This window comes from Peribacillus sp. NPDC097284, from assembly GCF_044761765.1.
In the GTDB taxonomy this organism is placed as follows: domain Bacteria; phylum Bacillota; class Bacilli; order Bacillales; family DSM-1321; genus Peribacillus.
The window spans coordinates 1-57,671 of record NZ_JBIWCZ010000013.1; the positions used below are offsets into that span (position 1 = coordinate 1).

Consider the following 57,671-nt stretch of genomic DNA (forward strand, 5'->3'; position numbering starts at 1 on the left):
GTCACACCCGTTCCCATTCCGAACACGGCAGTTAAGCTCTTCAGCGCCGATGGTAGTTGGGGGTTTCCCCCTGTGAGAGTAGGACGCCGCCAAGCAGATGATTTATATCTTCTAAGAGTTTTAGGAAACATTATATTATTCCGCAGTAGCTCAGTGGTAGAGCATTCGGCTGTTAACCGAACGGTCGTAGGTTCGAGTCCTACCTGCGGAGCCATATGCTTCCATAGCTCAGTAGGTAGAGCACTTCCATGGTAAGGAAGAGGTCAGCGGTTCGAATCCGCTTGGGAGCTTCCCAAACTACCTTTTAAAATTTTTTTACGGCCCGTTGGTCAAGCGGTTAAGACACCGCCCTTTCACGGCGGTAACACGGGTTCGATTCCCGTACGGGTCACCATTTTCAATTCACTTTTTGGAGGATTAGCTCAGCTGGGAGAGCATCTGCCTTACAAGCAGAGGGTCGGCGGTTCGATCCCGTCATCCTCCACCATTTTTAATATTGATTTGCCGGTGTAGCTCAACTGGTAGAGCAACTGACTTGTAATCAGTAGGTTGGGGGTTCAAGTCCTCTTGCCGGCACCATGTTTCACTTATATGTGGAGGGGTAGCGAAGTGGCTAAACGCGGCGGACTGTAAATCCGCTCCTTCGGGTTCGGCAGTTCGAATCTGCCCCCCTCCACCATCTTTTTTCAAAAAAATGTGGTTCAGTTATATACTTTCTTCTTTAGGGGAATATATAATTACCGCTTTTTATTTTGCTAACTATTAATTTACATATATTGGGCTATAGCCAAGCGGTAAGGCAACGGATTTTGATTCCGTCATGCGAAGGTTCGATCCCTTCTAGCCCAGCCATATGCGAAAGTAGTTCAGTGGTAGAATACAACCTTGCCAAGGTTGGGGTCGCGGGTTCGAATCCCGTCTTTCGCTTTATTTTAATTAGATTTTATACTTAGGGGCCTTAGCTCAGCTGGGAGAGCGCCTGCCTTGCACGCAGGAGGTCAGCGGTTCGATCCCGCTAGGCTCCACCATCTAACTACATACACCAACACTTACGCCTTAAACCTCTTCGGTTTAAGGCTTTTTTTTTTGAAAAACAACTTTCTATGGCTGTATCTTTATACATAAAAATGTCCGGTTGAACCATTCTCCTTAACAGTTATAAAATAACAGGAAGGGGGAATAGTATGTCTATTCAAAAAATTTCAGTTATCGGTCTTCCCATGGATCTTGGTCAAACAAGACGTGGGGTTGATATGGGGCCAAGTGCACTCCGTTGTGCAGGTGTTATCGAACGAATCCAACAATTGCAGTTAGAAGTGGAAGATTTAGGAGACATCATAGTGGGGAGGCCCGGGACGTCTGAAGAGGCTGGCTCAAACTTGAAGAATCTATCACTTGTTTCTAAGGGGAATGCACAATTAGCAGCAAGGGTAGATGAAATTATTTGTAGTGGATCATTCCCTCTAGTTCTTGGGGGAGATCATTCGATAGCAATAGGAACACTTGCTGGGATTTCGAAGCATTATGAGAGTTTAGGGGTAATTTGGTATGATGCCCATGGAGATTTGAACACGGAGGAGACTTCTCCGTCAGGAAACATACATGGCATGCCACTCGCTGTCAGCATTGGACTCGGTCACCCTGATTTAGTTAATCTGCATGGGTATGCACAAAAGGTGAAACCAGAGAATATCGTCATTATTGGAGCCCGTTCCTTGGACGAAGGAGAAAAGGTACTAATACGTGATAAAGGCATCAAGGTCTATACGATGCATGAAATTGATAGGCTTGGTATGACGAAAGTGATGGAAGAATGCATCGAATACTTACGTGATAAAACGGATGGGGTTCATCTATCCCTAGATCTTGATGGGGTAGACCCTGCAGAGGCACCTGGAGTAGGAACACCAGTGCTTGGGGGGATAAGCTATCGGGAAAGTCATTTGGCCATGGAAATGCTTGCGGAGTCAGAGTTGATTACTTCAGCTGAGTTTGTAGAAGTAAACCCCGTACTAGACGAGCGTAATAAAACGGCGATCGTGGCGGTAGCCCTGATGGGTTCTCTATTTGGAGAAAAGCTATTATAACTTAACGCAATATATAAAAGAAACAGTAACCGGTTTTTTTATGGGTTACTGTTTTTCTATATGCTAGAATACAAAAGTATATGATTTAGATAATGTTGAACGAAGGTAACGTTATATGATTCCAAGGCAATCTCCCTCTTCACTTTACTGTTTGCTTTTTCGTTCCGCTTTGGGTCAATTGAAAATATTGATTCATCAGGGTATCAAGTTTGCTACTCACTTCGACCACTTCGTTATCTATCATAGAGGAACGGGAAGCTAAGATAATCATTTTCTGTCTATATCGCTCAATGTTATCTAGTATTTGTTCTGCAGTCATTATCAAGGTTCACTTCCTTTATTTTTACAATTTCTTACTATATATATCCTTGTATTTTTCGTTTTAAACATAAAATGTAAAAGTTTGCTAAAATAAAAGTAATAAATTATGAAACCTTTTAGCTTGCGATTCGTAATAATCGTATAGCCGCATGAAGCGGGGGTAAAAAACAAAAATGGATGGACTTGTTAAAGAGAGAATAAACCAAGTGTTAAAGGGAGACCACAATGCATTTGGGGAAATAGTCGAAATTTATAAGGATAAAGTTTTTCAAATCTGTTTTAGAATGCTTGGAAACCGGCAGGAGGCTGAAGACCTGTCCCAAGAAGCTTTTGTAAGGGCCTTTGTGAACATTCGCAGTTTCAATATCAATATGAAGTTTTCAACATGGTTATATCGCATAGCGACGAACCTCTGTATCGACCGACTTCGTAAGAAAAAGCCGGATTACTATTTAGATGCGGAAGTCACTGGTACAGAGGGATTGAATATGTATTCTCAAATTGCATCGGACATGGCGATGCCAGAGGAAGAAGTAGAGTCGTTAGAGCTTCAGGAAACCATCCAGGTCGAAATTATGAAGTTGCCGGAAAAGTATCGTTCGGTCATCGTATTAAAATACATTGAGGAATTATCGTTAAAGGAAATCAGTGAGATTCTTGATTTGCCGGTAGGCACTGTCAAAACGAGAATACATCGTGGGCGAGAAGCTTTGCGTAAACAACTGCGCCATTTATAAAAAGAAGGTGAGAAAAATGAACTGCCACGAGGAAATCATTAATTATATGCATGATTATTTAGATGAGGACATTAAGCCCGAGCATAAAGAAATTTTAAGGGACCATCTGCTTACATGTCCTGCATGCCGAGATTTTTTCAATGAAATGAAAAAAGCAGTTGCCCTTGTACAAAGCACTTCCCATATCAAGGCCCCGGATGATTTTACGGCAAGGGTAATGGCCCAATTGCCTAAGGAAAAGAAGGCTACGGGGGCAAAGAGATGGTTTAAGGCTCATCCGTTTATGACAGCCGCGGCGATGTTCGTTGTATTAATGACAGGATCGATCTTTTCCACTTATAATCAGGACGAACATTTTTCCGTCTCCAAGCAACCTAACTTATTGGTAGAAGGGGAAACCGTCATTGTCCCTCGTGGGGAAACCATTGAAGGGAACGTTGTGGTTCAAAATGGGGACATACGCATAGAGGGCGAAGTAAAGGGGAATGTGACAGTCATTAATGGTCAGGAGTATATGGCCAAGGCAGGAAATGTTACCGGTGATATAGAAGTCATAGACCAAGCCTTTGAGTGGATGTGGTACAAAATAAAGGATATTGGAACATCTCTACTTCCTTCTTCAAAAGAGGAAAGAGATGGGGAATAATGAAGCTGAGCATAAGCATGGTTCTAATCAGAACGGTGCTTTTGTTCAGCTTTATATTGTATGCAGACAAAAATAGTGGTTACTAGCACTACTTCCCATATAAATTTCTGTACTAGTTTTAGAAGTATGATTTAAAAAATGGTATACTATTAAGGTTATTACATAACGATGGTTATTGTGTTTTTGGAGTATTACGGACTGGAGGAAACAACATGTCTATATCCAATTTGAATGTTTGGGACTATGTAGTAAATTTCATTGATATTTTCCTTGTTTGGTTTGTGATATATAAATTGTTAACTATAATTCGAGGCACGAAAGCCATACAACTGCTAAAGGGAATTTTTGTGATTGTCATTGTGAAAAGCTTGAGCAATCTGTTTGGTTTCAATACACTCGGATGGTTAATGGAACAAGTCATGAACTGGGGTGTTCTGGCAATTCTCGTCATTTTCCAGCCTGAATTGAGAAGAGCACTTGAACAATTAGGACGAGGAAAGATCTTTTCAAGGGGCAGTGCTCCGGAAGAGAATCAACAAGAGCGTTTAGTAGAAGAAATTCTAAAGGCCTCTACGTATATGGCGAAAAGGCGTATTGGAGCCTTGATTACCATTGAAAAAGGAACGGCACTGGGTGATTACGTTGAAACGGGAATTCCTTTAAGGTCCTATATTTCTTCTGAACTGCTCATTAATATTTTCATTCCGAATACACCCCTCCATGATGGGGCTGTTATTTTACAGGATAATCAAGTCGCAGCTGCAGCTTGCTATCTGCCCTTATCGGAAAGTCCGTTCATTTCAAAAGAGCTGGGCACAAGGCATAGGGCTGCCATTGGAATGAGTGAAGTAACAGATAGTGTAACAATTGTTGTTTCTGAAGAAACGGGAGGTATCTCTGTCACCAAAAATGGGGAGCTATACCGCGATTTAAATCAGGAATCATTTAGAGCCATGCTAACAAGTGAACTGGTATTGCAGAATGTCAAAACAACTTCCTCGGGTATCTGGAATTGGAGGGGGAAGAAAAATGGATAAATTCACGAATAGCGCTTGGTTTATGAGAATTGTCGCTTTCGCCTTGGCTGCTCTATTATTTATATCCGTTAATTTCGAGATGGAGTCCGATAAAAAGTCCCTTGGATTGTCCACTGCGCCTGAGAATGGTACGGAAACCATTGAAAATGTTCCGGTTGAAGTGTACTATGATCGTGAAAATTTAGTGGTCAGCGGCGTACCTGAAACGGTGGATGTCACATTGAAGGGGGCAAAAAGCCTTCTGATCAACGCAAAAAGCCAACGGGATTTTAAAGTATATGTAGATCTTTCCGATCCCGAAATCTCGATGGGGGACCGAACTGTCACATTTAAAATAAGCGATTTAAATGAAAAGCTCGTGGCAACGATAGATCCGGAATATGCGGAAGTAAATGTTCAGGAACGGATGACGAAAGAGTTTAAGGTCGATGCAGAATATAACAGTTCATTACTGGAAGAAGGGTATACCGCTGGGCAGCCAACAGTAAATCCTGAAACCGTAAAAATTACGGGTGCCAAAGATGTAATTGAAAAAATATCCTATGTAAAGGCCAACCTTGAAATAAGGAAAGGGCTAAACGAATCGGTGAACGGGCAGGCAACGGTAAAAGCGCTAGACCGGGATTTGAATAAATTAGATGTCGCGATTGAGCCAGCTTCCGTGGCAGTTTCGTTAAAGGTCAGTATTCCTTCCAAAAAGGTATCAATCGTGCCAGAGCAAACGGGGAAGGCCAAGGCCGGAGTTCGTATCAAGAGTATTAGTGTCGACCCTACAGAGGTAACTCTATATGGACAAGAAGCATCATTGGATAAAATAAATGCATTAAATCTTCCAGTCAATATCTCGAAAGTAGATGGAGATACCGAAATGGAACTTAATCTTTCAAAACCTGAAAGTGTGCAGAAAATGTCCTTAAGTAAAGCTACGGTGAAGATTCGTACCGAAAAAGTGGATGTGGAAGATAAGGATACTGAAGAAGAGGCAGAAGAAGTAGTTGTCGAAGAAGAAAAAACGGTAGATAAGGTTGAACCGGAAACCACGGAATCCAAAACTTTCACCAACTTGAAAATAATCCCGGTAGGTAAACAGGATGATCAAGAAGTGGAATTGGATACGGATGTGATGAGCATTACATTGAATGGGAAAGCGGAAGATCTAAAAAAAATATCTAAAGACGACATTTCGCTCACGGTCGATGTAAGTAATTTAGATGAAGGTAAGCATGATGTTGAACTGGCAGTTAAAGTCCCCGCGGGAGTATCTTGGGAATTAGATTCTAAAAGAGTTGCAGTGTCAGTTTCCATGGCCCAAGAAGAGGAAGAAACGTAACCTGGCCTTAACATCATTTAATTTAGTAATGATTTGAAGAAGGAGCGATACAGATGGGTAAATATTTTGGAACAGATGGAGTTAGGGGAATAGCAAATACGGAGTTAACGCCGGAGTTGGCATTTAAACTAGGCCGTTTTGGCGGCTATGTCCTTACTAAGAATTCAGAAAAACCAAAGGTATTAATAGGGCGCGATACTCGTATTTCAGGGGAAATGTTAGAAGGTGCTCTTGTTGCCGGATTATTATCCATCGGCGCTGAAGTCATGCGACTGGGCATTATTTCGACACCGGGAGTGGCCTATCTGACAAAAGCCTTAAGTGCTGAAGCGGGTGTTATGATTTCAGCTTCTCATAATCCTGTAGCGGACAATGGAATTAAATTCTTTGGACCGGATGGCTTCAAGCTCTCAGATGAACAGGAAGCGGAAGTGGAAGCATTGCTTGATCTGGAGAATGATGAGTTACCGCGTCCTACAGGCGGAGACTTAGGCCATTTAAATGACTACTTTGAAGGCGGCCAAAAATATCTGCAATACTTAAAACAGTCGGTGGACGAAGACTTTACAGGCATACATGTTGCGCTTGATTGTGCTCATGGTGCGACATCTTCCTTGGCTATGCATCTATTTGCTGATTTAGATGCAGATATTTCGACAATGGGGGCATCACCGAATGGCTTGAACATCAATGATGGGGTCGGTTCTACCCACCCTGAGGCTCTGGCTGAATTCTTGAAGGAAAAAGGGGCAGATGTTGGACTTGCTTTCGATGGCGACGGCGACCGCATAATAGCTATTGATGAAAAAGGAAATATCGTAGATGGCGATCAAATCATGTATATCTGTGCGAAATACTTAAAAGAGAATAATCGATTGAAAAAAGGAACCGTGGTTTCTACGATCATGAGTAACCTTGGCTTTTACAAAGGGCTTGAGGAACATGGTATACATAGTGCTCAAACAGCAGTTGGCGATCGCTATGTAGTGGAAGAAATGCGTAAAGGTGGCTATAATCTTGGTGGAGAGCAATCCGGGCATATCATCTTCTTGGATTACAATACAACTGGGGACGGCTTATTAACGGGTTTACAGCTTGTGAACATCATGAGTGAGACGCAAAAACCTCTATCTGAGCTTGCGAGTGAGATGCAAAAATATCCGCAGACACTCATTAATGTTAAAGTAACTGACAAGCATGGGGTAACGGGGAATGAAAAAGTACAGGAAGTCATAAAAGAAGTGGAAGCGGAGATGGGTGGTAACGGCCGGATTCTGGTACGGCCATCTGGAACTGAACCGCTTGTCCGTGTTATGGCTGAAGCGCCTACTATTGAAGAATGTACGCGTTATGTAGACCGCATCGTAGCAACGGTAAGAGCAGAAATGGGACTAAACGAATAAACAACCTATGCATAAAGGGGAACGAAAATTTCCTTTTATGCATATTTTTATTAAGAATCATATTTTGTTTTAATGGTAGTAAAGAATTGACCTATGTCCCATGTATAGGGTATGATTATCCTGATTTACAACTACTTTTACCATAAAATGGTTATAAGGGAAAAGGAGGCCAGGCAAGATAATAGGAAAACTAAAGCGCCTGAACTAAACTGGGTCGAGACGGGTTTAGTTGACGAGGAGGAGGAGTATCGAATGTTCGGCGGATACCTCCCGGCTGAAGTACACAGCCGTAATAATTCCAATTTTAAAACAGTGGGGCAACCGACTGCACAAAGAGTTGGAAATGTACAATGGGAAAAAGCCTTCGGGTATTTCCTTTATAAAAATATCAGAGATGAGGGGGCAGGGATGCCCTCGTGCATTCCTGTTCCCTCTAATCAGTTGGAGGAACAGAAATTATGTGTGGAATTGTTGGATATATTGGTCTAAATGACGCGAAAGAAATCCTGTTAAAAGGTCTTGAAAAGTTAGAGTACCGTGGGTATGATTCTGCTGGTATAGCTGTGCAAAATAAGGAAGGCATCAAGGTCTTCAAGGAAAAGGGACGGATTGCAGACTTACGCGGTGTTGTGGATGAAGGGACTTCGGCGAATACAGGGATTGGACACACTCGCTGGGCCACTCATGGTGTACCTAGTCGTGATAATGCTCATCCTCACCAAAGTAACTCAGGTCGCCTGACATTAGTTCATAATGGGGTCATCGAAAACTATGCGATTTTAAAACGGGAATATTTGAAGGATGTTGCTTTTAAAAGCGACACTGATACGGAAGTCATCGTTCAGCTTATTGAGAAGTTCGTGAATGACGGCATGGAAGTGGAAGAGGCATTCCGTCACACGCTTACCCTTTTAGAAGGTTCGTATGCCCTTGCCCTATTGGATGCTGAAAACGAAGAAACGATTTTTGTTGCTAAAAATAAAAGCCCACTCCTAATCGGTGTTGGAAAAGACTTTAACGTTATCGCTTCTGATGCAATGGCTATGCTGCAAGTTACCGATCAATTCCTTGAATTAATGGATAAAGAAATGGTTATTGTCACAAAAGAAAAAGTGACAATTAAAAACCTTTCCAACGAAGAAGTATTTCGTGCTCCATTCACGGCGGAACTCGATGCCAGTGATATTGAAAAAGGTACGTATCCACATTATATGCTTAAAGAAATTGATGAGCAGCCTACTGTTATCCGTAAAATCATTCAATCTTACCAAAACGAAGAAGGTAAACTGGCGATTGATTACAATATTACAGAAGCAGTGAGCGAGGCAGACCGTATTTATATCGTGGCTTGTGGAACAAGCTACCATGCAGGCCTAATCGGTAAACAATTCATTGAAAAAATGGCTAAAATTCCGGTTGAAGTGCATGTAGCATCAGAGTTCACATACAATATGCCGATATTATCCGAAAAACCACTGTTCATCTTCATTTCGCAAAGTGGGGAAACGGCAGATAGCCGTGCAGTTTTAGTGGCCATCAAAGAGCTTGGCCATAAAGCATTGACCATCACAAATGTACCGGGCTCTACGCTGTCACGAGAAGCAGATTATACGCTCTTATTACATGCAGGTCCTGAAATTGCCGTGGCTTCTACTAAGGCCTATACGGCTCAAGTAGCGGTATTGGCGATATTAGCGAACGTAACTGGCCAGTTCCGTAACCTTGCATTTGATTTCGATCTTGTCAAAGAGCTTGGAATAGCTGCGACAGGCATGGAAGCTCTTTGCGATTCGAAAGAAGAGATGGAAGAGATTGCTCGTGAATACCTGTCTGTTACGCGTAATTGTTTCTTCATCGGTCGTTCCCTTGATTATTACGTGGGTCTTGAAGGTTCGCTTAAGCTGAAAGAAATCTCATACATCCAGGCAGAAGGGTTTGCCGGCGGTGAGCTTAAGCATGGAACGATTGCCCTAATCGAAGAAGGCACACCTGTTATCGCTCTTGCTACGCAAGCAGGAGTCAATCTAAGCATCCGTGGGAATGTCAAAGAAGTCGTCGCCCGTGGCGCTAATCCTTGCATCATTTCAATGAAAGGGTTGGAAGAAGAAGATGATCGTTTTGTCATCCCGGAAGTGAACGAACTATTAACACCTCTTATCTCTGTCATCCCGCTTCAACTCATTGCGTACTATGCTGCCCTACACCGGGAGTGTGACGTGGATAAACCACGTAATCTTGCGAAAAGTGTAACGGTTGAATAAGTAGAAATGATTTGTGCGTCATATCTATAAATGTTTATAAAAATTTATTTACCCATTTAGATACCATTATCTAAATGGGTTTTTTTATGTCCGAAAGAAAGAGAATATCTAAATGGAAAAATAAAAACAGGGACATATATCAATTTTCCTTCCCACCACAATAGTGTGTGATACATAATATATGTCAAGTACCCTATAACATATAATGGTAAATCAATCGTTAGATAAGCAATATGAAAAACTTTTTGGCCTATTGAAGGGGGAGGAAGATGTTGGATTTAATTGAGGTTTATATACAAGAGGTCACACGCAGGTTGCCTGAAAAAAAACGCAGGGATATTGCACTCGAGTTGCGGTCAACCATTGAAGAGATGCTTCCTGATGATTATAGTGAACTGGATGTGGAGGAGGTTCTGGGCGAATTGGGGAACCCAGCGACAGTGGCTAGTGGGTATCGGGCTCAGCCGATGCACCTGATCGGACCGCGTTATTATGATTTATATATTTCACTATTGAAAGTGGTTTTTCCCATAGCAGCGGGCATTGCACTCATTTCGCTGATTATCGATTCTTTTATGGGGTTTAGCCAAGATGAAGCAGTTATTCCTAAAGTGATTACCCTTATAGTCGAAGGCATATTGCGGGTCCTTGAAGTCAGCTTTCAAGTCTTCTTCTGGGTGACGATTGTCTTCGCGGTTCTGGAGCGAACGGATAAAGGAAAGGACCAAAGTCCACTATCGGCAAGCCTACAGAAATGGACCCCAAATGATTTGAGAAGTATCCCTTACATTCACAAGAAGAAAGAGATTACGAGGTTCAATGTATTCAGTGGACTGATGTGGACAGCGATTTGGACGACGGTATACTTTTATGCAAATCAATTTGTCGGGGTGTATGAAGGTGGAGATAGGATCGAACTCGTGATTCCGGTCTTCCAACAGGATATCCTACTTAACTATTGGCCGTTCATTCTTCTGGTGATCGCCATGGAAATCTGGTTAGCTTTTTATAAGAGTATCAAAAGGCAATGGACAAAAAAACTGGCAAATTTCAATTTGGTTCTTGAAATGATCACAACCATCGGATTCATTGTCATTGTAAGTAATCCGGATGTAATGAACCCTGAATTCCTTACATATATGGGGAGTTTATCCGATACAACGGCCATGCAGTTTCGAAATGCGATTGTAGGAGGCTCAATTACCATCTTCATTTTAGCCGCAGCATTAAATGTATTTGATGGATACCGCAAGTCTAGAATCCATTGATGACATGTATTCGATAATGGTTCCTACCAGCTGTTATCCAACCAGTTGCTCCAAACGGTTTAAACGGATAGCTACTTTTTAATCAGAATGGAATAGGAAGAACAAAAGCCACCCGACATAAGCAAAGTATCAATGTTGGATGGCCCTTGTCTTGTAAGATTATTGTTGGAGTTTTATTTTTGCGTCTTCATGCGATGAATATTCGCGATTGTACCACCATCCACACGTAAATCTATGCCAGTGATATAGGAAGCTGCATCGCTAAGCAAGAATTCCACAGCTGTTGCGATCTCGGATGCTTCTCCTTCACGGCGGAGTGGCGTGTGTTCGAGCATTGTTTTCATTTGCTCTTGTTGGGATGCTTCCTGACGCCCCATCGGAGTGTTAATGGTACCCGGAGAGATAGATGAGATACGTGCACCTTTTTCACCCCAAGCCCACGCTTGGTCTTCCACATATAAGACAACCCCCAATTTAGATAGGCTGTAAGCCGCACCTGAGTCGCCTTGTGTAAATTGCTCCATGGTCTCAATATAGTTTTCGGTTAAAGGCTGTTTTAAAATTTCCGTATAAGGACCTTGACGGGGCGCCATATAGGCACTCATCGAAGAGATACATACCGCAGCAGTACCTACTGTAGCAAGTGGAAGAAACGCATCTAGGACAATTCCGGTGCCAACAGAATTTACTTCTGTAATGCGTTTCGAATTGGCCATCGTCGGTGACAGCCCGGCTGTGTGAACCAATCCTTTTAATATCCCAAGTTCGGCAGATTTTTTAGCTAAAGCAGCAACATTTTCCCTTGATGTAATATCGACAGTTTGATAATGGACATCAGTTATACCTTTAGTCGCTAATTCCTCTTTTGTTTGGATTAAACGTTCTTCAGAAACATCTGCCAACAATATGGTTCCTTTTTTGCCAACCAGTTCTGCAGTGGCTTTACCCATACCACCAGAACCGCCTGTAATTACATAAACATGCTTATCCATTTCAATTCCCCCTAAACTTGATATAAACTTAGTGTAAACGGTTTTATAATAAAATAAGCAAGACATTTCCACTAAAAATGTCCAGAGGAGTGTCAAAAATGGAAACGGCAAAAGAATCGATAGTTGCCGCTTATTTACAGCTTTTATTTGAGAAAAGCTTTGAAGAGTTAGCTGTGAAAGAAATTGTTCAAAAGGCGGGCATTTCCCGATCCACATTTTATTTGCATTTTGCAGACAAATACGAACTGATGGATGAGGTGAGACGGAAGTTAAACGACCGGTTCTTGTCATTTTATGAGATGGATTACCAATGGGGTAAGCCAATCACCCTCCATTTATGTGAACATATTTTCAAATATCGCTCATTTTATGAACTCGAATTTGCAGAGGCGGACGCTATTCAAAAATTATCAGATAAGCTTGCAGCACATTTACAAGAAGTGTTCCAGGATCCAGACTATGCCCTATTTGCGAGCTATGGCACCATCGGTTATTTGGGTTTTTGGGTAAGGAACGGGTACGCCATGAGTCCGGCTGTGGCAGCGGAAAAACTATTGAAAATCGGCCTGACAAACTGGACAAAAGTATTGGATGCAAAATTAGATGGAATAGAGCGGTAGCGGGAAGCTGTAGACCTGAAAAAGAGGGTAGGAACTGATGAAATCGATGGAAGGAACTAAACGCCCGAGGAGCAAAGATAAGAGACGAATCTTGTTTTAAAAGTGTGCAAGTACTTTTGTTTTGAAAAAGATCGCTTAAAGTATTTGCAATCCCTACCATTTGATGGTATGCTTAGGTTAATTATTCATGTTCGGTACTAAGGATACTAAAAGTACTACTTTTCGTTTCGATGATGACTTAGAGCAAGGATAGTAATACAATGTGCTTTGGCACTAGGAGGCAACAACAATGGAACAAGGTAAAGTAAAATGGTTTAACGCAGAAAAAGGATTTGGCTTCATCGAACGCGAAAACGGAGACGATGTATTCGTACATTTCTCAGCTATCCAAAGCGAAGGATTCAAATCTTTAGACGAAGGTCAAGAAGTTACTTTTGAAGTAGAACAAGGTCAACGCGGACCTCAAGCTTCTAACGTTCAAAAAGCATAATTTCTAAAAACAAAAAAGGCAGACCCTATTACTAGGGTCTGCCTTTTTTGTTTTATTCAATAATAAAAAACCCTGCTCAATGTTGAGTAGGGTAAATGGAATGAGTAAAGTAAATCGCTTAAAAAGGTCTACCTAGTATAACATAGTTTTTTCAGAAAAAAGAATTTGTAAATGAAGAGGTTGGACTGCGGGAACTTCTTTTTTTGAGTCAGGGACCATTATTCATACACATTCAAACACAGGTTTGAGTATAATGTGAAATGTGGTATATTATAATCAAACGTAGGTTTGAATGAATGGATGTGAGAAGATGGATGAGATGAAGGATATGTGTGAAGTTCATCTGCATGATCAAGAAAAGGTGAACCGTATCCAAAAGGAAATCGGTCAGGTAGATATCTCCAGTATGTCAAAGTTGTTTAAAGTGATCGGTGATGAAAACAGGGTGAAAATCTCGTATGCACTTTGTGAGGATGAAGAGTTATGTGTATGTGATTTGGCAAATATCATTGGGGCGTCAATGGCAACAACTTCTCATCATCTCCGTACTCTATATAAACATGCAATTGTGAAATACAGAAAAGAGGGAAAGTTAGCCTTTTACTCTTTAGACGATGATCATATAAAACAATTAATCCTTATAGCGATAGCACATCAGCGGGAGGTGAGGGTCAATGGCTGATTCCCAATTAAAGACTTATCGGATTCAAGGGCTGTCCTGTACGAACTGTGCAGCCAAATTTGAAAACAATGTCCTGGAACTTGAAGGTGTGAAGGAGGCAAAAATCAACTTCGGGGCTTCGAAGATTTCTATTTCAGGAAGTGCTTCGATTGAAGAAATTGAGAAGGCTGGAGCCTTTGATAACCTGAAAATTCGTACTGAACAAGAGCAGGTGACAATAAAAGAACCAATTTGGAAGCAAAAAGAAAACATTAAGGTTTTTCTTTCGGCTATCCTCCTTTTTATCAGTTGGATTTTGGAACATCAATATGGCGAGGGTAGTCTTTTGCCGGTTCTGGGTTATGCCACTTCCATTTTAGTTGGTGGATACTCCTTATTCATCAATGGGTTGAAAAATCTCGTAAGACTTCGTTTTGATATGCATACGCTGATGACGGTCGCTATTATTGGAGCGGCTATACTTGGCGAATGGGGCGAGGCAGCCACTGTCGTCATTCTATTTGCTATAAGTGAAGCGCTTGAAAAGTATTCGATGGATAAAGCTCGAAATTCCATTGAGTCCCTTATGAATATTGCCCCTAAAGAGGCACTGATCAGGAGGGGCCATCATGAAATGATGTTGGCTGTCGATGCAATCGAGGTGGGAGACACCATGATTGTCAAACCGGGCCAGAAGCTTGCGATGGACGGAAGGATCATAAAAGGTGCATCCACACTGAATCAGGCGGCCATTACTGGTGAATCGGTGCCACTATTTAAAACGGTCGAAGGAGAAGTGTTTGCTGGTACGTTGAACGGCGAAGGTCTTTTGGAAGTGGAAGTCACGAAAAGGGTTGAAGATACGACGATTGCAAAGATTATTCATCTTGTAGAAGAGGCACAAGCGGAAAAAGCCCCTTCCCAAGCGTTCGTTGATAAATTTGCAAAATTCTATACACCGGCAATCATGCTGATTGCTTTGGCACTTGCAACCATTCCACCAATGATGCTGGGCGGAGAATGGAGTGAATGGATTTATCGCGGATTGACTGTATTAGTTGTCGGCTGTCCATGTGCCTTGGTCATATCCACACCCATTGCCATTGTTACAGCTATCGGAAATGCAGCGAAAAACGGTGTTCTGATTAAAGGTGGAATCCATCTGGAGGAAGCTGGAGCTTTGAAGGCGATTGCATTTGATAAAACGGGAACATTGACAAAGGGAATACCTGAAGTGACTAACTTTTCCGTAATGGTGGATGAAATGAGCGAACGGGATGCTTTGAAAATAGCGGCTGCTTTAGAAAGCCGCTCGCAACATCCATTGTCCACGGCCATTCTTCAGAAAGCGGATCTGCAGGATATAGACTATCGTTCTCTGATGGTAGATGATTTTTCTGCATTGACAGGCAAAGGGTTAAAAGGAACAATCAATCAGGCAGTCTATTATATTGGAAAACCACAACTCTTTGATGAAGTGGGGTTAACCATTTCTGAAAAGGCTCAACATCTGATCAATAACTATCAGAATGAAGGAAAGACAGTTATAGTTCTCGGTAATCAAACTAATATTCTAGCCCTGGTTGCCGTTGCGGATGAAATAAGAGAAAGCAGTAAGGAAGCTATCAGTAAATTACATGCTTTAGGGATTGAAAAAACAATCATGCTGACCGGTGATAATATCGGGACAGCGAATGTGATTGGAACAGCGGCGGGCGTTCATGAAATTCAAGCAGAATTATTACCGCAGGATAAGCTCTTCTTCATCAAACAATGGAAACAGAAGTATAACCGAGTGGCCATGGTTGGCGATGGTGTTAATGATGCCCCTGCTTTAGCCGCTTCCACTGTAGGAATTGCAATGGGGGGAGCGGGTACGGATACGGCCCTTGAAACAGCCGATATCGCTCTAATGGGTGATGATTTATCGAAATTGCCCTACACCATCTCATTAAGCAGGAAGACATTACAAATCATTAAGCAGAACATTACGTTTTCATTAGCGATTAAATTATTGGCCTTATTGTTGATTGCACCGGGCTGGCTGACACTTTGGATGGCGATTTTTGCGGATATGGGTGCGACGTTACTCGTGACCTTGAATAGTCTGAGGTTGCTCAGAATAAAAGAATAATAGATAAAGGGCTTCTGGATTTCTTGAAGGGAATCCAGAAGCCCTTTGCTATATCTAAACGTTTCATGTGAAACTCTGGAAAAGTGCCTCCATTATTCTTTGGAATTGTTAGGCCACAATCCATCATTAAGAATTAGAACCACCAACGGATGTTAGTTCCCGGACTTTGTTATTTTAATGGACATTAGGATATATTGAATGCATAGCCAGGTTAAAACTATGAACAGGATAGGTAGTATGCTACAATTTGGCTGACTTTTAAAGGAATGCATGCCATCGTTAGGTACGGTTGTTGAATAGATCAAAGGTATTAAAGGAAGGGATTTGAAAGATGGAATTACATCAAAAGGCAATATTAGTTGGAGTCAATCTGAACGGTCAAAAGGATTTTGAATATTCGATGGAGGAGCTCGCCAATTTAACCGAAGCCTGTGAGGTAGAAGTGGTTGGAACGATCACACAGAATCTACATCGTGTCACTTCCTCACATTTCATCGGTACAGGTAAAATTGAGGAAGTAAAGGCGCTAGTTGAATATAAAGAGGCAAATGTCGTTATCTTCAATGATCAATTATCCCCCTCACAACTTCGTAATTTGGAGCGGGATATGGATTGCAAGGTGATCGACCGTTCCATCTTGATCCTAGACATCTTCGCACAACGGGCGAAAACGAAGGAAGCACAGCTCCAGGTAGAAGTGGCAAAACTTCAATATATGCTTCCACGCCTTATCGGCTTAAGAGAATCGTTAGGTCGACAAAGTGGAGGAGTGGGAACGAACAAGGGTGCTGGGGAAAAGCAGCTTGAACTTGACCGTAGGCGGATTGAGGAAAACATCAGTGTTTTGAATAAGGAATTGGAGGAACTTGTAGCACACCGTCAAACACAGAGGAAACAACGGAAAAAGAATGCCATCCCTGTTGTGTCATTAGTCGGGTATACGAATGCGGGGAAATCATCCATCATGAACGCATTGATGGAGATGTTCCAACCGACATCCGAGAAGCAGGTACTCGAGAAGGATATGCTCTTCGCTACACTTGAGACGTCCGTTAGAAACATTCCCTTGCCAGATAACAAGGAGTTTTTACTCACAGATACAGTCGGGTTCGTGTCTAAACTACCACACCATCTGGTAAAGGCATTCCGGTCTACCCTTGAAGAAGTAGTGGAAGCAGATTTATTAATCCATGTTGTGGACTATTCCAATCCTAATTATGAACAACAGATAGAGATTACCGAAAAGACTTTACAAGATATTGGCATCAAAGAGATACCGACCATATTTGCTTATAATAAAGCGGATTTGACCGATATGGACATTCCAAAGGTTAACCGTGATTCCGTCTATATGGCGGCCAGAGAGAAGGTAGGCCTTAAGGAATTGATTGATCAGATCCGTAGCCATGTATTCATGGACTATATTCATTGTGAAATGCTGATTCCATATGACCAGGGAAAACTAGTATCTTACTTCAATGATAATGGCCATATAACGGAAACGGAATATGAGGAAAATGGGACCAAGCTAAAGCTTGAATGCAAGAAGACCGATTATGAAAAATATCATAACTACGTGATTGGAAAATCCTGATGTTTTTTCCAGGGACTGAACTGAATTTAAATAGAATGTTTTGAAAGATTTCCGTAACCATGATTCCCAAGTTATACATATATCGTTTAGTTGTGTATAACTTGTGGATAACTTTCAAAAAGCCTTGAAAAAGTTTTCAAGGCTTTTTTTTTGTGGACAACCTGTTGATAAGTAGATTGTTTGATATTCCCTTACTAAGACCTTAGGAATGATGTCGAGAATGTAGCGAGAAGTGTAGGACGTTGACTTTTTTTATCAGTTTTTGTAAAGAAACATGACATAGTGCACATTAAGTTGTCCGCATTATTTTACACTTTGTATAATGTAACTCCCTATCTATCATTATAAAATAAAGAATATTCATTTAATTTTGAGATTCATGAATAAGTAGGGGGCTAATGGTGATTTTTTAAATGTAACCTGTAAGATAAAAATGACAGTGCTACAGCCATAAATCATCAAAAGTAGGGATAGGATATTGCTAGTTCATTGACTATAGGCAATTCCTCCTTTTTTATTTTCCACAATAATTTTTTGGAAGGAGAATAGTAGATGGATATGACAAGCTCGTTAAAAGACGATTTGAAGAGAAACTTTCAGGAGGCAGAGAGGGGCTTAACCCCAAGAGAGGCACTGGAAGAATCTAATCGATGTTTATACTGTTATGATGCTCCTTGTATCCAGGCCTGCCCCACAGGGATTGACATCCCGACCTTTATAAAAAAAATCGCATCAGGAAATCTAAAAGGGTCGGCCAAAACGATCATGACGGCTAATCCAGTCGGTGCCAGTTGTGCGCGGGTATGTCCGACAGAAGAGTTATGTGAAGGGGCATGTGTTCTAAATCATTCTACAAAGCCAATCCCTATTGGCGATCTCCAGCGTTATTCCACAGATTGGGCCATTCAAAATAAACAAGCTCTATTCAAGGCTGGCAAGAAGAATGGCAAAACGGTTGCCATTGTCGGCAGTGGTCCTGCGGGCTTGTCTGCAGCAAGGGAATTGGCCTTGCTTGGCTACAGCGTAACCATCTTCGAAGCAGAAAAGAACCCTGGCGGATTAAACACTTACGGAATAGTGTCTTTCCGATTACCTCAGCACATCTCCTATTGGGAAGTCGATCAAGTAAAGAACCTTGATGTCGAGATCCGAACGAATTCAAGGGTTGGGGTGGATATCTCCGCTAACCAACTGATTAAGGACTATGATGCCGTTGTTTTGGCAATTGGTATGTCGGATGTACCAAAGCTTGGGATTGAAGGGGAGGACTTGGCTGAAGTCTACGATGCAATCGATTTCGTAAAAGCAACGAAAACGGAGGATATCACCGATAAGTTCGTTGGGAAGAAGCTGATGGTCATTGGAGCTGGAAATACAGCAATCGATGCTGCAACCTGCTCGGTCCGTCTTGGTGCTGAAGAGGCTGGTATCATTTATCGTCGGACCCAGGCGGAAATGACGGCGTATGATTTTGAATATGAGTTTGCCAAACAGGAAGGTGTCCGATTCCATTGGCTGACGAATCCTTCAAGAATCGTTGCCGATGAAAAGGGCCAGGTAACAGGCATTGAATGTGTGAAGATGGAACTGAGTGAGGCAGGGGAAGATGGTCGCAGACGACCGGTTCCAATTGCAGGCTCTGAGTTCATCCTTCCGGCCGATGGTGTGATTCGTGCGATTGGTCAATCACGTTATGTTGGTCTACTTGAACAATTTAACATCGATCACGATGGAGGTGTCGTTACCTTAACTGGAGACTCCTATAAGACGTCGAATGAAAAAGTGTTCGCCTGTGGCGATGTCATATTTGGGAAGGGCCAAGGAGAGGCTATGGTCGTTTCCGCTGCCCAGCAAGGGAAAATGACAGCCTATGAAATTGACGGAGTGTTAATGAGCAAGACAGAAGATATAGCTTAATAAAACAATAACTAGGAGGCGTATCAATGGCTGATTTATCAATTAATCTTGCAGGTATCAAATCTCCTAACCCCTTTTGGCTTGCTTCGGCACCACCAACTAATTCGGGTTATCAAGTGCAGAGGGCTTTTGAAGCCGGATGGGGAGGAGCTGTTTGGAAGACGCTTGGGGATCCAATCCTAAATGTTTCTTCCCGCTTTGCAGCCGTTGGGTTTAACGGCCAAAGAGTTGCTGGATTCAATAATATTGAACTAATTACGGATCGACCTCTTGAAGTGAATCTTAAAGAGATATATGAAACGAAAAAGAAGTTTCCCAATCACGCAATCATAGCATCCGTAATGGTCGAGCCACAACAGGAAAAGTGGCATGAAATTATCAAACGGATAGAGGATGTAGGCGTTGATGGTTACGAGCTGAATTTTGGATGTCCGCATGGCATGGCCGAAAGAGGGATGGGGGCTGCTTCAGGGCAGGTACCTGAACTGGTGGAAAAGCAAACATATTGGGCGAAGGAAGCGGCCTCGAAACCTGTCATCGTCAAGCTGACCCCAAATATTACGGACATCACGGTTACGGCAGAAGCAGCCGTAAGAGGCGGTGCGGATGCAATTAGTATGATCAATACGATCAATAGCCTTGCAGGGGTGGATATTCACTCCTGGAATACAATTCCCCATGTTGGCGGAAAAGGGGCCCATGGCGGGTACTGTGGTCCTGCAGTGAAGCCCATAGCCTTGAATATGGTGGCTGAATGCGCAAGGAACCCAGGGATTAATGTCCCGATATCCGGTATTGGGGGGATTTCTAACTGGCAGGATACGGTCGAGTTTTTATTGATGGGGTCGACTGGCGTACAGATTTGTACAGCCGCTATGCATCATGGTTTCCGGATCGTCGAAGACATGATTGATGGATTATCCAATTACCTTGATGAAAAAGGGATTGCTTCTGTAATGGACATTGTCGGTAAGTCCGTATCGCGCTACTCCGACTGGGGAAATCTGGATTTGAATTATAAAGTCGTGGCCCGCATCAATAATGATGTGTGCATCAACTGCAATAAATGCCATATAGCCTGTGAAGATACTTCCCACCAATGTATTGATATGTTAAAGGACACTTCAGGCAACTCATTTTTACGGGTGCGTGAAGAAGATTGCGTCGGCTGTAACCTTTGTTCAATCGTGTGTCCGGTCGATGGAGCGATTGACATGATTGAAATGGCCAGCAATCTAGCCCCTATGACTTGGAATGAGCGTCAAGGTTTGCTAGGCAACATCGGTAATGAACGTGTGGATTTCGTAAAATAATGGAGGGGTAAATTATGAAAAAAATTATTAAGAACGGCACTATAGCAACGGCTGCAGATACGTACCAAGCAGATATTTTGATTGAAAATGAAGTCATTACAATGATTGGTAAAGACCTATCAGCCGAGGGAGCTGAAATCATTGATGCCAAGGGCGCACTAATATTCCCAGGGGGTATAGACCCACATACCCATCTAGATATGCCGTTTGGTGGGACGACCACGAAGGACGATTATGAAACGGGAACGATTGCAGCTGCATATGGGGGCACGACGACGGTCATCGATTTCTGCTTAACGGAAAAGGGGGAGCCTTTAAAGAATGCCATTGAAACATGGCACAAGAAAGCGGACGGCAAAGCCGCCATCGATTATAGCTTTCATCTCATGATCAGTGAAATCAATGATGAAGTTCTGGCTGAACTGCCAAGCATCATTGATGAAGAAGGGATTTCTTCCTTTAAAGTGTTCATGGCATACAAAAATGTTTTTCAAGCAGATGATGCAACGCTTTATCGGACTTTGCTGCAGGCGAAAGAACTTGGTGCCCTTGTCATGGTCCACGCAGAAAATGGAGATGTCATCGATTATTTAACAAAGCAGGCACTCGCAAAGGGACAGACCGATCCAATTTATCATGCCTTAACTAGACCTCCTGAGCTTGAAGGAGAAGCGACCGGAAGAGCAGCGAAGTTGACGGAAATGGCGAATGGACAGCTTTACGTCGTTCATGTCACTTGCGAAGATGCGGTTGAGAAGATTACTGAAGCAAGAAATAAGGGCGTCGATATCTGGGGAGAAACATGTCCTCAATATCTGGTGCTGGATCAAAGCTATCTTGAAAAGCCCAATTTTGAAGGGGCCAAATACGTATGGTCGCCACCATTGAGGAAGAAGAAGGATCAGGATGTGCTATGGAATGCTTTAAAGACAGGCCAGCTGCAAACCATAGGCTCTGATCAGTGTTCCTTTGACTTTAAAGGACAAAAGGACTTGGGTCGGGACGACTTTACCAAGATTCCGAACGGTGGACCGACTATTGAAGACCGAATGAGTATCCTTTATTCAGAGGGAGTCAAAAAAGACCGCATCACCCTGAATCAGTTTGTCGATATTACTTCTACAAGAGTAGCCAAGTTGTTTGGTTTATTTCCACAAAAAGGAACGATTGCAGTTGGATCGGATGCCGACCTTGTTATCTTCGACCCGAAAGTGGAGCGGACCATTTCCGCTGAAACCCATCATATGGCTGTAGATTACAATGCTTTTGAAGGACTGGAAATTACAGGTGAACCCGTTTCTGTCTTATCTCGTGGCCAGTTCGTCATTCGTGATAAACAGTTTGTAGGGGAAGCTGGTAAAGGGCAGTTCTTAAAGCGGGCTAAGTATAATACATCGCTTGAGTCGGTTTCAGAGAATAAGCTTCCGGTCTAAAGTTATCATGGATATTTAAAGCAAATTAAAGGGGGATTTTATGGATGAGCGAAAATAAGGATTATTTAAAGTCTCCCGATTTGCTGCCTATACCGCATAGAGAGAAGAACATTAGCGCAGTAGGATTTGGCTTCATCTGGGTGGGGATGGCTGTCGTATTGGCCGCCTTTGCCATTGGAGGGAATGGGGTCCAAAGCCTATCGCTTGGTTGGGTCGTACTTGCGACAGTAATCGCCTGCGTAGTTCTTGGCTTCTTGATGACAATGACAGGGGATATAGGCGTTGAACATGGAATTTCATTTCCTGTATACATGAGGGCGCCTTTCGGAACGATTGGCACTCATATCCCTTCACTTGTCAGGGCGTTTGTTGCCTCTTGCTGGTTTGGATTGAACACTTATTTCGGTGCAACTGCGATGAACGCTATCTTTGCCACTCTTTTTAACTTTAATAATTGGTTTATCTGCTTTTTGGTTTTTGCCATTTTGCAATTAGTCAATACAGCCATGGGAATCAAGTCAATCGAACGGTTTGCCGATTTGGCAGCCCCGGTTATCATCTTGATTTCTGGCTGGATGTATTTTACGCTTTCCGACCAAGCAGTCGCACAAGGTAGGGAAGTCTGGTCATGGATTGAGAGTCCGGCAACCGGAGGGGCGGCTGTAACAGCTTTCATGGTCGTCATCATGTCGAATATGGGGTTTTGGGGAACGTTGACCGCGGATATGCCGACACTTTCCCGTTTTATAGAGGCACCAAAAAATGAGAAGAACTGGTTCAAACGCAATAAAGGGCAGATTATAGGGAACGTTATTACCTATCCTATTACCCAAACCTTCATGGTTATTATCGGAGCCGTTTCCTACATGGCCGTTTCCAATTATGATCCTGTTGTTGCTATACAGGGGTCAGCCAGTGGCATTACCCTTGGTGTTCTATTACTAATGATTGTTTTTGCTCAGTGGTCAACGAATACTTCTGCTAATGTTATTCCGGCAGCAACCATCTTCTCGAATGTAATGGGACCAAGAATGCCGTTTTGGTCGGGAGTTGTGGTTGCGGGAATCATCGGAATCGTTGTTCAGCCATGGAGCCTTTTCGGTATCATCATTGAGGTTTTGTTAATTGTCGGTGGGATTTTAGCCTCCATTGTGGGTATTTTGGTGGCTGATTATTACTTTCTTCGTAAGCGCCGTGTCAATGTACCAGAACTATATGAAAGTGAAGGGCAATATAAGTATAAAAACGGTGTAAATTGGGCGGGAATCATTGCCTGGATCATTGGTGGAAGCGGGGCAACGATTTTTTCCAATTACTCATTTATAGTCGGTTTTATACTCGGAAGTGCAACCTATTATGTACTGGCTAAATATTGGTGGTTCAAGAAGTACGAACAGGCAGAGATTATAGATCCGAGCGATGAGAAATATTTAGGAATCTCCGTCGGCAAGGATTGGGATATCGGAAAGAGAATGGTTGACGAAGAAGAGGTACTGAATATGCCTTTAGGCGGGGAAAACGTTAAATAAGGAGGAGTGGGACATGTCTGAATACCAAGAGTATCGCTTAGAAAGGGAACAAATTGATTTTTTACTTGAACGAGGGTACAGAATCACCCGGGTTTCTGAAAACTTAAGTGGCGCTTTCCTTGATTTCGAATTGATTGAAGGAACGAAGCAGGAATGGAAGCAGTTGAATATCAAGACTCCAGAAGGCAGAAAATATTTCTCAACATTGCTTTTTAAAAAACTAAATTAAAAACATGTATCCCCTAAGGATGTAAAGCTGTTAAGCTGGCCTATTTTCAGTTGAATAGGTCATTTTTTATGTTCATTTATAAATAGATAGTAAGAATATGAAGGGGGAAACTACTAGGAATGAAATGCATAGCATGATTTCTACAAAAATAACTGAAAATTTTGTAGAATTTTGACGTTAGTTATTATGTCCAGTATCTGGAGATTTACAGACAGTCCGTTTATAATAGGTTCTATAGCTATAAAAGGATGGTGGATGGATGAATACGTCGATTACAATTGAGGAAATTCTAACGCGCAGGCATTTTAACCGGACGGATGTGGTCGGAGGCGAAGGTGGGTTAAAACGCCAAGTCAAATGGGTCCACTGTTTGGAAGTCACCCAAATCAGTCACTTGTTAAATGGAAACGAACTAATTCTTACCACCGGTCTTGGGTGGAAGGATTCAGATAGTACATTCCTTTCTTTTTTAAATCAGCTCATTACATGTAATGCGGCAGGACTCTGTATAGAGATGGCTACCCATGCCATGGCCATTCCACAGAGTGCGATAGACCTTGCAGACGAGCATGGCTTTCCCCTCATTTTATTTAATCAGGAAGTTCCTTTTGTTGAAATTACTCAGGACATTCATTCCTTAATCATTAATAAACAGTATCAGATGATCTCCAACCTAGAAACCTACTCACAGCAGTTGAATAAAAAACTCCTCGAAATTGACCATTATGAACCAATTCTAAAATTTCTTCATTCGTATTTAAATGTTCAGGTGATGTTTATTCCCAATGAGAATGATATAGCCTGTATTCCAAAAATAAAGAAAAAACTCATCCAGCAATTGTTAGCCGAAGTATATGAAAAGCAAAATTTAAGTAAATTCGTTCTGAAACAAAGGATTCGTGTCCTTGGTGAAAATTATGCGGAACTGGTCATTTATAGTAGTAATCGAGAAATGACCGACTTTGATTCCCTTATCTTGGATCGAACGGCTACGGCTTTAGCTCAATATCTATTACGTGAAATCTATTTAGAGGAAAAGAAGATATCTGAAGAGAGCAAATGGCTAACGAACTGGCTCGAAGGGGAATATAGTGATGAAGTCATCCGGGAGCAACTGTCTTATATTGATCCGAAGATGCAATTGGAAGGCGGAATCGTATGCATTTGCAAACAACACTCAAGGTATAATAAAGGTTCTGCTAAGCTAGAGGGAACTTATTTTAAAATCCTGTTTAGATCCGTTTTTGAACAATATGGATTTCAGATTTTCTCTATGGAAGTACACCAACATCTGGTCTTTATTTTAGGGGATAACCGTTCACCTGGAGATTGGAAAGAGAGAGTGACGGGAGCCCTGGATCGAATCAGAATGATGGATGCTACTGGTCGCAACCGAATGAATGTGCTTTCAATAGGGTTTGGGAAATATGTTCAAAAGTTAAGTGAAATTTACAAGAGTTATGAAACGGCACGTGAGACCTTGTTGCTTCAGGAAACATTAACTGAGGAAAGCAGAAGCTATTTTTATCAAGATTTACATATGTATCGAATGATTGCGCTCATTAACAAACATGGAAACTTGGAAGAAACCGTGTATGAATATTTAGGTCCGGTCATCGAGTATGACAGACGAAATAACGGGGAGTTAATGCCAACCTTGAAAACGTATCTTGCCTGTAATGGATCTAAACAGGAGACATCCAAACAATTATTTATCGTAAGACAAACACTTTACCACCGCCTTGAAAAGTTAGAAAGGCTATTAGGTGCCAATTTCATGAAATCTGAACAACGACTCGGCATTGAGTTCATGATTTTTGCTTTAGATTATTTGAAACTTCGCAAGACGAAGGTAAACGGAAAAACAGCGGATGGGTTTGTGGAAAACTAAAATGTAAAAAGCAGATGATAATAGGGTGTCTTATGAGGCATCCTTTTTATTATGAATAAAAATTTCGTCGCAGGTAGGGGATAAGGTTCTATAAAAAATATGCTGACATCAAAGAGTTGGCCTTTACAGCTTTTGATGTCAGCGACTTTCTTTAATATTCATCTTTTTTTGAAAGGCAGTGGTCACATTCCACGAGGTAGGATTCAGCCTGTTCCATAATTTGATCTCCGCATTCGGTGCATTGCTTGGGTGGAAGGGTCCTGAAGAATTCCATTGGATTTTTAGTTTGCATATTTGTTCCTCCTTTTAGTTGTTTAGTAGTCTTCGGTTTTAGAAAGGCAACGGTCACATTCCATCAAGTAAGATTCAGCTTGTTCCACGATTTGCTCCCCGCATTCGGTGCATTGCTTGGGTGGAAGGGTTCTGAAGAACTCCATTGGATTTTTAGTTTGCATGATAGGTGGTACCTCCTTCTTGTTTTTTAATAGTTTTCGCTTTTAGAAAGGCAACGGTCACATTCCAACAAGTAGGATTCGGCTTGTTCCACGATTTGCTCCCCGCATTCGGTGCATTGCTTGGGTGGAAGGGTTCTGAAGAATTCCATTGGATTTTTAGTTTGCATATTTGTTCCTCCTTTTAGTTGTTTAGTAGTCTTCGCTTTTAGAAAGGCAACGGTCACATTCCATCAAGTAAGATTCGGCGTGTTCGACGATATGGTCGCCACACTCTGGGCAATCTTTGGCAGGGATACTGTTGAAAAATTCAATGGATTTTTTAGTTTGCATGGTGGTTTCCTCCTTTATAAGGTCTTTTCTATTTTTAAGACTTATTCATTCTTCACGTTTAGAAAGGCAGCGATCGCATTCCATCAAGTAAGATTCTGTTCCATCAAAAAGGGTTTCACCACATTCGGTACATTGTGCTAATGATTGGTCTTTCATGTTTTCTAATTGACTCGTTTGCATGTCACACTCTCCTTTCTGTAGTACAGTTTTTAATATCTGTCTGTTGTTATAATACAGTATATACCCGATGGTTAAAAAAGTATAGGCATTTCACAGAAAATTTAAAAATATTTCCAAAATAGTATGGAGAATCCTATTGTAACAAGGGTTTTCTGTGATATATTTTATTATTTTTTTCTTTTTAACTAAACCTGATTACTACGTTTACCTAAAAAGTGGGATTGATGGGATGGAGCGTCCAAGACTAAATAGATTAATTTATACAACAGAATAGTACAGAGGATTTTTGCTAGTACGGGGGTGAGATTCGAAGGGTTTTCTAAGATTTTGGCTCATCGATGGGGTTATTTTCGCAAAAGAATGGGAAATTGGTTTTAGCATTTTAGTAAAGAGGTAACTTGTTAATAGCAATAAATAACAGGAGGTCACTTATGTCTAAAAAAGTTATGGTCATTATTAACCCATCCTCTGGAAAAGAAAAAGCAGGAGAAATTTTGCCCAATGTGGAAAAGGTGCTTGGAGATATTTATGAACAAGTAGTGGTTCGGAAAACGAAGGGCGAGGGTGATGCTTCGCGGTTTGCAAAAGAAGCATGTGAAGGGAAATATGATGCCGTAATTTCAATGGGGGGAGATGGTACGGTAAATGAGACGGTCAATGGTCTCGCGGAACAGGAGCATAGGCCCATATTAGGGATTATCCCACTCGGAACAGTGAATGACTTTGCTAGGGCACTTAATATACCGTTAGACCCTATCAAAGCAATGGAGATGTACACAAAATCTGCGGTTAAAGAAGCGGATATCGGTAAGATCAATAATCGGTATTTCATGAATGTATTGGCGGTCGGGGCTATTGCAGAGGCTACCTATAATGTGAGTGTGGAGCAGAAAACGCGTCTTGGCTCACTATCTTATTTTTTGGAAGGAGCAAAGACGTTAGTCAAGAAGACACCATTCCCTATAACTGTGGAACATGATCATGGAAGGTGGACCGGTGAGACTTATTTACTGTTTGCTACGATGACAAATTCTGTCGGTGGTTTTGAACAACTTGCACCAGAGGCGGAAGTGAATGACGGGAAACTCCATACATTCATCATCAAAAGTCTTTCCATTCCACTCATCCTCAAAATCATTCCAAGTTTAATTAAGGGAGAAATCAAGAACCATGAAGAAATAGAGTACATTCCAACCTCTAAGCTTCACGTTTCTACATCAGAGGACCTCATTGTTAATATGGATGGTGAAAGAGGTAGCGAAATGCCTTTTCAAGCGGAAGTATTGCATAATCACCTGCGTTTGTTTGTTCCAGGAGCGTCATAATTGAGTGAAATTGATCGTGTATAATAGAAAAGCTGTTCGACCACAGGCCGTACAGCTTTTTTTAATACTATGAAGTGTGATTATCACAGTATATGATAATGGCGCTTCGAAAGAATATGGACAAACCGGGTTTGTATTTATCGATAGTAGCTGTAAAACGTTCATCCTGGACATATAAATCACCAAGTCCACGGAGTATTTCCAGGGTACATTCATAAAAGTTTTCTGTGATATATTTTTGCCATGCTGCGACTGCTTGTTGAACCTGTGGATCACCAGGACCATGACTCATTCCTTCTATTAATGTTTGATAAATGTCTTCTTGAGTTTTGGTTATGGACTTCCAGTCACCTTTTGAGTAGCTATTGGTTTTTTTCAAAGTTTCGTCGACTATCTTTTTCCCATATAGTTCTTGCGCTTCTTTAGCATACTTCTTTTGGTAGTGCTCTATCTCAGACATATCAAAGCCTTCAAACATCTCTTCTTTGTTCATGGTGCCGCCTCCTTCGATTATTAACAGGGTCTGATCAATCGTTTGAATCATCTCTTCTAGTCGTTCTTTCTTTTTTTTGAGGAGATCTTTATGTTGAAGCAAAGCACGTTTGCGATCAAAATCAGGACTTTCAAGAATGGATTTAATCTGTTGAAGTGAACACCCGATTTCTTTATAAAAAAGGATTTGCTGTAATGTCTCTAGATTTTGATCGGAATAAAGCCTATATCCGGAAGAAGAAATCGCTTCTGGTTTAAGTAAATCGATTTTGTCATAATGGTGTAACGTCCGTATGCTGATATTTGCTATATCGGCAATTTCTTTGATTTTATATAACACTCCAATCACCTCATCCTCATCTTAATCCCTTACGCAACGTTGGGGTCAATAGGTTTTAGTTAAAATGTATAGATAATTCCTAATAATTCAAGGGAAGGATAAGCTAATGAATGAACGGAGGGGGTATACTATGGTACGCTTATAGTTATGAAAATAGTTAAGAAAGGAAGTTGAATGTTCGTATGGAGTTTTTTCTTGTTATATTAGCGCTTCTTATCTTAATTGGAGCGTCTAATGTAATCAATCATTTTGTCCCTTTTGTACCGGTGCCGTTAATTCAAATAGCACTGGGTGTCGTAATAGCACTCTTACCTTTAGGTATACATATACAAATGGAAACAGAACTCTTTTTGCTTCTGTTTATAGCACCGCTTTTATTTAACGATGGTAAAAATGTGCCTCGTACAGCCTTATGGAAGTTGAGGACGCCGATTCTCATGCTTGCTTTAGGCCTCGTGTTCGTCACCGTTTGGGCTGGAGGATATCTTATTAACTGGATGATTCCTTCTATCCCATTGCCTGCTGCATTTGCATTAGCGGCCATCCTTTCTCCTACGGATGTTGTCGCGGTCAGTGCTTTGGCTAGTAGGCTTAAGTTACCGAAAAGTATCATGCACCTTCTTGAAGGGGAAGGGTTAATGAATGATGCTTCAGGTCTGGTAGCTTTTAAATTCGCTGTTGCGGCTACTGTCACGGGGGTCTTCTCCCTGGTCGATGCAACATTTAGTTTTATTTTGATAGCTATTGGGGGATTTGTAGGTGGGGCTGTTTTGTCCTTCATTATTATCAGGCTACGTGTCATCATTCGCCGATTGGGTATGGAAGATGTAACGATGCATACGTTGATCCAAATCCTAACACCTTTTATCATTTTCCTCGTTGTGGAGCATTTCCACCTTTCAGGTATTTTAGCGGTTGTGGCAGGGGGAATTGTTCATGCCATAGAACGAGATCGAGAGTTATCACCAACAGTTGAATTGCAGGTCGTATCCAAGAGTACGTGGTCTGTCATTCTATATGTATTAAATGGTTTGGTATTCGTTCTATTAGGTCTGCAAATTCCTAGCGTGGCCAAGATCATATTCCAAGATCCAGCATTCCATAATGGACAAGTGATTCTCTATATTGTAGTCATTACTCTGTTCCTATTTATCCTAAGATACATCTGGATTACTGCCGCTTGGTCAATCGGTTGGATGACGTATAAATCCGGTGTCCAAAAACCGGACTTCATGGCGGCAGGAATCATTACCATTTCCGGAGTACGCGGAGCGGTTACACTAGCAGGATCTTTTTCGATTCCCTATATATTAGCGGATGGCAGTCCATTTCCGGAGCGCTCGTTAATCATCTTCATTGCAGCGGGCGTCATATTACTTTCTTTGATCGTTGCAAGTGTCTTCCTTCCTATCGTGGCCCGAACAGAGGAAGAAGAAGTGGTAGATAAGCAGGCTGATAAGCTAAAATTGGCTACCATTCATGCACATCAATCGGCGATTAAAACTGTAGAGTCTCAAATGACGGATGAAAACCGGGAAGCGGCTATGTCCATTATTTCGAGATACCATACGAAAATCAATGCGCTTTCCTATGTTGAACAGGGCAAAAGTTCAAACACAATTGGAGAAGAAGAAAAAGAACTTCGCTTTAAAGCTCTTGAGGCGGAAAGGAAATTCCTGGACCAACTCATTAAAGAGGAGAAAGTAGATAGGGAATCCGCTTATATTTGCTTGGAATATATCCAACGTATGGAAGGGGCAGTCACTAATCGGATGAAATTCCGTTTTTACAGGTCCTTGACACTTTTCCGACGATCGATGTTAAAGGTGTTTAAACTATTCTTCCCGAATAAAAAAGAAATAAGAAGAATCAATTTGGAGAGACTAGAAAAGGTGAAAGACCTTAAGATCAGGATGTATAAAGTGGCTATCCAAGAGATACAAGCAGGCATTACACCTGAAAACCATGAGACATCTTCCATGATCATCGAAGAGTATAAATTACTTATTTTGAGATACAAAAGAGAAAATAAAGGGCGTAAACCTAGTAAAATGGTCAATTATGAACGAGAACTATTTTATAAGGCGATTCAGGCAGAACGTGACGACGTTCAGGAAATGTTTGAAAAAAGAAAAATACCAAGGGATGTTGCCAATAGAATCCGGCAGCAAATCAATTTACGCGAAGCACTTAGTATCAACGAAAACAGTCATTGACCATATTCAGGATAAGCACGGTCGAATTAATCGACCGTGCTTTTCGTGCGCTTGGAGGAGTTTCAACCGTAGAGAAAAGGAAAAGATAAAACAAAGCTAGGGGGATATCGATAAGGAACATTCGCACACCATCTACTAAATGATTGGAATTTGTCTGAAATGTTACATCCGGTTCAAAAGTCCATGTTGAATTCGTGGCTGTTTTAATTTCCCTTCTGCCTTATGGTACACTTTGTTTATTGATAAGTATGCTAATAGAGGTGTGAAAATATGAAAACAGTTGTAGTCATTGGCGGAGGAATTACAGGGTTGTCGACCATGTATCATTTACAGAAGGTCGTGAAGGCCGATAACCTTCCCGCAAGATTAATCCTGATAGAAGGAAATGATACATTAGGCGGTAAAATCAATACGATTCATGATGGTGCTTTTAAGATGGAGGCGGGTGCGGATTCGATTGTTGCCAGAAAACAACATGTAAAACCATTTATCAAAGAATTGGGTCTTGAAGATGATGTGGTCTACAATGCCACAGGAACATCATTCATCCATACGGACGGGAAACTGAAGAAAATACCTGAAGACGCTCTATTCGGTATTCCGATGAGCCTGGAGTCCTTGGCAAAAACCGAACTCATTTCTCCACAGGGTAAGGTGGACGCATTAAGAGATTTTTACACAAAAAACGAGACGTTTACGAAGAATGATTCAATCGGTTTATTTCTGGAAAGCTTTCTGGGTAAGGAACTCGTTCAGAAGCAGATTTCTCCAGTTTTGTCTGGCGTTTATTCAGGTAAGTTAAATGACCTGACCATTGCCAAGACATTACCGGAGATGCTGAATTATAAAAATGAATATGGAAGCATCATCCGCGGCTTATCGGAGAATAAGGATAAATACAGGAGCAAGGGGAACAAAAAGTTCCTTTCGTTTAAGAATGGTTTATCGATGTTGGTTGAACGGTTGGAAGAACTTCTCGATTGTGTGGATATTTTGAAAGGGAATCCGGTTGATAGAATAAGGAAAAATGAAGAGCGCTATTCGGTTACCTTAGTAAATGGAGAAACCATCGAGACGGATTTCATTGTCTTAAGTACGCCGCATACGACTACGCAAAAACTATTGGGTGACACTGAACTGGACCAGGACTTTGCAGGATTGCTTAATAGTTCGATGATCAGTATATACCTCGGATTCGATATCCCTGACAGTACACTGCCTGATGGAACAGGATTCATTGTCGGAGAAAATAGTGATTTGATATGCAATGCCTGTACCTGGACAAGTAGAAAATGGGAGCATACTTCAGAAAATAGCCAGTTGCTAGTCCGGCTCTTTTATAAAAGCTCCAACCCTGATTATGATCGGTTACAGTCATTATCGAAGCAAGAATTAATACAAGTGGCATTAGGGGATATTAAAAAAAGCTTGGATATTTCTGAGTGTCCTGTATCAAGCGAAGTTACGAAGTGGCAGGACAACATGCCGAATTACCACATTCAACACCCTTACATTGTTCAATCCCTAGAGCAGAAAATGAAAGCGAACTATCCGAATGTACTTCTTGCAGGTTGCTCATATTATGGGGTAGGGATCCCTGATTGTATTACGGATGGAGAGAAAAGGGCCCAGGAGATTGCGGCCAGATTATGATGAAAAAGGACTGCCGAAAATGGCGGTCCTTTTATTATGCACATCTTTCGGCAGAATGGATTGGGCATCTAAACGGGTAAACTTTCATTAAACGATTGATTAAATACTGGTAAGGATACAAGAGTCAGCCTTCCTTTTTCCCAGTTGTTGGCGGACTATCTAGCCATCTCATCGTAACGGGATTTTTTCCTTGCATTACCGTTGAACTTTTACTTAATTCCTGTATAATAAAGACCGTTAAATTAAAATGAAATTAAACTTAAAGTTTACTAATACAAAACTTTATTGACTGTAAGTTTACTATTCCTAAACGGATTGAGGTAATACTATGCATATTGGCAAAAAAATTAAAAACCTCCGTTTAAAAAAAGGATTGACTCAGGAAGAGCTGGGAGAGAGAACGGATTTAAGTAAAGGGTATATCTCGCAGCTGGAAAGAGATTTAAGTTCACCTTCAATAGAGACTTTTTTTAATATCCTTGAAGTACTTGGCTGCACTCCAAAAGACTTCTTTGATGAAGAGGAGCAAGTTCAAAAGGTAGTGTATGAGGAAGAAACGCAAACCTTTTTCATTGATGAAGAGCGCGGTTATCAGATTCAGTGGCTTGTACCAGAATCCAATGAAAAAGAAATGGAACCGATTCGGCTGACACTTCAGGAAAAAGGGGAGTTCAAGCAGTTTGAACCCTCGTTGTCAGAAACCTTTGGATATGTATTGAGTGGCAGGGTGATTGTGAAGCTTGGTACACATACCTATTTTGTAAAAGCTGGGGAATCCATTTACTTTCATGCATCCGATGAACATCAAATCATCAATGATTTTGATGGAGCATCCGAATTACTGCTGGTGGTGACGGAATCATATTTATAGAATTTAGTGATTGCAAACGCTTGTCTATTTGAAAAGTAGAACATGCGGTTCAATGGAAAGAGGGAAGTCTCTATGGCAAATGAAAAGATTATACGGTTTGAAAATGTTACGAAGCAATTCGATGACGATACAGTTGTTCTGGATAATGTCAGTTTTGAAATTGAAAGAGGGAAGTTTTATACACTACTGGGTCCATCGGGTTGTGGTAAGACGACCATCCTACGATTGATAGCAGGGTTCACGGAAGCTTCAAAAGGTGATATTTATTTTGAAGGTGAAAAAATCAACAATGTTCCGGCCAATAAACGTCAGGTCAACACGGTTTTTCAAGATTATGCCCTATTTCCACATTTGAATGTGTTTGAGAATGTGGCATTTGGACTTCGGATAAAAAAAATGAAGAACGCCGACGTCGAGGTTAAGGTGAAAGAAGCCCTAAGTTTCGTGAATTTGGATGGCTATGAAAAACGCGAAATCAGGGAGATGTCAGGCGGTCAGCGTCAGAGGGTAGCGATTGCACGGGCGATTGTGAATGAACCGGAAGTCATTCTTCTAGATGAACCATTATCAGCCCTGGATTTAAAACTGCGTACCGAAATGCAGTATGAATTGCGGGAATTGCAACAAAGACTTGGCATTACTTTTATCTTCGTCACTCATGACCAAGAAGAAGCGCTAGCGATGTCAGACGAAATTTTCGTCCTTAATAAAGGGAAAATCCAACAAAGCGGAACGCCTATTGATATTTATGATGAACCTCTGAATCGCTTTGTTGCCGACTTTATTGGCGAATCCAATATCGTAAAAGGAAAAATGATTGAAGATTACCTTGTCGAGTTTGTAGGGAGACAATTCGAATGTGTGGACCAAGGATTGAATCGTAATGAAGCCGTGGAAATTGTCATCCGACCTGAAGACTTAGAGATTACTTCAGTCGATCGAGGGAAACTGCAAGTTCGGGTGGACTCTCAGTTATTTCGTGGAGTGCACTATGAAATCAGCTGTTATGACCATGATGGAAATGAATGGCTAGTCCAGTCGACGAAAAAGGTGACCGTCGGGGATGAAATCGGTCTATATTTTGACCCAGAGGCCATACACGTCATGCGTTTGGGAGAAACAGAGGAAGAGTTCGATAAGCGTTTAGAAGCGTACCATGGTGGAGAAAGCCATGAAAAATAAGTTTTCTAGAAATATTTACTTTATCCCTTATATCTTATGGATTGCATTTTTCGTCATTGCGCCGATACTACTGGTTCTGTATTATTCCTTTTTCGATATCGAAGGCAATCTGTCGTTAATTAACTATCAAAAGTTCTTCACTCCCGTTTATTTGAAGATGACACTCAGTTCGTTTTGGTATGCCTTTTTAATTACAGCGATCTCGCTATTAGTAGCGTATCCAACAGCGTATCTTCTGACCAAGACCAAACACAAGCAACTTTGGCTGCTGCTGGTCATTGTGCCATCATGGATCAATCTGTTATTAAAAGCCTATGCGTTCCTTGGCATATTCGGCACATATGGCATGACGAATGCCTTTTTGGAAGCGATAGGAATCGGAAAACAACAGATACTCTTTACTGATTTCAGTTTCATATTCGTTTCCGTTTATATTTTTATTCCATTCATGATTTTACCAATATTCAATGCGTTGGACGAAATGAATCCGACTCTTGTAGATGCGGCTAATGATTTAGGCGCATCACGTTGGATGACTTTCCGACGCGTGATATTCCCGTTAACGATCGATGGCGTTAAAACCGGCTGCCAGGTTGTTTTCATCCCAGCCCTTTCACTGTTCATGCTGACAAGGCTAATTGCTGGAAATCGGGTCACTACGCTCGGAACTGCAATTGAACAGCATTTCTTGGTGACCCAGGATTGGGGAATGGGTTCTACCATTGCCGTCTTTTTAATCATTATTATGTTCCTGATTATGTTCGTAACGGGTAACCGAAAGCAGGGTGTGTAAATTGAGAAAAAAACTATCGCCGTTATCGAGGGTTTTCCTTGTCCTGATTTTTCTGGTACTCTATGCGCCGATTTTCTTTTTAGTCTTTTATTCGTTTAACAGCGGTGGAACGATGTATGACTTCGAGAGTTTCACGCTGGATTGGTATAAGGAGCTTTTCCAGGATACAAGGCTGTTGATCATTGTTTTAAATACGCTTGTGATTGCCTTATTGTCGGCGCTAATCGCCACGATTATCGGCGTCATCGGTGCCATTGGGATCCGTTCTTTTACAAACAGCCAAATGAGGAATTCATTCTTATCCCTGAATAACGTCCTGATTGTAAGTCCAGATGTCATTATTGGTGCTTCCTTTTTGATTCTTTTCACAATGGCTGGCATCAAGCTTGGGTTCTACTCGGTACTGCTATCACATATCGCTTTTAGCATTCCAATTGTTGTGTTACTGGTGCTTCCAAAGCTTCAAGAAATGAGCCCTACCTTGATTGATGCAGCCCGAGACTTAGGGGCGAGCCGATGGAATGTAATGTCGAAAGTCATTCTGCCTTATATTTCACCGGGTATTTTTGCCGGTTTCTTTATGGCATTGACTTATTCACTGGATGATTTTGCGGTTACGTTCTTTGTAACGGGTAATGGATTCTCTACTTTATCAGTGGAAATTTATTCATTGGCCCGCCGTGGGATTTCCTTGAATATTAATGCGTTATCGACCTTGCTATTCTTTGTCACACTAATATTGGTCGTTGTCTATTACTTTGTTACGCAGCGAGTCAAGCATACAGGAATGGGGGGGAAAAGATGAAGAAGATTGTCCAAATGTTCCTAGTCATTTCAATCACCTCTGCCTTGCTGTTGTATGTGACATCGAAGTTGAACTCATCGCAAGGGTTTACAAGTAGCGATACACTGACCATTTATAATTGGGGAGACTATATCGATACGGATTTGATTGACCGATTCGAGGAAGAAACCGGGATCAAGGTCATTTACGAGACATTCGATTCGAATGAAGCAATGATGACAAAGATTGAACAGGGCGGTACCACCTATGACGTGGCTATTCCGTCCGAATATATGATTGATAAAATGCGTAAAGAAAATCTGTTGATTCCACTGGATCATTCCAAACTTCCAAATTTGAAAAACATCGATGAGCGATTTATCGATTTACCTTTCGACCCGGAAAACAAGTTTTCGGTCCCTTACTTCTGGGGCACCGTTGGGGTTGTTTATAATTCCAAGATGCTTGGGGGAAAAGAAATAACAAGCTGGGAAGACTTATGGGATAAAGATTTGAAAAATCAAATCCTTTTGACGGATGGTGCTCGTGAAATAATCGGCATGGGTCTAAACTCGTTGAATTATTCCCTAAATGATACGAATGAAAAACACCTTCAAGAAGCGAAAACGAAGCTTGATAGCCTTACTCCAAATGTAAAAGCGATTGTTGGAGATGAGAGCCGCATGCTCCTGGAAACGCAGGAAGCAGCTATTGGAATCGTCTGGTCAGGAGTGGCCTCCGAAATCATGGCGGAAAACGAAGCCCTTGAATATGTGGTGCCCAAAGAGGGATCGAACTTATGGTTCGATAATATGGTCATCCCAAAAACAACGAAAAACGTGAATGCGGCCCATCAGTTTATTAATTTCATGTTAGATCCCGAAGTGGCTGCACAGAATGCGGAATATGTAAGCTATTCCACTCCGAATAAAGCAGCCTTGAAGTATTTACCGGAAGAAGTAGTGAAGGATGAGAGGTTCTATCCATCTCCTGAACTGACTGATAAACTAGAAGTGTACGAAAACATCGGAAAGAAAAATCTGGCCCGTTATAACGACCTTTTTCTAGAATTCAAGATGCATCGCAAATAAATGGAAGCCTGGTTTGAGAAGGTGTTGTCCTCCTTCTCGGACCAGGCTTTTTTTTGCATAGTAGATAAGTCGCCCACTGGATAAGCCGGTTTCCTTTGATACTCTAAAATGTCGGTGGAGAAAAAATTATGTTAGTATAATCATTAAGAGCAGAGTGAAGAGGAATCTTAAGATATTCTTAATAATTTCCTGCTATTATAAAATGAAAAATCAAGGGAGAGAGAATATGAATTTATTGAAAAGCACGAAGACATATGTATGGGCAGGCGCCATATTAATTATCGCCGCCATCCTAATATATGCAATGGTAGTCTCTACTGATAAGACAGTCGCGAGCGTAGGCGGAGAGAAAATCAAAGAGGCAGAGCTACAAGATACGCTTGTCAAAAATTATGGAGCAGAAACGGTCGATCAATTAATCACTGATAAAATCGTTGAATTAGAAGCAGATAAGGAAGGCATTAAAATTACAGAGAAAGAAATCCAAAAAGAAATCGATACCTTAGCTGAATCATACGGTGGAGAAGATGCTTTAAAAGAGCAATTGGAAGCGAGCGGTTCTTCCCTAGCGTCATTGAAACAAGACATCGTGGTTTATCTTCATACGAAAAAATTAGTGGAACCTAGGATTACTGTTACTGATGATGAAATCAGCGCGTATTTTGAAGAAAATAAAGATACGTTTGCCCAAGAAGAACAAGTGGAAGCTAGTCATATTTTAGTGGAAGACAAAAAGACAGCGGAAAAAGTAGAAAAAGAACTTGCTGCTGGCGGAGACTTTGCTGAGCTGGCAACCAAGTATTCCACTGATGCTGGAACGAAGGAAAAAGGCGGAAGCTTAGGATACTTCGGAAAAGGTAATATGGTTAAAGAATTTGAAGACGTTGCCTTCAACATGGACGTTAATAAAGTCAGTGACCCGGTCAAAACGGAGTATGGATACCATATCATAAAAGTTACGGGTAAAAAAGAAGCTAAAAAAGCGAATTTAGAAGATAGCAAGTCAGAAATCAAAGAAGCGCTTCTAAATAATAAATTACAAGAAGAATACACGGTTTGGTTAGCAGAAGTGAAGAAAGATTACGATATAACGAATAAATTCGAAGCAACGAAATAAGATACGAGGGAAAATGGTGCAAAATCGGTAACATACGATTTTGCACCATTTTTTGTTTATATACGATTTTGTGAGGTGAAATCTGGCGATATTTCAATTGTTTTTAGTGGTTTTAGGGTGTTAAAATTAATCGATATGAAGAAAGGTTTACATAAAATGGACATGTTGACGGGCTATTTTACAAGGTATACGGAATGGGTGATGGAAGAAAGTTTCATGTGAAAATAATGTTAAAGCCTTTAAACCAATAGGAACTGTTTTAGAAAGAAGGGGAAGGCAAGTGAAGTCGTTAAGAAAGTTATTGCCCTATCTGAAGCCATATACGCTGTTTGCGATTTTAGCACCGTTATGTATGTGTATAGAGGTAGCGATGGATTTACTACAACCCACTATGATGCAGCATATCATTGATGAGGGAATAGCCAACCAAGACAATGTGTATGTGACCAAACTAGGCTTTTTGATGCTGGGAGCTGCAGTGATTGGACTGATAGGTGGATTGGGTTGTACCGTTTACAGCACGAAAGCCGCTGTTCATTTTGCTTCAGATGTACGTAGGGATGTTTTTTGGAAAACGGAACTTTTTTCTAGTAAGAATACTGATTCATTCGGGACAGGTAAGCTGATCACGATTGTGACAAATGATATTACCTCTGTGCAGTCTTCTCTTATGATGACCTTACGGATATTTGTCCGGGGGCCGCTCATGTTTATTGGGAGTGTCATTATCGTCTGGGTGACAGCACGTGAATTGTTTCCGGTATTAGCGGTCGCTGTACCTGTTTTGATGGTCGCCATTATTTATTTTTCCTCACAGGCAGGGAAGTTATTTAAACGGGTTCAAGAAGCCATGGATCATGTGAATACAAAGCTCCAGGAGACACTGAGTGGCATCCGGGTCATTAAGGCATATGACCGCCAGGAATTTGAAAAGGAGAGTTTCAAGGAGTTTAATGATAAGCTGACGAAACGAAATGTAGCGGCAGAGCAGACCATTATGGCCTTAATGCCCATTTTGTTATTTGTTATCAATTTGGGTGTGGTGGCTGGTATGTGGATGGGTGCAATCAGGGTAGAAAACGGAACGATGCAGGTCGGTGTCATATTAGCTTTCATCAACTACTTGAATATCATCATGAACGGATTGATGTCGAGTAGTCACGTCTTGATGCAAATCACGCGCTCCTTTCCTTCGGCAGACCGGATTCAACAAGTGTTGGATACGGAAATTGATATTAATGAACCTTCCAAACCAGCATCTGTTCAGGCAAGGACGGGGGATGTGAAGTTTGAACGTGTGAATTACAGTTATAGCAAAAATGGTGAATATGTGATTAAAGATATTAGTTTCCATGCCCGAGGAGGACAAAAGATAGGTATTATCGGTTCAACAGGTAGTGGGAAGTCCACCCTCGTTAAGTTGATTCCGCGTTTATATGATCCTGATACCGGTACGATTACTATTGATGGCATCCCTTTACAGGATTATCCTCTAAAAAGCCTAAGGGGTGAGATTGGGTATATTCCTCAAAGGGCCTCGCTGTTTTCCGGAAGCATTGAAGAGAATCTACGGTTCGGAAAAGAGGAGGCGGGGACGGCAGATATGGAAGCAGCGACTCAATCCGCGGCCGCTCTTGATTTTGTTAAGGGCTTTGAGGGGGCATTCTCGTATAGGCTGACTCAGGGTGCCAACAATTTGTCAGGTGGGCAAAAGCAAAGGTTGTCCATTGCAAGGGCCTTTATCCGAAAACCTAGGATCTTGATCTTGGATGACTCGACGTCAGCGATAGATGCTCTATCGGAAGCAAAGGTCCTACAGGCGTTGAAGCGGGAATTTACCGATTCGACGGTGTTCATTGTTTCATCCAAGATATCTTCGATTATGGATGCCGATCAGATTCTTGTGATGGATGACGGAATGATTGAGGCGAAGGGTACTCATGAAGAACTACTCGCCAAAAGTCGTGTTTACCAGGATATTTATCGGACGCAAAGCGGAAGGGAGATAGCTCCCCATGAATAAGCAGATGAATCAACCTCCAGTATCAGATGTGATGGGGAAAGCCCGCGGACCAAGAGGATTTGGTGGTCCGGTCGTTCAAGCAAAGAATAAAAAACAGACAGTTAAAAGGATATGGAAGTATCTAGAGAAGCAGAAAGCGGGTTTGGTCATAGCGATTTTATTTGTGGTGCTCTCCACATTACTTGGTCTATCAGGACCTTATCTGATTGGAAGAATCATAGACCACTATATTATCCCGAAAGATATTACGGGTACGGTAAGAATGCTAGGGGTACTTGCAGCTGTCTATATCGGATCGTCTCTGTTCACCTGGATGCAGACAGCCATCATGATAAATGTATCGTTACGGACCATTCGAACGCTGCGTAAAGACTTATATAATAAATTTCACACGCTTTCCTTACGATTTTTTGATAACCGGGTTCATGGAGATTTGATGAGCCGGGTGACGAACGATATTGATCAATTGAACAATGCATTAAGTCAAAGTGTCATCCAAATTTTTAATTCGTTGCTCATGATTGCCGGTGTGACGATAGCGATGTTCTCCATGAATGCAATTTTAGCGGTGGTAACCCTACTGATTGTCCCGCTGATGATACTGACGACTAAAAAGATCATCAAATACAGCAGCAGTAACTTCATAAAAAGGCAACGTGACTTAGGGGAGTTAAATGGGTTCATCGAGGAATCCATTTCAGGAACGGAAGTCATCACTTTATTTGGAAAAGAAGAAAAGGTCTTCAGCCAGTTTTCCACCGTTAATGAGAGGCTTCGCCGTTCTTCAATGGCCGCTGATACAGTTTCCGGGTTCTTGGGGCCAATTAATAACTTCATTAACAACATCGGCTTAGCTATTGTCATCGGTGTCGGTGCTTTGATGGCCGTAAAGGGAACGGTCACGGTGGGACTCATTGCCGCTTTTGTGACCTACTCCCGGCAATTTTTCCGACCAATCAATCAATTGTCCAGTCTACTAAATACCTTTCAATCAGCCATTGCAGGAGCCGAACGTGTATTTGAAATCTTGGATGAAACGCCTGATATGAAGGATAAAAAGGGTGCAATACCCGTCGATGCCTTTAAGGGGGATGTAGAGTTTACAGATGTCCATTTTGGCTATTCCAAGGATCAACCGATTCTAAAGGGAATTAACTTTACGGCATCAGCCGGGCAGACCATTGCCCTTGTTGGTCCGACCGGATCGGGGAAAACGACGATTATTAATTTGCTATCCCGATTTTATGAAGTGGACCAGGGTCAAATCAACATGGATGGTCGAAACATACAAGACTATAAAATTAGTGATTTACGAAAGAAAATCGGCATTGTTCTCCAGGATACTTTTCTATTTTCGGGGACCATTTTAGAAAACATCCGATATGGCCGGTTAGATGCAACAGATTCTGAAGTGATTGAAGCGGCTAAGGTTGCTTCGGCACATGGCTTCATCAAACACTTGCCAGATCAGTATCAGACCCGGATCACAACAGGCGGTTTGAATTTAAGTCAAGGGCAAAAGCAGCTTTTGGCCATAGCCAGGGCCATCTTGGCGGATTCGGATGTGTTGATTTTAGATGAGGCGACATCGAGTATTGATACAAGGACGGAAATTGAAATCCAAAAAGGAGTGAACCGCTTGACGGAGGGGCGCACGAGCTTCGTCATCGCCCACCGATTGAAAACAATAGAAACCGCCGACAAAATTTTGGTTATAAAAGATGGTGAAATCATCGAAATGGGTACCCATCACGAACTTATGATGAGTCGAGGGTTTTATAAGGATTTGTACGATAGTCAATTCAATATTTAGTACGAAAAAAGAGCAGAGTTTTCTCTGCTCTTTCTTTATGTGTTAGAAGTTGGATGAGATGGATTTTTCATTTGATAGTTGGGATTTGGTGACCATTTCATCGCTATCTTTTTCGCCTTTTTTATTATCTTCCTTTTCCGTTTTCAGGGATTGTGCAGGAGTTTCCTTCAATTGCTTCCCAGCCACTACGACTTTAGAGCTAATGTCCTTCAATTCACTTGTTGCATCTTTCGCTGAACCGAGGGCGTTGGTGGAAATCTCTTTCACTTCCGATACTTTTCCTACGACTTCTTCATTAACGGTTTCATATAGGGTTTCAACGTCACTGATTGCCTCTTTGATCGTTTCGGTTGCACCCTTAACGCCGGATACCATTTGTTCCTTCACTTCACCGGGATTTTGTTTTACCTGTTCAATCATATTCATGGAATTGTCTTTTAAAAGAACTGCAGAACGTTTCATTTTATTTCTTGTGTTCGAGTCCAATAATGTTAAGGCACCGCCGACAATTCCTCCGATAATAATACCTTTTAGTAGTTTGCTATTCGATTCGTTTTGATTATTTGATTGAGTCATCTATACTTCCTCCTTTAAGAATGGTTAGTATGTTCTTACTTTCTTGTTTCCCTAATTTTCCATGATTTAAACGGATAACAATAAAACTGTCATCTAATTGACATATTAATCCAATTTATAGTAAGATGGCAAATAGTTAAGTGACTGAACTACTTTTTATGGGGTGAAGGGATGAGTGATAAACAAGTTACCGAATTGATTGATCGATACATGAAGGTTTCCTTTCATGTGAATAAGATGGGGGAGCTTCTCATTAAAGACGAGATTTGTGATGTACTGACAAATGAACAATATTATACTTTGCGTTTCATAAAACAACAGCAATTCTGTACCTCGACCGAGCTTAGTGAGGCTTTCCATGTCAATAAAAGCGCAGTCACATCGAACATTAAACGCCTTGAAGGCAAAGGCTTGATAGAGCGTGCACGTGACCTTGATGACCGAAGGGTGGTCCATTTGAGGCTTTCCGAAAAGGGAGAAACATTATTTCAGGAAATGGAGCAGAAGATTCATATAGTCGTAGAGACAATCATGGGGAATTTTAAATATGAAGAGATTGTTAGTTTCCTGGATACATATGAAAAGCTTTCATGGACTTTTGCCGAGATGAAGATGGGGATAAGGGAGGAAAGGTAAATGAGAGCAATTATAAAAGGAAAATGGGCAATCGTCATTATCTGGATTGCCATTACAGTTGGATTATTGTTCATAGCTCCTAATATGGCGGAACTCGTCAAGGAAAAGGGACAGTTGGATGTTCCGAAAGAGTATTCTTCCGGAATGGCGAATGAACTTTTGAAGCAAGTGCAAAATGAGGATGAATCGCAGTTGGCCCTGGTTTTTCATAGTGAAAAGAAGCTGACTGCAGATGAAAGGCAAGAGATTGAAAAGGGGATACAAAGGTTAGAAGTGAATAAAGGGGAACTGGGCATCAAAGAAATACTGACCCATTTTAAAGAACCATCCCTTAAAGAACAGTTGGTTTCGAAAGATCAATCCACGATACTGACCTCCATCACCATGACCAAGGGAGACCGTGAGGCAAAGGACGTCATTGACGCGCTTTATAAGGAATTGGATCAAATAGATGTTGATCATTATTACACGAGCAGTTGGATAATCGATGAAGATCTTAATACCAATTCCCAGGAAGGATTAAAAAAAACGGAGGGAATCACCGTCATCTTCATATTGGTGGTATTATTGGTGGTCTTCCGTTCGGTAGTGACGCCTCTCATTCCGATGATTACAGTAGGCTTCACCTATTTATGCTCCCAATCCATCGTTTCCTTTTTGGTGGACCGTTGGGATTTTCCCATCTCGTCCTATACCCAGATTTTCTTGGTCGGGATTTTGTTCGGGATCGGAACGGATTATTGCATTCTCTTGTTAAGTCGTTTTAAAGAGGAATTATCAGGACAGGAGTCATTGACGGAAGCCATTGTAGAAACGTATCGTACGGCTGGTAAAACGGTCTTCTTCAGCGGATTGACCGTGATGATCGGATTTGCGGCCATTGGCTTTTCCACGTTTAAGCTATATCAATCAGCGGCTGCCGTGGCCATCGGAGTCTTTATCCTGATGGTTGCCCTGTATACAATCGTTCCATTTTTCATGGCAGTGCTTGGCAAGAAGCTATTCTGGCCTTCAAAAGGCAAGCTTGAACATAGCGATAGTAAGTTGTGGGGCAGATTAGGAAACTTCTCCTTAAATCGTCCTTTGCTGGCCTTGCTTATCGTGGCGATTGTCTGTGTTCCCTTTTTATTGATGTATGAAGGGAAGATTTCTTATAACTCTCTTGAAGAGGCTGGGAATGATGTTCCCTCAATCATGGCCTTCAATATCATTGCCGACGAATTTGGTCCGGGACAATCCATGCCAACCCAGATCGTCATCCAGAATGATGAGCGGATGGATTCAGAGGATTATGTCGGGCTTGCGGAGAAGATCAGTGTGGAAATCACGAAGGTGGATGACGTCGATGTCGTCCGTTCTGTAACCCGTCCGACCGGTGAGCCTATAGAGGATTTGTTTGTCTCCAATCAGGCCAAAACGTTGGAAAAAGGAATCGGAGAAGGGAATCAAGGGATTGAACAGATTAGTGACGGATTAAAGACGGCAGGAAGTGAACTTTCAGAATCTGGTCCGCGTTTAAAGAAGGCGACAGACGGAATCGGAGGCCTGATCTCTGGAACCAATGAATTGAAAAACGGGGTAGGCCAGGTAGAGACCGCTTTAACGAGTATTGAAGCAGGTATCCGTGATGGCTCCTTAGGTACAGGGGACGTGAAAAAAGGACTGGAAGAGGTCAAGTCTAACCTTGAAAAGCTGGCTACAGGCAGTGGAAAGCTTTTGGAAGGCTACCAGCAGTCCACATCTGGATTGAATGAACTTAAAGGCGGGTACAAAGATATTCAGACAAATCTTAATGAGGTGTCGAAAAGTCTTACGGGGCTGAACGCATCCTTTGAAAAAATGGAAGCTAGTAATCCGGAGCTTCAGCAAGATGTGAACTACCAAACAATCAAACAAACGGTCCAGGGCGCACAGAGTGGGGTAGGGACGATGGCAGCTGGACTAGCGGAACTCAATAAGAATCTCGGCCTTGTATCTGGTGGCTTGAATACCGCGAATAAAAGCATGGCGGAAATCGTGAACGGACAAAAAGCCCTGGGGAAAGGTCTAACCCAGTTGATCACAGGCGTGGATACCTTGCAAAAAGGATTAACGACCATGGCCAATGGACAAAGCGAAGTCATTAAAAATCTATCCCAGTTTGAAGGGGGCCTAACAAGCTTAAGCAGTGGTCAGCAAGAGCTATTGAATGGCTTTTCCAGCATGGGTGGTCAGCTAAACCAATTGGAAGATGGTTTAAATAAAAGTGCCGATGGCCTGAATGAAGTCCATGATGGATTATCATCTGCACAGGGCTATTTATCCGGTCTTGCGAAGACGGATAAAACGGTCACAGGCATGTACATTCCAAAAGAGGTGTTGGAAAGCAAGGAATTTGGAGAATCACTGAATACCTATCTATCTGACGACGGCAAAGTGATGACACTTGATGTAATCTTCAAGACGAATCCATATTCCAACGAATCCATTGAACAAATTGATAGGATTGAGGATGCGGTCAAAAATGTAACGAAAGGAACAAAACTAGAAAATGCCAACATTGCTATCGGCGGAATTACAAGCACCCATCATGATTTGAGCATGATGTCCGAGGCTGATTTCTCTAAGACAGTGGTGTTGATGCTTTCAGGTATTGCAATCGTTCTATTCTTTATGTTTAGATCGTTGGTTATGCCAATCTATTTAATCGTGTCTCTTGTTTTGACATACTTCACGGCAGCGGCGATTACAGAATTGATATTCGTTAACATTCTGGGGTATGCGGGCATAGGCTGGGCCGTTCCATTCTTCGCTTTCGTTATCTTAATAGCACTCGGAATCGATTATAGTATTTTCTTGATGGATCGCTTTAATGAGTGGAAAGGTAAACCGGTAAAAGAAGCGATGTATTTATCGATGCGGAAAATGGGGACGGTCATTATCTCCGCGGCCGTGATCCTTGGTGGGACTTTCGCGGCCATGATGCCTGCAGGCGTTCTGTCACTCCTAGAGATTGCGACTTTAATATTGGTAGGCCTTGCTCTATACGCGTTCATCATATTGCCACTGTTTATCCCAGTGATGGTTGCAACGTTCGGAAAAGCTAACTGGTGGCCGTTTATGAATCAACAGCAATCTGAGAAATGATACAAAACGAAAGGCACCCCACCTGGGTGCCTTTCGTTTGTTTTCTTAGCATTAACTCGTTACATAAACATCTTTTGCTGCTTCTTCTTGTTGGCCGATATTATCATATCCATAACATACGGGAGCCCCATTGGAGGGGTCTATCATGATCCGTGCATCGATTTGAAAGACCTCTTTCAAGACTTCCGGTGTAATCGTCTCGGAAGGGGTTCCAACCTTCATGATTTTTCCATTCTTCATGGTGATGATTTCATCAGAAAAGCGGGCCGCATGATTGATGTCATGTAAAACCATGACGATGGTTCTATTTTGTTCTATGTTTAACCTTTCAACGATCCGTAGAACTTCCAATTGATGAGCCATATCAAGGTATGTCGTAGGTTCATCCAATAATAATATGCCCGTTTCCTGTGCTAATGCCATGGCAAGCCAAACCTTTTGACGCTGCCCACCGGATAGGTTGGCTATTTCCCTATCACGAAAAGGGAGGGTCTTGGTAATGTCCATGGCCCATTCAATCTTTTCTTTATCGTCTCTGGTTAATTTATTGACATTATTGCGGTGTGGATATCTACCATATGAAATAAGTTCCTCCACTTTCAATTGAGAAGGTGCGACAGGGTTTTGGGGAAGCAAGGCCATTAACTGGGCAATCCGCTTTGTATGAATGGACTGTAAATCCTGCCCCTGCAGATAAATGGTCCCGTTTTTTTGCTTAAGGATGCGCCCTATTGTTTTTAGTAAAGTGGATTTACCGCATCCATTCGGTCCAATGATGGTTGTGATCAGTCCTTCTTTTATTTCCAAATTTAAATCTTTGAACACTGTGAATTTTTCATAATTGGTTTCCAGATTTTCCATCTGCAGAATGCTCACGGGCCATCTCTCCTTTTATCTTTTTTCTTTTATTAATAAATAGAGAAAATAGGGAACACCGATAATGGAAATGACGATTCCTACTGGCAATTCAGCCGGTGCAAACACCGTCTTTGCGATATAGTCGGAAGCGATTACCAGGAAGGACCCAATCACCCCACACACAGGAAGCACATGTTTGTGGTGGATTCCTACAAGGTGTTTTGCAATGTGCGGGGACATCAACCCGATAAATCCGATGTTACCTGATACGGAAACACATGCACTCACTAAGCCGATACTGCTGAGCAAGAGAATCGAAGTTTCCTTTTCTACTGATATTCCGAGGCTTTTTATACTGGTCTGTTCCAATTGAAACAAATCCAATAAATAGGCCTTCCTCATAATGATGGGTATTAAGATTATTAGCCAAGGTAACATGGCGACGATGTATTTCCAATTGGCCGAGTAGATACTGCCTGAGATCCATACAGTGGCCATTTCAAAATCCGAAGATTTCATCTTCAAAGATATGTAGAGGGAAAGGGCCCCAAATGCCGAGCCAATCGCAATCCCGGTCAGTAAGAAACGACTCGTATCAAGGGATCCGTTTTTCCACGAAATAAGGAATATGATGAGGGCGGCTAAAATTCCACCAACCAATCCAAACAACGGAACGCTCATGATGGACAGCCAATCAGAACCTGCTCCAATATATTTACCTTGAAAGAAAAACATGAAGATGACGATGGCAGTTCCGGCCCCTGCATTTATTCCCAAGATGCCTGAATCCGCCAAACCGTTTCTCGTTACACCTTGAATGACAGCTCCTGCAATACCTAGTGCAAGTCCTACTAGACCGGCAATGACAATGCGGGGGAGCCTAAAATCAAAAATGACCAAATCGTAGTCTGCGACCGGGTTTATACGGAATAACGTCCGAACGACATCCATGACGGTCATATCAAAGGTACCGCTTACCAAGCTTAAATAGCTTGTCGCTATGATTAGGCAGATACCGACTGTCATTGTGATAACCAAGCGTTTCGATGATTGACTATACACTTTTTTCTCCTCCTTTCGTTCTTATTAAATATAGGAAGAAAGGGATGCCGATTAAGGAGGTGACCACTCCAATCGGCGTTTCGAATGGATAATTAACGAACCTACTGATTACATCGCATAATGCTAGGAAAATTCCACCGATTACACCAGCACAGGGAACGATCCATTTATAATCGATTCCTATTAAAAAGCGTGTGATGTGTGGGATGATCAACCCTATAAATCCAATCTTGCCGACGAGTGCTACTGCAATACCCGTTAGGCATACGACAGAGAGTAGGGAAACAAGCTTAACTAGTTTCGTACGTTGACCTAAGTTGATGGAGACTTCATCCCCCAGAGATAGAATGGTGATGGATTTGGAAATGAATAGAGCAAGGATGATGCCAATTGCCCCAATGGGGATCGAAAGTTTCAGGATGTCCGGATTGATCTGATGCAATCTTGCATTATACCAAAAACTAACACTCTGGGAAATTTGGAAGTAGGAGGCTATCGCAGCCGATATACTACTCAAAAATGTTCCGATTACCGTACCGATTATGGCTAGGCGTACCGGGGATAAACCATTATGTAGTAATGAACCAAAACCAAAAACTATGCCAGCCCCTAAGGCAGAACCCAGCATCGAAAAAAGAATCATATGGAAAGAAGACATGCCAGGAGCGAAAACCATGCAAAGAGTGATGACAAATGCAGAGCCATCGGTCACTCCCATGATTGAAGGGGATGCAAGATAGTTTCTTGTCATCCCCTGCATGAGTGCTCCTGATATGGCTAAAAATGCCCCAACAAGAAGGGCACCCAGAACCCTTGGCAATCGTGAAGTGATTATAATAGCATGATCGACGTTCTCTGGGTCATAATGCAAAAATGCATTCCATACTGTTATAAAGTCTATATTTTTTGCACCATAAAGAATGGACAAAATGGTTGTCAGAATAATTAAGACGGGTGCCATACATAGAATTATGATCGGTAATGAATTTATTTTTGCCATATCAATCAACGCACCTTACTGCCTATTTAGCTAAATTTTCCGATGCAGCTTTTAAGAAGGCTGTTTTACTCCAAGCTGTTCCACCTTGTGCAAGCGGATCAACAGAGTTCACAAACACCTTATCGTTTTTAACAGCCTCGATGCTCTTCCAAATGGAGTTGCTTTCCAATTCTTCTAAAGCTTTTGGTTTTTCAGCATTTTCGCTTTCTGAGAACTGTAGGAAGATATAGTCCGGGTTAATTTCAGCAAATTTCTCTAATGCAATCATTTCTTGCGCTTTGACTGGTTTAATTTCTTCAGGAACCGTTAATCCTAAATCAGCATATAACACTGGGTTGAAGTATACATCTTGAGGATAGAGGAATAGACTACCGTTTCTTACCCTCACAACCATTACCTTTTTATCCTTCAGGTTTTCGCCGACTTCCACTTTTGCTTTTTCAGCATCTTCTTTGTATTGAGAGATGATGGATTCGGCCTTGTCTTCCGTGCCGGACAGCTTGGCCATTAACCGTAAGTTGTCCTCCCAATCAGTAGAAATATGTGAGTAAGGAAATGTTGTAGCCACTTTATCTAATTTTTCCGTTACCGTACCGTCGGATTTGGATGTCCACATGATAGCATCTGGTTTAAGGCCAAGAATGGTTTCGTAGTTTGGCTGCATTTTCTCACCAATTGACTCTGCACCCTCAAGGTCTTTCGCCAAATATTCTGGAAGTTTTCCACCTACCGTTATAGCACCCACTGGTTTAACTCCTAATGCAGCGGCATCTTCCATTGACTCCAAACTTGCTGTCACTATTCTTTTAACTTCAGAAGGAATCGTATATTCCTTGCCAAGATAGGTTATCTTTTGTGTCTCTTGCTTCTTCGTTTCGGTCGCACTGCTTTTTTCAGAAGTATCTCCTGAACTGTTTTCAGCATTACCGCAAGCTCCAAGTCCAATACTAAAGACTGCCGCCATGCCAAGTACCATTAACTTTTTCTTCATGTTCTGACTCCCCTTATTCTAAAATATTTTTTTAAAAATGCGATACAAACAATATGTAGATGCTCTCTAGCGCAGTTAAAAATTTATTTCGATACCTGTCCAACTAGGAATCTAGTGAGTTAAACGAAGGTAACCAGTGATAACGATTATCATTATCATGCAATATACAATATATAGGTAATCCACAAAATTATCAATAGCATTTTTGTAAAAAAATAAAATATCATCATTAATTTTCTATGAAAAAGATATTCAGGAAAGGTGTGGTTGCAAATTTCACCATTGTTGATAAACTAAATGAGAAACATTATCATTTAGTGGGGAGTAAGTACTATCAATAAATGGGTTATGAAATACATGATAACTAGAAGTGAAGATTAATAGTCGAAAATTAAGTGATGGGAGGAATGAAAGAATATGGAGAAAGAAAAGGATAAGGCAGCAATGGTGGGTCACTCCAGGGAAGATGGAGAAGTAGTCTTGAAAGGGACGAGTCAATTCCTCATGAAATCTAGTAGGGAGGGACGGATGTACCAAATTTTCATCTATCGACCAAAAGAGGCACAGCCAGCAGGAGGATTTCCAGTCATATATGTGCTCGACGCCAATTCGGTGTTTGGAACCATTGTCGAGGCCATGCGTTTGCAGTCGAAGCGACCTGAAAAGACAGGGATCGTACCTGCCGTTATCGTCGGTATTGGATATCCGATAGACGGAGCATTTTCCACCGACCGTTATTATGACTTTACATTGCCCGTCGATTATTCAGAATTGCCAAAGAAACCTGATGGGGGGGATTGGCCTCCACATGGAGGGGCGGTGAACTTCTTGAATTTCATTGAAGAAGACCTCAAGCCCGAGATTATGAGTTCCATTAACATCAACCGGGGTAGACAAGCGCTTCTCGGTCATTCATTAGGTGGCTTGTTTACCCTGTATACCTTATTCAGTAATCCTCAAGCTTTTCAAACATATATCGCGGGTAGTCCCTCGATTCATTGGAATAAAAAGTGGTTTTCGGAAGAAGAGAATCATTTCCTGAGTCGATTGGGAAGGGATGATAGGGATATCTCCTTATTTGTAGGTGTGGGGGAATTCGAAAAAAATCACAAAAGTGGCATGAATGAAAATGCATTAGAACTCTCTAACCGTTTAAGAACTTCAACGAAAGGCCGGCTACATGTAAAGTTCACGGAGTTCGAGGAGGAAAATCACGTGTCTGTTTTACCTCCATTAATTAACAAGGGACTACGTTTTGCTTTAAGGGCAAATGGACCTGTGTAGGAATAGGTCTTTCTTAGCAAATCGATGAATACCCATTGACCGTGAAGATAGAAATGTATAACATTACCTGTAGAATTTAAATGATAATGATTATCATTATTGATAAAAGATAGAGGGAGAGCTGGTTAAAGTATTCTCTACCAAACGATTTTTGTAATGAAACTGAGAATCTGTTGCATGGTTGCACTAGATTCTTTTATTAAGAAAGGGAGAGTTAAGCATGTACTTTCAGGAATGTAAGGGGAAAGTGGCACTCGTAACGGGAGGAGCACAAGGGATTGGAGGTGCAGTCGTTCAGTCGTTAGCCAAGCTTGGTATCGTAGTAGCGGCGGTTGACTTCCAAACAGATAAATTACAGAAACACGTAGATGCCTTGAAGTCTGAAGGTTTAGAGGTATATGGGTTTTCAGCAGATGTAAGTGATAGTCCAGCCATCGACCGCATTGTTGATACGGTTGAGCGAGAGATTGGTCCAATAGAAATATTGGTGAATGTAGCCGGGGTTCTTAGCCCGGGGCTAATCGAGTCCTATAGTGATCAAGACTGGCAAAGGACTTTTGCCGTCAATTCCACTGGTGTCTTCAATGTCTCCCGTTCCGTGAGTAAACATATGATAAACAGGAAAAAAGGTTCGATTGTTACAGTGGGTTCCAATGCAGCGAGTGTCCCACGAATCAATTTAGCGGCCTATGCGGCATCCAAGGCAGCGGCCACCATGTTTACTAAGTGTCTAGGCTTGGAATTAGCTCAGCATAATATTCGTTGTAACATCGTTGCTCCTGGTTCGACCGCTACGGAAATGCAGTGGTCTTTATGGGAAGGTGATAATGGGGTAAAACCGGTCATCGATGGCATGCCTGAATTATATAAAGTAGGAATTCCACTGAAAAAAATTGCGGAACCTTCTAACATTGTCGATGCCATTCTTTTCTTCATATCCGACCAATCAAATCATATTACCATGAGTAATCTTTGTGTAGATGGTGGAGCTACATTAGGAGTCTAATAAGCTCGGAAGACCACTATAATATCTGACTATTCAATAACGAAGGGGTTATAGCACATGACTAAACATCCATATAATTCGACTGTATTGGAAAAACCGATGTTGGAAGATTACCAAGATGGCGACTTCTTTCTATCAAGCCCGAACCAAACCTTATTGGGAAAAGGTTCCTTGCTAACGGTTCCGGGAAATGAAGAAAAAGAGAATCAGATGGAGGATCTTGCTAACAGGGTTGCAGCAACGTTGGAGCGAGCAAAAAGGCTTGGACAGGATAATCCAATCGTCACCGGCGCCATACCGTTCGATTATAAGAAGCCCGCTAATCTGCATGTGCCAGAGACGATACATTCAACTGTACGTGTTCAAGAATATGGTCCTAGTAGAACAGTGGATACGGATTCAGTCCCTACATACCAAATTAAATCGGTTCCAGAGCCTGCCCAATATAAAGAAGGTGTCGAAGAAGGACTAGTACAGATAGCCAGTGGTCATCTGGACAAAATCGTCTTGGCTCGGTCCTTGCAACTTACATCTTCGATAAGTGTAAATATCAATGAGTTGCTTCATAACTTGGCAAGACAAAATACAAAGGGTTATACATTTGCCGTTGATTTGGGAGAGCAAGAAGATTCAAGCGTTTGCACCAAAACATTAATCGGCGCAAGCCCGGAACTACTAGTTTCAAGAACTGGCTTACACGTGGTGGCTAATCCGTTGGCAGGCTCCCGACCGCGAAGTGACGATCCAGTGGAAGATCAAAGACGTTCGAAGGAATTGCTTTCTTCTTCAAAAGATTTACATGAACATGCTGTCGTAGTAGAGGCAGTGGCGGAAGCACTTCGTCCATTTTTCAAGAAGATGGAAGTCCCCAAAAGCCCATCGGTAATAAGTACAGAGACAATGTGGCATCTATCGACAGAAGTGAAGGGGGAACTTGCGGATCCTGAAACTTCTTCTTTGGAGCTTGCCATCGCGCTTCACCCGACTCCTGCCGTATGCGGTTCGCCGTTTGAGCGGGCAAGGGAATCCATCTTGGAGATTGAACCTTTCGATCGGGGATATTTCACGGGAATGGTTGGATGGTGTGATGCAAATGGTGACGGTGAATGGATCGTCACGATTCGATGCGCAGAAGTGGAAGAAAAGGCGCTTCGTTTGTTTGCCGGAGCCGGCGTGGTCGGAGAATCTAAACCGGAAGAAGAACTTGCCGAAACTTCGGCTAAGTTTCAAACCATGCTTCGCGCAATGGGGATTGATACGGAATTATCAAAGTAATTGGCATGGAGGGGAAAGATGATGTTAGAAGGTTTTACTTCGTGGCCTAAGGATTTGGCTGATTTATATAGAAAAGAAGGTTGTTGGAAAGGGGAGACCTTTGGCGGCATACTACGTGACCGTGCCAAGGAGCATGGAGATCGGATTGCCATTACCGGGGGGGAAAGAAACCTGACTTATGCAGAGTTGGACGACCGTGCCGATCGGTTAGCGGTCGGCCTTCAAAAGTTAGGGATAAAGAAGAATGACAGGGTCGTCATCCAGCTTCCTAATGTCGTTGAGTTTTTTGAAGTCATTTTCGCCTTATTCAGGATCGGGGCTCTTCCTGTATATGCCCTTCCTTCCCATCGCAGCAATGAAATCGGGTATTTTTGCGAGTTCACTGAAGCCGTTGCTTACATCATTCCAGATAAACATGGTGGATTTGACTACAGAACACTTGCCCGAGGCGTTCAAAGTAAGAATGATAGCTTGTTGAATGTGATTGTGACAGGGGACGCAGAGGAGTTCACAAGTTTGGAAGGTTTATACGGAGAACCTGACGAATTGGTGGAAACAATCGTCCAGTCTAGTGATGTCGCTTTCCTACAGTTATCCGGCGGAAGTACGGGTTTATCAAAGTTAATTCCAAGAACACATGATGATTACATATACAGTTTAAGGTTAAGTGCTGAAATTTGCGGAATCAATCAAGATAGCATCTATCTAGCGGTGCTTCCTATCGCCCATAACTTTACGATGAGTTCTCCTGGCATCCTAGGCACATTATATGGTGGGGGACAGGTTGTCCTTTCACCTGGTCCTAGCCCTGATGAAGCATTTCCTCTCATTGAAAAACATGGTGCGACGATTACCGCACTCGTACCGCCCCTTGCATTGAGATGGCTTGAAGCCGTTTCATCCCGTAATGATGATTTATCAAGCCTTCAAGTGATGCAAGTTGGAGGAGCGAAGTTTAGCGCTGAGGCCGCCCGTCGAGTAGGCCCGGCCTTTCAGTGTAAATTACAGCAAGTATTCGGCATGGCGGAAGGACTAGTGAATTATACGAGGCTTGATGATTCAAATGAGCTCATCGTGAACACTCAAGGAAGTCCAATGTCAGAATTTGATGAAATTCGTGTGGTTGATGAAGAAGATAAGGAAGTTGCGCCCGGTGAAGTAGGGACATTATTGACAAGGGGGCCTTATACGATTTGCGGTTATTACAAGGCACCGGAACATAATGAGAAGGCCTTTACTAAAGATGGATTTTACCGTACGGGTGACTTGGTAAGCATAAATTCTTCAGGCTACTTAGTCGTTGAGGGCCGAGATAAGGATCAAATCAATCGAGGTGGCGAAAAAATTGCGGCAGAAGAAGTGGAAAACCATCTGCTGGCCCATGAAGCCGTTCATGATGCAGCGATTGTCTCGATGCCTGATGAATACCTTGGGGAGCGGTCATGCGCATTCGTGATACCAAGGGGGGGAACCCCTAAAGCCAGAGAGCTCAAACAGTTCTTGAAGGATAGGGGTCTGGCTACATTTAAAATTCCCGACCGAGTGGAATTCATCGAGACCTTTCCTAAAACGCCATTAGGAAAAGTAAGCAAAAAGGCACTTCGACAAATCATTTCTGACAAGCTAAATGAACGTAAAATAGCAACATTATTAAAATAAATTAGAAAAAGGAGTGATTTGATGGCTATTCCCGCTATCACACCATATGCAATGCCAGTTGAATCTGATTTACCAAAAAACAAGGTGGCATGGAAGGCGGAACCGAAGCGTTCGGTTCTTCTCATTCATGATATGCAACAATATTTTATCGATTTTTTCGAAAAAAATGATTCACCTATACCAGAACTATTGAAGAACATAACAACCATCAAGGATCGTTGTGTGGAATTAGGCATACCGGTAGTTTATACGGCGCAACCGGGAGATCAAAATCCTAAGGACCGTGCGCTCCTGACAGATTTTTGGGGAACGGGGCTCGATGATGACCCGAACCAGACAAGAATCGTGGGCGACGTTGCTCCGTCTGATGACGACATCATGCTGACTAAGTGGAGATACAGTGCATTCAAACGAACCAATCTTCTTGAATTAATGGAAGAACAGGGACGTGATCAACTTATTATTTGTGGAGTATATGCCCATATTGGATGCCTTTTAACGGCAAGCGAAGCGTTTATGCAAGATATACAACCATTCCTGGTGGCCGATGCGGTCGCTGATTTTTCGTTGGAAGAACATAAAATGGCCCTGAAATATGCCGCAGAGCGATGTGCGTTTACAACTTCAACGCTTCAGTTGCTTGACCAATTACAAGTCAGTGAACAATCATCACCTGCTAGTCAGGAAGGAGCCGATTGGACAATAGAGGAATTAAGGATGATGATTTTCGACCTTCTTGGCGAAGACCCTTCAGAAGGTCTTGAAGATCATGAGGATTTAATCGATAGAGGAATGGACTCCATTCGCATGATGAGCCTTGTGGAAATGTTGAGAGGAAAAGGGGCGGAAATCAATTTCATGCAAATGGCTGAGAAACCGACAATTGCTGATTGGTGGAACCTGCTATCTTCCCAGAAAGTTTTAGCTTGATCCGATGTGAAAAGGAGGTAAATGAGGTGAGTAATATGGAGAACCAAAAAACTCGCATGGCATTGTCCGGCGCACAGTCCGGCATATGGTTTGCGCAGCAACTAGAGCCGGATAACCCGATTTACAATACGGGTGAATACATAGAGATTAAAGGGAAAATGGAAGTAAGTAAGTTTGAAGCAGCGCTCATGCAGGCAGTAAGGGAGGCAGAAAGTTTACATATTCAATTTGGGGAGGACCAAAGCGGACCTTATCAAGTCCTGGTGGACTCCACTGAACTACCCTTTCAGTTCTTGGATGTAAGCGATCAAGATAATCCTGAAGAGAAGGCCTTGCAATGGATGAGAGAAGACCTGCTTCACCCCATTAACTTAAAAACGGACAGCCTTTACTCTCAAGCATTGTTTAAGGTTGGACCAGAACTGTATTTCTGGTATCAGCGGATTCATCATATAGTAATGGACGCCTTTGGATTTTCACTAATATCGCAGCGGGTCGCGAAGCTGTATACGGCACTTGTCCAAGGTCGACCATGTGAAGAGGCAGCTTTTAGTCCTTTCGTTAAGCTATTGGAGGAAGATGCTAGATACAGGGCGTCCGAGAAATTCGAAGCCGATCGTCAGTTTTGGCTGGAGCGCTTTGCTGATCAACCGGAAGTCATGAGCCTTGCTGAACGGGCTCCTAGGACATCTAACGGTTTTCTTAGCCAA

General features: G+C 42.0%; 52 protein-coding genes, 9 tRNA genes and 1 rRNA gene (1 of these 62 running past the window's edge). 49 read left to right on the forward strand and 13 right to left on the reverse strand.

Annotated features, from left to right (window positions below; genetic code table 11):
• From rrf to rocF, 11 genes are all read left to right on the forward strand, one after another.
• Positions 1-95, forward strand: a 5S ribosomal RNA gene (rrf, locus tag ACIQXU_RS17650); the annotation flags it as partial.
• Positions 96-139: 44 nt separating this feature from the next.
• Positions 140-214, forward strand: a tRNA-Asn gene (locus ACIQXU_RS17655).
• Positions 215-217: 3 nt separating this feature from the next.
• A tRNA-Thr gene (locus ACIQXU_RS17660) sits at positions 218-290 on the forward strand.
• Between the two features lie 29 nt (positions 291-319).
• Positions 320-394, forward strand: a tRNA-Glu gene (locus ACIQXU_RS17665).
• A gap of 17 nt (positions 395-411) precedes the next feature.
• Positions 412-487: transfer RNA gene (locus tag ACIQXU_RS17670), tRNA-Val, on the forward strand.
• A 16-nt stretch (positions 488-503) separates the two neighbouring features.
• Positions 504-579, forward strand: a tRNA-Thr gene (locus ACIQXU_RS17675).
• Positions 580-595: 16 nt separating this feature from the next.
• Positions 596-679: transfer RNA gene (locus tag ACIQXU_RS17680), tRNA-Tyr, on the forward strand.
• 98 nt (positions 680-777) lie between these two features.
• Positions 778-852: transfer RNA gene (locus ACIQXU_RS17685), tRNA-Gln, on the forward strand.
• Positions 853-855: 3 nt separating this feature from the next.
• Positions 856-927 (forward strand) — tRNA-Gly (locus ACIQXU_RS17690).
• A gap of 25 nt (positions 928-952) precedes the next feature.
• A tRNA-Ala gene (locus ACIQXU_RS17695) sits at positions 953-1,028 on the forward strand.
• A gap of 156 nt (positions 1,029-1,184) precedes the next feature.
• Positions 1,185-2,087, forward strand: a complete 903-nt coding sequence (gene rocF, locus ACIQXU_RS17700; protein ID WP_402991353.1) for an arginase — start codon at positions 1,185-1,187, stop codon at positions 2,085-2,087.
• Positions 2,088-2,226: 139 nt separating this feature from the next.
• On the opposite strand, the gene ACIQXU_RS17705 is transcribed toward rocF, so the two are convergent.
• Positions 2,227-2,406, reverse strand: a complete 180-nt coding sequence (locus ACIQXU_RS17705) for an aspartyl-phosphate phosphatase Spo0E family protein (RefSeq protein ID WP_402876114.1) — start codon at positions 2,404-2,406, stop codon at positions 2,227-2,229.
• 175 nt (positions 2,407-2,581) lie between these two features.
• Between ACIQXU_RS17705 and sigW the strand changes: the two genes are divergently transcribed.
• The 8 genes from sigW (at position 2,582) to ACIQXU_RS17745 (ending at position 11,090) form a co-directional block, all read left to right on the forward strand.
• Positions 2,582-3,145 carry an RNA polymerase sigma factor SigW gene (gene sigW / locus ACIQXU_RS17710; RefSeq protein ID WP_402876112.1) on the forward strand — a complete coding sequence of 188 codons (564 nt, stop codon included), beginning with the start codon at positions 2,582-2,584 and terminating at the stop codon, positions 3,143-3,145.
• 16 nt (positions 3,146-3,161) lie between these two features.
• Positions 3,162-3,791: a zf-HC2 domain-containing protein gene (locus ACIQXU_RS17715; RefSeq protein WP_402991356.1), complete on the forward strand. Its 630-nt coding sequence runs from the start codon at positions 3,162-3,164 to the stop codon at positions 3,789-3,791.
• 212 nt (positions 3,792-4,003) lie between these two features.
• Positions 4,004-4,828, forward strand: coding sequence for a diadenylate cyclase CdaA (gene cdaA, locus ACIQXU_RS17720; protein ID WP_402876108.1), 825 nt, complete (start codon positions 4,004-4,006; stop codon positions 4,826-4,828).
• Positions 4,821-6,158, forward strand: coding sequence for a CdaR family protein (locus ACIQXU_RS17725; protein ID WP_402876106.1), 1,338 nt, complete (start codon positions 4,821-4,823; stop codon positions 6,156-6,158). Before cdaA ends, ACIQXU_RS17725 begins: the two co-directional genes overlap by 8 nt.
• Before the next feature lie 53 nt (positions 6,159-6,211).
• Positions 6,212-7,561, forward strand: a complete 1,350-nt coding sequence (gene glmM / locus ACIQXU_RS17730) for a phosphoglucosamine mutase (protein WP_402876104.1) — start codon at positions 6,212-6,214, stop codon at positions 7,559-7,561.
• 252 nt (positions 7,562-7,813) lie between these two features.
• Complete coding sequence (locus tag ACIQXU_RS17735) at positions 7,814-8,050, forward strand: hypothetical protein (protein ID WP_402959269.1); 237 nt, start codon at positions 7,814-7,816, stop codon at positions 8,048-8,050.
• Positions 8,020-9,822: a glutamine--fructose-6-phosphate transaminase (isomerizing) gene (gene glmS, locus ACIQXU_RS17740; protein WP_402876101.1), complete on the forward strand. Its 1,803-nt coding sequence runs from the start codon at positions 8,020-8,022 to the stop codon at positions 9,820-9,822. The genes ACIQXU_RS17735 and glmS overlap by 31 nt, the downstream gene beginning before the upstream one ends.
• Positions 9,823-10,094: 272 nt before the next feature.
• Positions 10,095-11,090, forward strand: a complete 996-nt coding sequence (locus ACIQXU_RS17745; RefSeq protein ID WP_402991439.1) for an HAAS signaling domain-containing protein — start codon at positions 10,095-10,097, stop codon at positions 11,088-11,090.
• Positions 11,091-11,263: 173 nt separating this feature from the next.
• Here the strand turns inward: ACIQXU_RS17745 and ACIQXU_RS17750 are convergent, their stop codons facing one another.
• Positions 11,264-12,082 carry an SDR family oxidoreductase gene (locus tag ACIQXU_RS17750; RefSeq protein WP_402876099.1) on the reverse strand — a complete coding sequence of 273 codons (819 nt, stop codon included), beginning with the start codon at positions 12,080-12,082 and terminating at the stop codon, positions 11,264-11,266.
• Positions 12,083-12,180: 98 nt separating this feature from the next.
• Here ACIQXU_RS17750 and ACIQXU_RS17755 point away from each other — a divergent pair, with 98 nt between their 5' ends.
• The 11 genes from ACIQXU_RS17755 (at position 12,181) to ACIQXU_RS17805 (ending at position 25,893) form a co-directional block, all read left to right on the forward strand.
• Complete coding sequence (locus ACIQXU_RS17755; RefSeq protein WP_402876098.1) at positions 12,181-12,702, forward strand: TetR/AcrR family transcriptional regulator; 522 nt, start codon at positions 12,181-12,183, stop codon at positions 12,700-12,702.
• Positions 12,703-12,991: 289 nt separating this feature from the next.
• Positions 12,992-13,192 (forward strand): cold-shock protein, encoded by a 201-nt coding sequence (locus ACIQXU_RS17760; RefSeq protein WP_034304915.1) that lies wholly within the window; start codon positions 12,992-12,994, stop codon positions 13,190-13,192.
• Positions 13,193-13,511: 319 nt separating this feature from the next.
• Positions 13,512-13,874 carry an ArsR/SmtB family transcription factor gene (locus tag ACIQXU_RS17765; protein ID WP_402875647.1) on the forward strand — a complete coding sequence of 121 codons (363 nt, stop codon included), beginning with the start codon at positions 13,512-13,514 and terminating at the stop codon, positions 13,872-13,874.
• Positions 13,867-15,987, forward strand: a complete 2,121-nt coding sequence (locus ACIQXU_RS17770; RefSeq protein ID WP_402991359.1) for a heavy metal translocating P-type ATPase — start codon at positions 13,867-13,869, stop codon at positions 15,985-15,987. Before ACIQXU_RS17765 ends, ACIQXU_RS17770 begins: the two co-directional genes overlap by 8 nt.
• Positions 15,988-16,318: 331 nt before the next feature.
• Positions 16,319-17,581: a GTPase HflX gene (gene hflX / locus ACIQXU_RS17775; RefSeq protein WP_402991362.1), complete on the forward strand. Its 1,263-nt coding sequence runs from the start codon at positions 16,319-16,321 to the stop codon at positions 17,579-17,581.
• Positions 17,582-18,139: 558 nt separating this feature from the next.
• On the forward strand, positions 18,140-19,498 hold the full coding sequence (locus ACIQXU_RS17780) for an NAD(P)-dependent oxidoreductase (RefSeq protein ID WP_402875649.1): 1,359 nt from the start codon (positions 18,140-18,142) through the stop codon (positions 19,496-19,498).
• Positions 19,499-19,524: 26 nt separating this feature from the next.
• On the forward strand, positions 19,525-20,811 hold the full coding sequence (preA, locus tag ACIQXU_RS17785; protein ID WP_402991365.1) for an NAD-dependent dihydropyrimidine dehydrogenase subunit PreA: 1,287 nt from the start codon (positions 19,525-19,527) through the stop codon (positions 20,809-20,811).
• 14 nt (positions 20,812-20,825) lie between these two features.
• A complete protein-coding gene (gene hydA / locus ACIQXU_RS17790) occupies positions 20,826-22,244 on the forward strand; it encodes a dihydropyrimidinase (RefSeq protein WP_402875561.1) in 1,419 nt (472 codons plus the stop codon).
• A gap of 44 nt (positions 22,245-22,288) precedes the next feature.
• Positions 22,289-23,773 carry an NCS1 family transporter gene (locus ACIQXU_RS17795; protein WP_402875563.1) on the forward strand — a complete coding sequence of 495 codons (1,485 nt, stop codon included), beginning with the start codon at positions 22,289-22,291 and terminating at the stop codon, positions 23,771-23,773.
• 13 nt (positions 23,774-23,786) lie between these two features.
• Complete coding sequence (locus ACIQXU_RS17800) at positions 23,787-24,002, forward strand: hypothetical protein (protein WP_402875565.1); 216 nt, start codon at positions 23,787-23,789, stop codon at positions 24,000-24,002.
• A gap of 259 nt (positions 24,003-24,261) precedes the next feature.
• Complete coding sequence (locus ACIQXU_RS17805; RefSeq protein ID WP_402875567.1) at positions 24,262-25,893, forward strand: PucR family transcriptional regulator; 1,632 nt, start codon at positions 24,262-24,264, stop codon at positions 25,891-25,893.
• 151 nt (positions 25,894-26,044) lie between these two features.
• On the opposite strand, the gene yhfH (ACIQXU_RS17810) is transcribed toward ACIQXU_RS17805, so the two are convergent.
• The 5 genes from yhfH (ACIQXU_RS17810) to yhfH (ACIQXU_RS17830) are packed head-to-tail and all read right to left on the reverse strand — an operon-like array spanning position 26,045 to position 26,858.
• Positions 26,045-26,185, reverse strand: coding sequence for a protein YhfH (yhfH, locus tag ACIQXU_RS17810; RefSeq protein ID WP_402875569.1), 141 nt, complete (start codon positions 26,183-26,185; stop codon positions 26,045-26,047).
• A 22-nt stretch (positions 26,186-26,207) separates the two neighbouring features.
• Entirely contained in the window at positions 26,208-26,348 is a 141-nt protein-coding gene (gene yhfH, locus ACIQXU_RS17815) for a protein YhfH (protein ID WP_402991368.1), read from the reverse strand.
• Between the two features lie 26 nt (positions 26,349-26,374).
• The gene (yhfH, locus tag ACIQXU_RS17820) at positions 26,375-26,515 is read right to left on the reverse strand and encodes a protein YhfH (RefSeq protein ID WP_402959253.1); all 141 of its coding nucleotides are present in this window, start codon (positions 26,513-26,515) and stop codon (positions 26,375-26,377) included.
• Between the two features lie 22 nt (positions 26,516-26,537).
• Positions 26,538-26,678, reverse strand: a complete 141-nt coding sequence (gene yhfH / locus ACIQXU_RS17825) for a protein YhfH (RefSeq protein WP_402991371.1) — start codon at positions 26,676-26,678, stop codon at positions 26,538-26,540.
• Between the two features lie 45 nt (positions 26,679-26,723).
• Complete coding sequence (gene yhfH / locus ACIQXU_RS17830; RefSeq protein WP_402875574.1) at positions 26,724-26,858, reverse strand: protein YhfH; 135 nt, start codon at positions 26,856-26,858, stop codon at positions 26,724-26,726.
• A gap of 431 nt (positions 26,859-27,289) precedes the next feature.
• Between yhfH (ACIQXU_RS17830) and ACIQXU_RS17835 the strand changes: the two genes are divergently transcribed.
• On the forward strand, positions 27,290-28,183 hold the full coding sequence (locus tag ACIQXU_RS17835; RefSeq protein ID WP_402875576.1) for a diacylglycerol/lipid kinase family protein: 894 nt from the start codon (positions 27,290-27,292) through the stop codon (positions 28,181-28,183).
• Between the two features lie 67 nt (positions 28,184-28,250).
• On the opposite strand, the gene ACIQXU_RS17840 is transcribed toward ACIQXU_RS17835, so the two are convergent.
• A complete protein-coding gene (locus tag ACIQXU_RS17840) occupies positions 28,251-29,015 on the reverse strand; it encodes a MerR family transcriptional regulator (protein ID WP_402991374.1) in 765 nt (254 codons plus the stop codon).
• Between the two features lie 182 nt (positions 29,016-29,197).
• On the opposite strand from ACIQXU_RS17840, the gene ACIQXU_RS17845 reads away from it, so the two are divergent.
• The 10 genes from ACIQXU_RS17845 to ACIQXU_RS17890 all read left to right on the forward strand — a co-directional run bounded on the left by ACIQXU_RS17845 (position 29,198) and on the right by ACIQXU_RS17890 (position 42,558).
• Positions 29,198-31,231, forward strand: coding sequence for a Na+/H+ antiporter (locus ACIQXU_RS17845; protein ID WP_402875650.1), 2,034 nt, complete (start codon positions 29,198-29,200; stop codon positions 31,229-31,231).
• 270 nt (positions 31,232-31,501) lie between these two features.
• Positions 31,502-32,884 (forward strand): protoporphyrinogen oxidase, encoded by a 1,383-nt coding sequence (locus ACIQXU_RS17850; protein WP_402991377.1) that lies wholly within the window; start codon positions 31,502-31,504, stop codon positions 32,882-32,884.
• A 328-nt stretch (positions 32,885-33,212) separates the two neighbouring features.
• The gene (locus ACIQXU_RS17855; RefSeq protein WP_402875580.1) at positions 33,213-33,755 is read left to right on the forward strand and encodes a helix-turn-helix domain-containing protein; all 543 of its coding nucleotides are present in this window, start codon (positions 33,213-33,215) and stop codon (positions 33,753-33,755) included.
• Between the two features lie 72 nt (positions 33,756-33,827).
• The gene (locus ACIQXU_RS17860) at positions 33,828-34,937 is read left to right on the forward strand and encodes an ABC transporter ATP-binding protein (protein WP_402875583.1); all 1,110 of its coding nucleotides are present in this window, start codon (positions 33,828-33,830) and stop codon (positions 34,935-34,937) included.
• Positions 34,927-35,730 (forward strand): ABC transporter permease, encoded by an 804-nt coding sequence (locus ACIQXU_RS17865; protein ID WP_402875586.1) that lies wholly within the window; start codon positions 34,927-34,929, stop codon positions 35,728-35,730. The genes ACIQXU_RS17860 and ACIQXU_RS17865 overlap by 11 nt, the downstream gene beginning before the upstream one ends.
• A 1-nt stretch (position 35,731) precedes the next feature.
• The gene (locus tag ACIQXU_RS17870; protein ID WP_402875588.1) at positions 35,732-36,535 is read left to right on the forward strand and encodes an ABC transporter permease; all 804 of its coding nucleotides are present in this window, start codon (positions 35,732-35,734) and stop codon (positions 36,533-36,535) included.
• On the forward strand, positions 36,532-37,605 hold the full coding sequence (locus ACIQXU_RS17875) for an ABC transporter substrate-binding protein (protein WP_402875589.1): 1,074 nt from the start codon (positions 36,532-36,534) through the stop codon (positions 37,603-37,605). Before ACIQXU_RS17870 ends, ACIQXU_RS17875 begins: the two co-directional genes overlap by 4 nt.
• A gap of 226 nt (positions 37,606-37,831) precedes the next feature.
• On the forward strand, positions 37,832-38,722 hold the full coding sequence (locus tag ACIQXU_RS17880) for a peptidylprolyl isomerase (RefSeq protein WP_402991382.1): 891 nt from the start codon (positions 37,832-37,834) through the stop codon (positions 38,720-38,722).
• Between the two features lie 280 nt (positions 38,723-39,002).
• Entirely contained in the window at positions 39,003-40,745 is a 1,743-nt protein-coding gene (locus ACIQXU_RS17885; protein WP_402875591.1) for an ABC transporter ATP-binding protein, read from the forward strand.
• 31 nt (positions 40,746-40,776) lie between these two features.
• The gene (locus ACIQXU_RS17890; protein ID WP_402991442.1) at positions 40,777-42,558 is read left to right on the forward strand and encodes an ABC transporter ATP-binding protein; all 1,782 of its coding nucleotides are present in this window, start codon (positions 40,777-40,779) and stop codon (positions 42,556-42,558) included.
• Between the two features lie 42 nt (positions 42,559-42,600).
• On the opposite strand, the gene ACIQXU_RS17895 is transcribed toward ACIQXU_RS17890, so the two are convergent.
• The gene (locus ACIQXU_RS17895; RefSeq protein ID WP_402875593.1) at positions 42,601-43,134 is read right to left on the reverse strand and encodes a YtxH domain-containing protein; all 534 of its coding nucleotides are present in this window, start codon (positions 43,132-43,134) and stop codon (positions 42,601-42,603) included.
• 171 nt (positions 43,135-43,305) lie between these two features.
• Between ACIQXU_RS17895 and ACIQXU_RS17900 the strand changes: the two genes are divergently transcribed.
• Both ACIQXU_RS17900 and ACIQXU_RS17905 read left to right on the forward strand, forming a co-directional pair.
• Entirely contained in the window at positions 43,306-43,770 is a 465-nt protein-coding gene (locus ACIQXU_RS17900) for a MarR family winged helix-turn-helix transcriptional regulator (RefSeq protein WP_402875595.1), read from the forward strand.
• The gene (locus tag ACIQXU_RS17905; protein ID WP_402991387.1) at positions 43,771-46,896 is read left to right on the forward strand and encodes an MMPL family transporter; all 3,126 of its coding nucleotides are present in this window, start codon (positions 43,771-43,773) and stop codon (positions 46,894-46,896) included. It begins immediately after the preceding gene.
• 51 nt (positions 46,897-46,947) lie between these two features.
• On the opposite strand, the gene ACIQXU_RS17910 is transcribed toward ACIQXU_RS17905, so the two are convergent.
• From ACIQXU_RS17910 to ACIQXU_RS17925, 4 genes are read right to left on the reverse strand one after another with little or no spacing between them, the layout of a single operon-like run.
• Positions 46,948-47,772, reverse strand: coding sequence for an ABC transporter ATP-binding protein (locus tag ACIQXU_RS17910; RefSeq protein ID WP_402991390.1), 825 nt, complete (start codon positions 47,770-47,772; stop codon positions 46,948-46,950).
• 15 nt (positions 47,773-47,787) lie between these two features.
• On the reverse strand, positions 47,788-48,780 hold the full coding sequence (locus ACIQXU_RS17915) for a FecCD family ABC transporter permease (protein WP_402991445.1): 993 nt from the start codon (positions 48,778-48,780) through the stop codon (positions 47,788-47,790).
• A gap of 28 nt (positions 48,781-48,808) precedes the next feature.
• The gene (locus ACIQXU_RS17920) at positions 48,809-49,816 is read right to left on the reverse strand and encodes a FecCD family ABC transporter permease (protein WP_402959245.1); all 1,008 of its coding nucleotides are present in this window, start codon (positions 49,814-49,816) and stop codon (positions 48,809-48,811) included.
• A 22-nt stretch (positions 49,817-49,838) separates the two neighbouring features.
• Complete coding sequence (locus ACIQXU_RS17925) at positions 49,839-50,807, reverse strand: iron-hydroxamate ABC transporter substrate-binding protein (RefSeq protein WP_402991393.1); 969 nt, start codon at positions 50,805-50,807, stop codon at positions 49,839-49,841.
• A gap of 417 nt (positions 50,808-51,224) precedes the next feature.
• Between ACIQXU_RS17925 and ACIQXU_RS17930 the strand changes: the two genes are divergently transcribed.
• The 6 genes from ACIQXU_RS17930 to ACIQXU_RS17955 form a co-directional block, all read left to right on the forward strand.
• Complete coding sequence (locus ACIQXU_RS17930) at positions 51,225-52,091, forward strand: alpha/beta hydrolase (protein WP_402991396.1); 867 nt, start codon at positions 51,225-51,227, stop codon at positions 52,089-52,091.
• A 220-nt stretch (positions 52,092-52,311) separates the two neighbouring features.
• Positions 52,312-53,097: a 2,3-dihydro-2,3-dihydroxybenzoate dehydrogenase gene (locus ACIQXU_RS17935; protein WP_402991399.1), complete on the forward strand. Its 786-nt coding sequence runs from the start codon at positions 52,312-52,314 to the stop codon at positions 53,095-53,097.
• 57 nt (positions 53,098-53,154) lie between these two features.
• Complete coding sequence (gene dhbC, locus ACIQXU_RS17940; RefSeq protein WP_402991402.1) at positions 53,155-54,372, forward strand: isochorismate synthase DhbC; 1,218 nt, start codon at positions 53,155-53,157, stop codon at positions 54,370-54,372.
• Positions 54,373-54,393: 21 nt separating this feature from the next.
• A complete protein-coding gene (locus ACIQXU_RS17945) occupies positions 54,394-56,031 on the forward strand; it encodes a (2,3-dihydroxybenzoyl)adenylate synthase (protein WP_402991448.1) in 1,638 nt (545 codons plus the stop codon).
• A gap of 21 nt (positions 56,032-56,052) precedes the next feature.
• Positions 56,053-56,961 carry an isochorismatase family protein gene (locus ACIQXU_RS17950; protein WP_402991405.1) on the forward strand — a complete coding sequence of 303 codons (909 nt, stop codon included), beginning with the start codon at positions 56,053-56,055 and terminating at the stop codon, positions 56,959-56,961.
• 35 nt (positions 56,962-56,996) lie between these two features.
• Positions 56,997-57,671 carry the 5' end (the start) of an amino acid adenylation domain-containing protein gene (locus ACIQXU_RS17955; protein ID WP_402991408.1) on the forward strand. It continues 6,495 nt past the right edge of the window, so 675 of the gene's 7,170 nt are visible here — the first part of the coding sequence; the start codon lies at positions 56,997-56,999; its stop codon lies beyond the right edge, outside the window.

Excerpts from the sequence above, each read along its gene's own strand:
- rocF (WP_402991353.1), top strand. The coding sequence starts at position 1,185 with ATGTCTATTCAAAAAATTTCAGTTATCGGTCTTCCCATGGATCTTGGT.
- ACIQXU_RS17705 (WP_402876114.1), bottom strand. The coding sequence starts at position 2,406 with ATGACTGCAGAACAAATACTAGATAACATTGAGCGATATAGACAGAAA.
- sigW (WP_402876112.1), top strand. The coding sequence starts at position 2,582 with ATGGATGGACTTGTTAAAGAGAGAATAAACCAAGTGTTAAAGGGAGAC.
- ACIQXU_RS17715 (WP_402991356.1), top strand. The coding sequence starts at position 3,162 with ATGAACTGCCACGAGGAAATCATTAATTATATGCATGATTATTTAGAT.
- cdaA (WP_402876108.1), top strand. The coding sequence starts at position 4,004 with ATGTCTATATCCAATTTGAATGTTTGGGACTATGTAGTAAATTTCATT.
- ACIQXU_RS17725 (WP_402876106.1), top strand. The coding sequence starts at position 4,821 with ATGGATAAATTCACGAATAGCGCTTGGTTTATGAGAATTGTCGCTTTC.
- glmM (WP_402876104.1), top strand. The coding sequence starts at position 6,212 with ATGGGTAAATATTTTGGAACAGATGGAGTTAGGGGAATAGCAAATACG.
- ACIQXU_RS17735 (WP_402959269.1), top strand. The coding sequence starts at position 7,814 with ATGTTCGGCGGATACCTCCCGGCTGAAGTACACAGCCGTAATAATTCC.
- glmS (WP_402876101.1), top strand. The coding sequence starts at position 8,020 with ATGTGTGGAATTGTTGGATATATTGGTCTAAATGACGCGAAAGAAATC.
- ACIQXU_RS17750 (WP_402876099.1), bottom strand. The coding sequence starts at position 12,082 with ATGGATAAGCATGTTTATGTAATTACAGGCGGTTCTGGTGGTATGGGT.
- ACIQXU_RS17755 (WP_402876098.1), top strand. The coding sequence starts at position 12,181 with ATGGAAACGGCAAAAGAATCGATAGTTGCCGCTTATTTACAGCTTTTA.
- ACIQXU_RS17760 (WP_034304915.1), top strand. The coding sequence starts at position 12,992 with ATGGAACAAGGTAAAGTAAAATGGTTTAACGCAGAAAAAGGATTTGGC.
- ACIQXU_RS17765 (WP_402875647.1), top strand. The coding sequence starts at position 13,512 with ATGAAGGATATGTGTGAAGTTCATCTGCATGATCAAGAAAAGGTGAAC.
- ACIQXU_RS17770 (WP_402991359.1), top strand. The coding sequence starts at position 13,867 with ATGGCTGATTCCCAATTAAAGACTTATCGGATTCAAGGGCTGTCCTGT.
- hflX (WP_402991362.1), top strand. The coding sequence starts at position 16,319 with ATGGAATTACATCAAAAGGCAATATTAGTTGGAGTCAATCTGAACGGT.
- ACIQXU_RS17780 (WP_402875649.1), top strand. The coding sequence starts at position 18,140 with ATGACAAGCTCGTTAAAAGACGATTTGAAGAGAAACTTTCAGGAGGCA.
- preA (WP_402991365.1), top strand. The coding sequence starts at position 19,525 with ATGGCTGATTTATCAATTAATCTTGCAGGTATCAAATCTCCTAACCCC.
- hydA (WP_402875561.1), top strand. The coding sequence starts at position 20,826 with ATGAAAAAAATTATTAAGAACGGCACTATAGCAACGGCTGCAGATACG.
- ACIQXU_RS17795 (WP_402875563.1), top strand. The coding sequence starts at position 22,289 with ATGAGCGAAAATAAGGATTATTTAAAGTCTCCCGATTTGCTGCCTATA.
- ACIQXU_RS17800 (WP_402875565.1), top strand. The coding sequence starts at position 23,787 with ATGTCTGAATACCAAGAGTATCGCTTAGAAAGGGAACAAATTGATTTT.
- ACIQXU_RS17805 (WP_402875567.1), top strand. The coding sequence starts at position 24,262 with ATGAATACGTCGATTACAATTGAGGAAATTCTAACGCGCAGGCATTTT.
- yhfH (WP_402875569.1), bottom strand. The coding sequence starts at position 26,185 with ATGCAAACTAAAAATCCAATGGAATTCTTCAGGACCCTTCCACCCAAG.
- yhfH (WP_402991368.1), bottom strand. The coding sequence starts at position 26,348 with ATGCAAACTAAAAATCCAATGGAGTTCTTCAGAACCCTTCCACCCAAG.
- yhfH (WP_402959253.1), bottom strand. The coding sequence starts at position 26,515 with ATGCAAACTAAAAATCCAATGGAATTCTTCAGAACCCTTCCACCCAAG.
- yhfH (WP_402991371.1), bottom strand. The coding sequence starts at position 26,678 with ATGCAAACTAAAAAATCCATTGAATTTTTCAACAGTATCCCTGCCAAA.
- yhfH (WP_402875574.1), bottom strand. The coding sequence starts at position 26,858 with ATGCAAACGAGTCAATTAGAAAACATGAAAGACCAATCATTAGCACAA.
- ACIQXU_RS17835 (WP_402875576.1), top strand. The coding sequence starts at position 27,290 with ATGTCTAAAAAAGTTATGGTCATTATTAACCCATCCTCTGGAAAAGAA.
- ACIQXU_RS17845 (WP_402875650.1), top strand. The coding sequence starts at position 29,198 with ATGGAGTTTTTTCTTGTTATATTAGCGCTTCTTATCTTAATTGGAGCG.
- ACIQXU_RS17850 (WP_402991377.1), top strand. The coding sequence starts at position 31,502 with ATGAAAACAGTTGTAGTCATTGGCGGAGGAATTACAGGGTTGTCGACC.
- ACIQXU_RS17855 (WP_402875580.1), top strand. The coding sequence starts at position 33,213 with ATGCATATTGGCAAAAAAATTAAAAACCTCCGTTTAAAAAAAGGATTG.
- ACIQXU_RS17860 (WP_402875583.1), top strand. The coding sequence starts at position 33,828 with ATGGCAAATGAAAAGATTATACGGTTTGAAAATGTTACGAAGCAATTC.
- ACIQXU_RS17865 (WP_402875586.1), top strand. The coding sequence starts at position 34,927 with ATGAAAAATAAGTTTTCTAGAAATATTTACTTTATCCCTTATATCTTA.
- ACIQXU_RS17875 (WP_402875589.1), top strand. The coding sequence starts at position 36,532 with ATGAAGAAGATTGTCCAAATGTTCCTAGTCATTTCAATCACCTCTGCC.
- ACIQXU_RS17880 (WP_402991382.1), top strand. The coding sequence starts at position 37,832 with ATGAATTTATTGAAAAGCACGAAGACATATGTATGGGCAGGCGCCATA.
- ACIQXU_RS17890 (WP_402991442.1), top strand. The coding sequence starts at position 40,777 with ATGGGGAAAGCCCGCGGACCAAGAGGATTTGGTGGTCCGGTCGTTCAA.
- ACIQXU_RS17895 (WP_402875593.1), bottom strand. The coding sequence starts at position 43,134 with ATGACTCAATCAAATAATCAAAACGAATCGAATAGCAAACTACTAAAA.
- ACIQXU_RS17900 (WP_402875595.1), top strand. The coding sequence starts at position 43,306 with ATGAGTGATAAACAAGTTACCGAATTGATTGATCGATACATGAAGGTT.
- ACIQXU_RS17905 (WP_402991387.1), top strand. The coding sequence starts at position 43,771 with ATGAGAGCAATTATAAAAGGAAAATGGGCAATCGTCATTATCTGGATT.
- ACIQXU_RS17915 (WP_402991445.1), bottom strand. The coding sequence starts at position 48,780 with ATGACAGTCGGTATCTGCCTAATCATAGCGACAAGCTATTTAAGCTTG.
- ACIQXU_RS17920 (WP_402959245.1), bottom strand. The coding sequence starts at position 49,816 with ATGGCAAAAATAAATTCATTACCGATCATAATTCTATGTATGGCACCC.
- ACIQXU_RS17925 (WP_402991393.1), bottom strand. The coding sequence starts at position 50,807 with ATGAAGAAAAAGTTAATGGTACTTGGCATGGCGGCAGTCTTTAGTATT.
- ACIQXU_RS17930 (WP_402991396.1), top strand. The coding sequence starts at position 51,225 with ATGGAGAAAGAAAAGGATAAGGCAGCAATGGTGGGTCACTCCAGGGAA.
- ACIQXU_RS17935 (WP_402991399.1), top strand. The coding sequence starts at position 52,312 with ATGTACTTTCAGGAATGTAAGGGGAAAGTGGCACTCGTAACGGGAGGA.
- dhbC (WP_402991402.1), top strand. The coding sequence starts at position 53,155 with ATGACTAAACATCCATATAATTCGACTGTATTGGAAAAACCGATGTTG.
- ACIQXU_RS17945 (WP_402991448.1), top strand. The coding sequence starts at position 54,394 with ATGTTAGAAGGTTTTACTTCGTGGCCTAAGGATTTGGCTGATTTATAT.
- ACIQXU_RS17950 (WP_402991405.1), top strand. The coding sequence starts at position 56,053 with ATGGCTATTCCCGCTATCACACCATATGCAATGCCAGTTGAATCTGAT.